At 77.3% G+C, this 51,063-nt stretch carries 55 protein-coding genes, 1 tRNA gene and 1 rRNA gene; 41 read left to right on the top strand and 16 right to left on the bottom strand.

The genetic code is table 11. The features are described from left to right. Positions 1-188: 188 nt before the first annotated feature. From rrf to ACI781_RS15835, 3 genes are all read left to right on the top strand, one after another. Positions 189-305: ribosomal RNA gene (rrf, locus tag ACI781_RS15845) — 5S ribosomal RNA — on the top strand. Positions 306-1,373: 1,068 nt separating this feature from the next. After that, the gene (locus ACI781_RS15840; protein WP_456567078.1) at positions 1,374-2,267 is read left to right on the top strand and encodes a hypothetical protein; all 894 of its coding nucleotides are present in this window, start codon (positions 1,374-1,376) and stop codon (positions 2,265-2,267) included. Positions 2,268-2,392: 125 nt separating this feature from the next. Continuing rightward, positions 2,393-2,752, top strand: a complete 360-nt coding sequence (locus ACI781_RS15835) for a single-stranded DNA-binding protein (protein ID WP_456567077.1) — start codon at positions 2,393-2,395, stop codon at positions 2,750-2,752. Positions 2,753-2,769: 17 nt separating this feature from the next. Here the strand turns inward: ACI781_RS15835 and ACI781_RS15830 are convergent, their stop codons facing one another. After that, the gene (locus ACI781_RS15830) at positions 2,770-4,089 is read right to left on the bottom strand and encodes a DUF1015 domain-containing protein (protein ID WP_456567080.1); all 1,320 of its coding nucleotides are present in this window, start codon (positions 4,087-4,089) and stop codon (positions 2,770-2,772) included. A gap of 155 nt (positions 4,090-4,244) precedes the next feature. Between ACI781_RS15830 and ACI781_RS15825 the strand changes: the two genes are divergently transcribed. Then, entirely contained in the window at positions 4,245-4,640 is a 396-nt protein-coding gene (locus tag ACI781_RS15825) for a tetratricopeptide repeat protein (protein WP_456567076.1), read from the top strand. 62 nt (positions 4,641-4,702) lie between these two features. After that, positions 4,703-5,860, top strand: coding sequence for an HAD-IIA family hydrolase (locus tag ACI781_RS15820; RefSeq protein WP_456567075.1), 1,158 nt, complete (start codon positions 4,703-4,705; stop codon positions 5,858-5,860). 9 nt (positions 5,861-5,869) lie between these two features. On the opposite strand, the gene ACI781_RS15815 is transcribed toward ACI781_RS15820, so the two are convergent. Further along, the gene (locus tag ACI781_RS15815) at positions 5,870-6,208 is read right to left on the bottom strand and encodes an alkyl sulfatase C-terminal domain-containing protein (protein WP_456567074.1); all 339 of its coding nucleotides are present in this window, start codon (positions 6,206-6,208) and stop codon (positions 5,870-5,872) included. Positions 6,209-6,435: 227 nt separating this feature from the next. On the opposite strand from ACI781_RS15815, the gene ACI781_RS15810 reads away from it, so the two are divergent. The 5 genes from ACI781_RS15810 to ACI781_RS15790 all read left to right on the top strand — a co-directional run bounded on the left by ACI781_RS15810 (position 6,436) and on the right by ACI781_RS15790 (position 11,190). Further along, complete coding sequence (locus ACI781_RS15810) at positions 6,436-6,630, top strand: hypothetical protein (RefSeq protein WP_456567073.1); 195 nt, start codon at positions 6,436-6,438, stop codon at positions 6,628-6,630. Continuing rightward, positions 6,630-7,427 carry a TlyA family RNA methyltransferase gene (locus ACI781_RS15805; protein WP_456567072.1) on the top strand — a complete coding sequence of 266 codons (798 nt, stop codon included), beginning with the start codon at positions 6,630-6,632 and terminating at the stop codon, positions 7,425-7,427. The genes ACI781_RS15810 and ACI781_RS15805 overlap by 1 nt, the downstream gene beginning before the upstream one ends. A 70-nt stretch (positions 7,428-7,497) precedes the next feature. Further along, positions 7,498-8,550, top strand: coding sequence for an NAD kinase (locus ACI781_RS15800; RefSeq protein ID WP_456567071.1), 1,053 nt, complete (start codon positions 7,498-7,500; stop codon positions 8,548-8,550). After that, on the top strand, positions 8,528-10,339 hold the full coding sequence (recN, locus tag ACI781_RS15795) for a DNA repair protein RecN (RefSeq protein WP_456567070.1): 1,812 nt from the start codon (positions 8,528-8,530) through the stop codon (positions 10,337-10,339). Before ACI781_RS15800 ends, recN begins: the two co-directional genes overlap by 23 nt. Positions 10,340-10,479: 140 nt before the next feature. After that, complete coding sequence (locus ACI781_RS15790; protein WP_456567069.1) at positions 10,480-11,190, top strand: methylase; 711 nt, start codon at positions 10,480-10,482, stop codon at positions 11,188-11,190. 27 nt (positions 11,191-11,217) lie between these two features. Here ACI781_RS15790 and ACI781_RS15785 read toward each other — a convergent pair whose 3' ends face one another. After that, positions 11,218-12,186 (bottom strand): TetR/AcrR family transcriptional regulator, encoded by a 969-nt coding sequence (locus ACI781_RS15785; RefSeq protein WP_456567068.1) that lies wholly within the window; start codon positions 12,184-12,186, stop codon positions 11,218-11,220. 185 nt (positions 12,187-12,371) lie between these two features. Between ACI781_RS15785 and steA the strand changes: the two genes are divergently transcribed. From steA to ACI781_RS15745, 8 genes are read left to right on the top strand one after another with little or no spacing between them, the layout of a single operon-like run. After that, on the top strand, positions 12,372-13,559 hold the full coding sequence (steA, locus tag ACI781_RS15780) for a putative cytokinetic ring protein SteA (RefSeq protein ID WP_456567067.1): 1,188 nt from the start codon (positions 12,372-12,374) through the stop codon (positions 13,557-13,559). Continuing rightward, the gene (locus ACI781_RS15775) at positions 13,556-14,506 is read left to right on the top strand and encodes a copper transporter (protein WP_456567066.1); all 951 of its coding nucleotides are present in this window, start codon (positions 13,556-13,558) and stop codon (positions 14,504-14,506) included. Before steA ends, ACI781_RS15775 begins: the two co-directional genes overlap by 4 nt. Then, on the top strand, positions 14,503-15,345 hold the full coding sequence (locus ACI781_RS15770) for a hypothetical protein (protein WP_456567065.1): 843 nt from the start codon (positions 14,503-14,505) through the stop codon (positions 15,343-15,345). The genes ACI781_RS15775 and ACI781_RS15770 overlap by 4 nt, the downstream gene beginning before the upstream one ends. Before the next feature lie 31 nt (positions 15,346-15,376). Next, positions 15,377-17,023, top strand: coding sequence for a murein biosynthesis integral membrane protein MurJ (gene murJ / locus ACI781_RS15765; protein WP_456567064.1), 1,647 nt, complete (start codon positions 15,377-15,379; stop codon positions 17,021-17,023). A 5-nt stretch (positions 17,024-17,028) separates the two neighbouring features. Beyond that, positions 17,029-18,150 carry a glycosyltransferase family 4 protein gene (locus tag ACI781_RS15760; protein WP_456567079.1) on the top strand — a complete coding sequence of 374 codons (1,122 nt, stop codon included), beginning with the start codon at positions 17,029-17,031 and terminating at the stop codon, positions 18,148-18,150. Further along, positions 18,147-20,624, top strand: a complete 2,478-nt coding sequence (locus ACI781_RS15755) for a hypothetical protein (protein WP_456567063.1) — start codon at positions 18,147-18,149, stop codon at positions 20,622-20,624. The genes ACI781_RS15760 and ACI781_RS15755 overlap by 4 nt, the downstream gene beginning before the upstream one ends. Further along, on the top strand, positions 20,599-22,350 hold the full coding sequence (locus ACI781_RS15750) for a CTP synthase (protein WP_456567062.1): 1,752 nt from the start codon (positions 20,599-20,601) through the stop codon (positions 22,348-22,350). Before ACI781_RS15755 ends, ACI781_RS15750 begins: the two co-directional genes overlap by 26 nt. Continuing rightward, a complete protein-coding gene (locus tag ACI781_RS15745; protein ID WP_456567061.1) occupies positions 22,350-22,949 on the top strand; it encodes an NUDIX domain-containing protein in 600 nt (199 codons plus the stop codon). Before ACI781_RS15750 ends, ACI781_RS15745 begins: the two co-directional genes overlap by 1 nt. 19 nt (positions 22,950-22,968) lie before the next feature. Here ACI781_RS15745 and ACI781_RS15740 read toward each other — a convergent pair whose 3' ends face one another. Next, positions 22,969-23,595 (bottom strand): hypothetical protein, encoded by a 627-nt coding sequence (locus ACI781_RS15740; protein ID WP_456567060.1) that lies wholly within the window; start codon positions 23,593-23,595, stop codon positions 22,969-22,971. A 161-nt stretch (positions 23,596-23,756) separates the two neighbouring features. Next, complete coding sequence (locus ACI781_RS15735) at positions 23,757-24,398, bottom strand: hypothetical protein (RefSeq protein WP_456567059.1); 642 nt, start codon at positions 24,396-24,398, stop codon at positions 23,757-23,759. Positions 24,399-24,590: 192 nt separating this feature from the next. Between ACI781_RS15735 and ald the strand changes: the two genes are divergently transcribed. The 6 genes from ald (at position 24,591) to scpB (ending at position 30,031) form a co-directional block, all read left to right on the top strand. Then, positions 24,591-25,706 carry an alanine dehydrogenase gene (gene ald, locus ACI781_RS15730; RefSeq protein WP_456567058.1) on the top strand — a complete coding sequence of 372 codons (1,116 nt, stop codon included), beginning with the start codon at positions 24,591-24,593 and terminating at the stop codon, positions 25,704-25,706. Between the two features lie 38 nt (positions 25,707-25,744). Next, complete coding sequence (locus tag ACI781_RS15725; protein ID WP_456567057.1) at positions 25,745-26,671, top strand: site-specific tyrosine recombinase XerD; 927 nt, start codon at positions 25,745-25,747, stop codon at positions 26,669-26,671. A gap of 214 nt (positions 26,672-26,885) precedes the next feature. After that, complete coding sequence (locus ACI781_RS15720) at positions 26,886-27,791, top strand: ParA family protein (protein WP_456567056.1); 906 nt, start codon at positions 26,886-26,888, stop codon at positions 27,789-27,791. Further along, on the top strand, positions 27,788-28,303 hold the full coding sequence (locus tag ACI781_RS15715) for a hypothetical protein (protein WP_456567055.1): 516 nt from the start codon (positions 27,788-27,790) through the stop codon (positions 28,301-28,303). The genes ACI781_RS15720 and ACI781_RS15715 overlap by 4 nt, the downstream gene beginning before the upstream one ends. Before the next feature lie 82 nt (positions 28,304-28,385). After that, positions 28,386-29,219, top strand: coding sequence for a segregation and condensation protein A (locus ACI781_RS15710; RefSeq protein ID WP_456567054.1), 834 nt, complete (start codon positions 28,386-28,388; stop codon positions 29,217-29,219). After that, positions 29,216-30,031: an SMC-Scp complex subunit ScpB gene (scpB, locus tag ACI781_RS15705; protein WP_456567053.1), complete on the top strand. Its 816-nt coding sequence runs from the start codon at positions 29,216-29,218 to the stop codon at positions 30,029-30,031. The genes ACI781_RS15710 and scpB overlap by 4 nt, the downstream gene beginning before the upstream one ends. A gap of 74 nt (positions 30,032-30,105) precedes the next feature. Here scpB and ACI781_RS15700 read toward each other — a convergent pair whose 3' ends face one another. Further along, the gene (locus tag ACI781_RS15700) at positions 30,106-30,351 is read right to left on the bottom strand and encodes a hypothetical protein (RefSeq protein ID WP_456567052.1); all 246 of its coding nucleotides are present in this window, start codon (positions 30,349-30,351) and stop codon (positions 30,106-30,108) included. Positions 30,352-30,413: 62 nt separating this feature from the next. On the opposite strand from ACI781_RS15700, the gene ACI781_RS15695 reads away from it, so the two are divergent. The 7 genes from ACI781_RS15695 to ACI781_RS15665 all read left to right on the top strand — a co-directional run bounded on the left by ACI781_RS15695 (position 30,414) and on the right by ACI781_RS15665 (position 36,256). Continuing rightward, positions 30,414-31,283: a pseudouridine synthase gene (locus ACI781_RS15695; protein ID WP_456567051.1), complete on the top strand. Its 870-nt coding sequence runs from the start codon at positions 30,414-30,416 to the stop codon at positions 31,281-31,283. Positions 31,284-31,417: 134 nt separating this feature from the next. Continuing rightward, positions 31,418-31,780 (top strand): chorismate mutase, encoded by a 363-nt coding sequence (gene aroH, locus ACI781_RS15690; RefSeq protein ID WP_456567050.1) that lies wholly within the window; start codon positions 31,418-31,420, stop codon positions 31,778-31,780. 86 nt (positions 31,781-31,866) lie between these two features. After that, positions 31,867-32,553, top strand: a complete 687-nt coding sequence (gene cmk, locus ACI781_RS15685; protein ID WP_456567049.1) for a (d)CMP kinase — start codon at positions 31,867-31,869, stop codon at positions 32,551-32,553. Next, complete coding sequence (gene der / locus ACI781_RS15680; protein WP_456567048.1) at positions 32,550-33,908, top strand: ribosome biogenesis GTPase Der; 1,359 nt, start codon at positions 32,550-32,552, stop codon at positions 33,906-33,908. Before cmk ends, der begins: the two co-directional genes overlap by 4 nt. A gap of 76 nt (positions 33,909-33,984) precedes the next feature. Beyond that, positions 33,985-34,881, top strand: coding sequence for an alpha/beta fold hydrolase (locus ACI781_RS15675; protein WP_456567047.1), 897 nt, complete (start codon positions 33,985-33,987; stop codon positions 34,879-34,881). A gap of 85 nt (positions 34,882-34,966) precedes the next feature. Continuing rightward, a tRNA-Pro gene (locus tag ACI781_RS15670) sits at positions 34,967-35,040 on the top strand. Between the two features lie 184 nt (positions 35,041-35,224). After that, positions 35,225-36,256 (top strand): NADP-dependent oxidoreductase, encoded by a 1,032-nt coding sequence (locus ACI781_RS15665; RefSeq protein ID WP_456567046.1) that lies wholly within the window; start codon positions 35,225-35,227, stop codon positions 36,254-36,256. Positions 36,257-36,282: 26 nt separating this feature from the next. Here ACI781_RS15665 and ACI781_RS15660 read toward each other — a convergent pair whose 3' ends face one another. After that, positions 36,283-37,128 carry an NAD(P)H-binding protein gene (locus ACI781_RS15660; RefSeq protein WP_456567045.1) on the bottom strand — a complete coding sequence of 282 codons (846 nt, stop codon included), beginning with the start codon at positions 37,126-37,128 and terminating at the stop codon, positions 36,283-36,285. Positions 37,129-37,208: 80 nt separating this feature from the next. Between ACI781_RS15660 and ACI781_RS15655 the strand changes: the two genes are divergently transcribed. Beyond that, complete coding sequence (locus ACI781_RS15655) at positions 37,209-38,174, top strand: AraC family transcriptional regulator (RefSeq protein ID WP_456567044.1); 966 nt, start codon at positions 37,209-37,211, stop codon at positions 38,172-38,174. A gap of 45 nt (positions 38,175-38,219) precedes the next feature. On the opposite strand, the gene ACI781_RS15650 is transcribed toward ACI781_RS15655, so the two are convergent. Next, positions 38,220-38,675, bottom strand: coding sequence for a DUF7144 family membrane protein (locus tag ACI781_RS15650; protein ID WP_456567043.1), 456 nt, complete (start codon positions 38,673-38,675; stop codon positions 38,220-38,222). 186 nt (positions 38,676-38,861) lie between these two features. Between ACI781_RS15650 and ACI781_RS15645 the strand changes: the two genes are divergently transcribed. Continuing rightward, entirely contained in the window at positions 38,862-39,905 is a 1,044-nt protein-coding gene (locus tag ACI781_RS15645; protein WP_456567042.1) for a patatin-like phospholipase family protein, read from the top strand. 63 nt (positions 39,906-39,968) lie between these two features. On the opposite strand, the gene ACI781_RS15640 is transcribed toward ACI781_RS15645, so the two are convergent. Beyond that, a complete protein-coding gene (locus ACI781_RS15640) occupies positions 39,969-40,526 on the bottom strand; it encodes an RDD family protein (protein WP_456567041.1) in 558 nt (185 codons plus the stop codon). Continuing rightward, the gene (locus tag ACI781_RS15635) at positions 40,523-41,371 is read right to left on the bottom strand and encodes a hypothetical protein (protein WP_456567040.1); all 849 of its coding nucleotides are present in this window, start codon (positions 41,369-41,371) and stop codon (positions 40,523-40,525) included. The genes ACI781_RS15640 and ACI781_RS15635 overlap by 4 nt, the downstream gene beginning before the upstream one ends. 267 nt (positions 41,372-41,638) lie before the next feature. On the opposite strand from ACI781_RS15635, the gene ACI781_RS15630 reads away from it, so the two are divergent. The 3 genes from ACI781_RS15630 to ACI781_RS15620 all read left to right on the top strand — a co-directional run bounded on the left by ACI781_RS15630 (position 41,639) and on the right by ACI781_RS15620 (position 43,313). After that, the gene (locus ACI781_RS15630; protein ID WP_456567039.1) at positions 41,639-42,100 is read left to right on the top strand and encodes a DUF7144 family membrane protein; all 462 of its coding nucleotides are present in this window, start codon (positions 41,639-41,641) and stop codon (positions 42,098-42,100) included. Positions 42,101-42,162: 62 nt separating this feature from the next. Then, positions 42,163-42,741: an HdeD family acid-resistance protein gene (locus ACI781_RS15625; protein WP_456567038.1), complete on the top strand. Its 579-nt coding sequence runs from the start codon at positions 42,163-42,165 to the stop codon at positions 42,739-42,741. 74 nt (positions 42,742-42,815) lie between these two features. After that, positions 42,816-43,313 (top strand): NUDIX domain-containing protein, encoded by a 498-nt coding sequence (locus ACI781_RS15620; RefSeq protein ID WP_456567037.1) that lies wholly within the window; start codon positions 42,816-42,818, stop codon positions 43,311-43,313. Positions 43,314-43,375: 62 nt separating this feature from the next. Here the strand turns inward: ACI781_RS15620 and ACI781_RS15615 are convergent, their stop codons facing one another. The 3 genes from ACI781_RS15615 to ACI781_RS15605 form a co-directional block, all read right to left on the bottom strand. Continuing rightward, positions 43,376-44,023 (bottom strand): Rv1733c family protein, encoded by a 648-nt coding sequence (locus tag ACI781_RS15615; protein ID WP_456567036.1) that lies wholly within the window; start codon positions 44,021-44,023, stop codon positions 43,376-43,378. 38 nt (positions 44,024-44,061) lie between these two features. Continuing rightward, positions 44,062-44,490 carry an SHOCT domain-containing protein gene (locus ACI781_RS15610; protein WP_456567035.1) on the bottom strand — a complete coding sequence of 143 codons (429 nt, stop codon included), beginning with the start codon at positions 44,488-44,490 and terminating at the stop codon, positions 44,062-44,064. 165 nt (positions 44,491-44,655) lie between these two features. After that, positions 44,656-45,021, bottom strand: a complete 366-nt coding sequence (locus tag ACI781_RS15605; RefSeq protein ID WP_456567034.1) for a carboxymuconolactone decarboxylase family protein — start codon at positions 45,019-45,021, stop codon at positions 44,656-44,658. A gap of 157 nt (positions 45,022-45,178) precedes the next feature. On the opposite strand from ACI781_RS15605, the gene ACI781_RS15600 reads away from it, so the two are divergent. From ACI781_RS15600 to ACI781_RS15590, 3 genes are all read left to right on the top strand, one after another. Further along, the gene (locus tag ACI781_RS15600; RefSeq protein WP_456567033.1) at positions 45,179-46,735 is read left to right on the top strand and encodes a hypothetical protein; all 1,557 of its coding nucleotides are present in this window, start codon (positions 45,179-45,181) and stop codon (positions 46,733-46,735) included. Positions 46,736-46,768: 33 nt separating this feature from the next. Then, positions 46,769-47,455, top strand: a complete 687-nt coding sequence (locus ACI781_RS15595) for a phosphatase PAP2 family protein (protein ID WP_456567032.1) — start codon at positions 46,769-46,771, stop codon at positions 47,453-47,455. 125 nt (positions 47,456-47,580) lie between these two features. Further along, entirely contained in the window at positions 47,581-47,802 is a 222-nt protein-coding gene (locus ACI781_RS15590) for a three-helix bundle dimerization domain-containing protein (protein ID WP_456567031.1), read from the top strand. 30 nt (positions 47,803-47,832) lie between these two features. Here ACI781_RS15590 and ACI781_RS15585 read toward each other — a convergent pair whose 3' ends face one another. Then, on the bottom strand, positions 47,833-48,867 hold the full coding sequence (locus ACI781_RS15585) for an AraC family transcriptional regulator (RefSeq protein WP_456567030.1): 1,035 nt from the start codon (positions 48,865-48,867) through the stop codon (positions 47,833-47,835). A 138-nt stretch (positions 48,868-49,005) separates the two neighbouring features. On the opposite strand from ACI781_RS15585, the gene ACI781_RS15580 reads away from it, so the two are divergent. Together ACI781_RS15580 and ACI781_RS15575 are read left to right on the top strand one after the other, a co-directional pair. Continuing rightward, complete coding sequence (locus ACI781_RS15580; RefSeq protein WP_456567029.1) at positions 49,006-49,320, top strand: LuxR C-terminal-related transcriptional regulator; 315 nt, start codon at positions 49,006-49,008, stop codon at positions 49,318-49,320. Positions 49,321-49,528: 208 nt separating this feature from the next. Next, entirely contained in the window at positions 49,529-50,056 is a 528-nt protein-coding gene (locus tag ACI781_RS15575) for an STAS domain-containing protein (protein WP_456567028.1), read from the top strand. Here ACI781_RS15575 and ACI781_RS15570 read toward each other — a convergent pair. Next, positions 49,966-50,613, bottom strand: a complete 648-nt coding sequence (locus tag ACI781_RS15570) for a hypothetical protein (protein WP_456567027.1) — start codon at positions 50,611-50,613, stop codon at positions 49,966-49,968. The two genes, ACI781_RS15575 and ACI781_RS15570, sit on opposite strands and share 91 nt — an antisense overlap. Positions 50,614-50,634: 21 nt before the next feature. Then, complete coding sequence (locus tag ACI781_RS15565; RefSeq protein WP_456567026.1) at positions 50,635-50,901, bottom strand: hypothetical protein; 267 nt, start codon at positions 50,899-50,901, stop codon at positions 50,635-50,637. Between the last annotated feature and the right edge of the window lie 162 nt (positions 50,902-51,063).

The raw sequence follows: 51,063 nt of genomic DNA, 5'->3' as shown, positions 1-51,063 counted from the left end.
GATAGGCCGGAAGTGGAAGCATCGCAAGATGTGGAGCTGACCGGTACTAATAGGCCGAGGGCTTGACCACACAACCTCCTTCACGACCACGAACACACTCCGTGTGTCTGCCGCGTTGAAGACACGAACGCGTCCACTGTGCAGCTCTGAACGAACGACCCCCATGTGGGTCGACAAGTTCACAGAGTTACGGCGGTCATGGCGAGAGGGAAACGCCCGGTCCCATTCCGAACCCGGAAGCTAAGCCTCTCAGCGCCGATGGTACTGCCCTGGAGACGGGGTGGGAGAGTAGGACGCCGCCGGACAACCATTCCAGAACGGGGGTCGGAGCCACAGGCTCCGGCCCCCGTTTCTGCGTTGTCCTGGCCATTCGCTCGTGTTCTACAGCCATTACCGCGCGCCGTGCGTGCGCCTACTGACGACGAGGTGTCGACACCCCCATGACTGGACCGCGACGAGACGGTGGCTCCCGCGACGGACGCAGCGGAGGAGCCGGGCGCCCGCAGCGCAGCGGCCCCCGTGCGGGTCAGGGCAACCGTGGGACCGGCGGTGGCGAGCGGGCCGGCGGATCCGCACGCCGCGACGGGCACAGGGGTCAGCGGCCCACCGGTGACCGCTCGTGGGAGGACCGCCAGGCGCGCGGAGGCGCGTCGCGCGACTCCGGGGAGCCTCGCGGCTCCAGTGGTGCCCGGGGAGCACGTGATCGCCGCGGGAGCGGGGACCCCCGCGGGACCGACCGGTCCGCGCGGGCGGGGGCGCCTGGTCGATACGACGGACCGCGGCGCGACGACCGCCCTCGCCGGGACGACCGTGAGGGCGCCGGAGGACGGGCGGGCTGGCAGGACCGGACGCCGTCCGGTGGCCGTCCGGGAGCCGACCGTGGCGGCCGTGATCGCGTGGCGGGGCGGGGCCGTCCTGAGGGCGGGCGCGGTCCGCGTCCGGAGGGGCGCGGAAGCCGTGACGGCGGCGGGGCCGGGCGGCCTCGCGCCGCGGGGGAGCGAGCTCCCTGGCGCCGTGACGAAACGTCCGGAGGGCGTCCGGGTGAGGGGTCGGGGCGCCCGTTCCGCGCGTCGGGTGCGGCCGGCCGGGTCCGTCCGCGCCGTGGGGCCTCGGAGGGGGACTGGCGGGAGCGTCGTCCCTCCGCTGAGCGGGGTGCCGGTGGTGGGGACTGGCGGGAGCGTCGTCCCTCCGCTGAGCGGGGTGCCGGTGGTGGGGACTGGCGGGAGCGTCGTCCCTCCGCTGAGCGGGCTGCCGGTGGTGGGGACTGGCGGGAGCGTCGTCCCTCGACGGAGCGCCGGGCCCCCGCCCGTGGTGATCGCCGCCCGGGCGCCGAGCGCGGCGGCCGTCCCCGGGACACCGAGCGCACGCCGCCGATGCCGGTCGGTCCCGAGGTCCCCGAGTGGGCCGACCCCCGGGACCTGGACCCCGCCGTGCGCGGTGCCCTCCGCAGCCTGGAGCCGCGCAACGCGCAGAAGGTCGCTGCGCACCTGGTCGTCGCCGGCACGCTGGTCGACGAGGACCCGGAGACGGCCCTCGCGCACGCGCGCGCCGCGCGGGACCGGGCCTCACGGATCGCCGCCGTCCGGGAGGCCGTCGGCGTCGCCGCCTACCACGCCGGCGACTACGCCGAGGCGTCCCGCGAGCTGCGGGCGTACCGCCGGATGAGCGGGGACGAGGGGTACCGCGCGGTGCTCGCGGACTGCGAGCGCGCGCTGGGCCGCCCCGAGGTCGCCCTCCGGCTGGTGCGCGAGGCGCTCAGCGAGGGTGCTCCGGCCGACGAGGTGCTGGAGCTGCGGCTCGTGGAGGCCGGTGCGCGCGCGGACATGGGGGAGGTCGCCGCCGCGGTGCTGGTCATCGAGGACGCGCTGGGAGGCCGTCCCCGTCTCGAGCAGGTCGATCTCGCCGACGAGTCCGTCCTGCGGCTGGCCTCCGCCTACGCCGACCTCCTCGTGGCCGCGGGCGACGACCGGGCGCAGCGCTGGCAGGAGGCGGTGGCGGCGGCGCAGCCCGACGAGGACGACGACGTCGCCTTCGGTGAGGAGGAGTGGCCGGACGCTGCCGTCCAGCTCCCGACCGGCGACGCGGACCGGGCCGTGGCGGAGGCTGCCGACGACGAGCCCGGGAGCGACCCCGAGGGCGACCCCGGTGAGGACGACGACGACCCGCTCGACCTCCCCGGGACGTCCGACGCCGACATCGAGGCCGAGGTCGCCGAACTGCTGGGCGAGACCGGGGACGACGAGGCGGACCCGGCTCCCCGCGACTGACCGGGGTCGTCGGTGCCCTGCACGGGGCACCGACGGTCCCGGCCCGGCCGTCCACATGGGCGACCCGCGTCCACAGCCGCTGCCGCGGGAGGGACGACCGGGCTCCGCACCCCGACGCTGTCCCCATGAGCGTCGCAGTGATCGACCGGAACGACGTGGTGCTGCGAGGGCGCATGGCCGCGCCCGCCGAGCACCGCGTCCTCCCCAGCGGGGACACCGTGGTGACCTTCCGCCTGACCGTGCGCCGCCCGGACCCACCCGTCCGCGGGCCCAAGGTGGACGTGCTGCAGTGCGTCACCTCCGACCGCGCTCTGCAACGGCGGGTGGGTGCGTGGGAGCCGGGGGACCTCATCGAGGTCGAGGGCGCACTGCAACGCCGGTTCTGGCGGACACCGACTGGCACGGCGTCGATGGTCGAGGTCGCCTGCCGGCGCGGTCGCAAGGTCAGCCGGCTGTCGGGCGGGTCGGCGAGCGCGACGGCGTGACCGCCGACCGCGACCGGTCAGTCGGTGTGCGGGCGCAGGACGAGCCCGGTCCTCGGCTTGGGCACGAAGAGGGTGGACTTGCGCGGCATGCGCGCTCCGGCGCGCGCCACGGCGGCCACGTCGGCGGGGGAGGGCGCCCGCAGGAGCACGGCCACCCCGTCCCGCTCGGCGGCACCGGCGAGGGCCTGGTCCAGATCGTGAGCCACGAGGACGTCGTCCGGACCGTCCCCGCGCCCCCACAGCCGCCCGAACAGGCCGTGGTGGGCCAGGACGACGTCAAGCCGGCGCCAGGCGGGCGGGGACTCCGTCGGTACGGCCGCGCGGACGTCGTCGGACGGTTCGTCCAGGTGCAGCAGGCCGCGGCCGTCGGTCAGCAGGTAGCCGCTGCCTGCGGGGTCGGCCTGCCACGCACGCACCGCGGCCACCAGAGCGGCGCGGTCGGGCACGTGCCGCCGGCTGACCCGGAACCCGTGGCCCGCCGCGGCCGCCGCCGCGTCCAGGCCCAGGCCGGGCACGACCCGGTGGATGGGCTCGACGCGCAACCCGCCGGGTCCCATCGGGGTCACCAACGCCAGCACCGCGGGCTGCTCCCCGGCGGCGCCTGCGTCCCGCGCGTGGGCCTGTGCCGCGGCGAAGCGGTGGTGCCCGTCGGCGATGACGGCGTCCGTGCGGGCGAGACCGGCCTGCACGTCGCGCAGCGTCCCGGGGTCGGTGACCCGCCACAGGCGGTGGGTGACCCCGTCGGCGTCGGTGACCACCCGGTCCGGCTCGGCGCCCCGGGACGCGGCGGTCAGAGCGGCCACGTCCGCGTCGGGGTCGTGCGCCAGCACGATCGGTTCCAGATCGGTCTCCGTGGCCGCCAGCAGCGCGCGCCGGCCCTCGACCGCGGCGGGGAAGGTGTCCTCGTGCGGCAGGACGGCGGAGGAGCCCGGCGGCGGCACCGACACCGCGCCGAGCCAGCCCACGGTCGCCGGCGACCCGTCCGCCGGTTGCAGTTCGTACAGCCACAGCGCCGGCCGCGGGTCACGCTCCAGCACGCCGTCGGCCTGCCAGCGCCGCAGGGTGCGGGCCGCGTGGGCGACGACACCGGCGGGTCCGTCCGCCGGCCGGCGGCCCGCGGGACCCCCGCTGCCGGGAGGCCCCTGGTCGGCGGGCCCGTCGTCGTCCGGGGTGGTGTCGCCCGGGTCGGGGAGGATCAGCCGGACCACGTTGTGCGGGTCGGCGGCCGCCAGCCGGTGACGGGCCTCGGCGGTCACCAGGTCGTAGGCTGGCGAGCTGACCCGGGCCAGGTGCCCGGGGTCGTGTCGCCGGTAGGTCAACGCCCGGAAGGGCCGCACCTCCAGGCCCGTCGCCCCGGCGGCCGGGGACGGAGGGCGCGACGGGGGCACAGCGCAGATCGTAGGAGCGGCCCGTGGTGGTCCGCCGCGCGCGACCGGCGCGGCGGGATGCGACGGGGGTCGTGGGCGGCACCGCCCGGACGGGAGGCTGGGCCTTGACCGAGACGGGCACGCCCGAGGGCGGCGTCTACGAGTGGTACCAGCGGGGGCTGCAGCTGCTGTCCAGCGGCGACCCCGCCGCGGCGGCGACCCTGCTGGCCCGGGCGGTCGAGGCCGAGCCGGGGTCGCGCAGCCTGCAGGAGGCGCTGGCGCGCGCCCAGTACGACGCCGGCCGGTTCCGGGAGGCCATCGACGGCTTCACCCGGCTCATCGCGGTCAACCCGGCCGACGACTACGCCCACTTCGGGCTGGGGCTGTCCGCCAGCCGCGCCGGGGAGCTCGAGCTGGCCGCCGAGCACCTGGCTCTCGCCGTGGCGCTGCGGCCGGACCTCGGCCACTACGCCCGCGAGCTCCGTGGCGTCCGCGCCCGCCGCACCCGGGGTGCCCGGTGAGCGGGACGACGCCCGCCGGGGCGGGTGCCGCCGGTCCGGGTGCCGCTGGTCCGGGTGCCACCGTGCCGCTGGCCGCGGGCAGCGCCCGGCCACCGACGACCGTCCACGACGTGGCGCTGCTCGACCTCGACGGGGTGGTCTACGTGGGGCCCCACGCGGTGCCGGGCGTACCCCAGGCGCTGGCCGCCGCCCGGGACGCGGGCATGCGGCTGGGCTTCGTGACCAACAACGCCGCGCGGACGCCGGAGGAGGTCGCGGACCACCTGACCGAACTCGGGGTGCCCGCCGCGGCGGACGACGTGATCACCAGCTCGCAGGCCGCGGCCACGGTGGTCGCGCAGCAGTGGGGCAGCGGCGCCCGGGTGCTGGCCGTCGGCGGTCCCGGGGTGGCCGTCGCCCTCCGCGCCGCCGGCCTGACGGTCGTCGAGCAGGCCGAGGACGGTCCGGTCGCCGTCGTGCAGGGCTACGGGCGCGACGTGGGCTGGACCGCGCTGGCGGAGGCGGTCGTCGCGGTGCGGGCCGGGGCGCGGCACGTCGCCACCAACACGGACGCGACGATCCCCTCGCCGCGTGGCCCGCTGCCCGGCAACGGCGCCATGGTCGGCGTCGTCGCCGGGGTGACCGGACAGGACCCCCTCGTCACCGGCAAACCGGACCCGGCGATGCACGCCGAGTGCGTCCGCCGCACCGGCGCGCGCACGCCGCTGGTGGTGGGCGACCGGCTCGACACCGACATCGAGGGGGCCCGGCGGGTGGGGGCGGCCAGCCTGCTGGTGCTCAGCGGGGTCACGACGCCGGCCACCCTCCTCGCCGCCGCCCCGGACCGACGTCCCGATCTCCTCGCGCCCGACTGCGGCGGTCTGCTGACCGCGCATCCCGCCGTCGATCGAACCGAGGGCGGCTGGCGGTGCGGCGCGTGGACGGCGCGCGCGGTGGAGGGCCGGCTGCTGCTGGGCCGGGCCGGCGGTGCGCCGACTCCGACGGGCACGGCCCGGGACGGCGCCGGCCGCGGGAGCACCGGCGGGGACGGCACCTGGGGCACCGGCGGGGACGGCACCGACGGGGACGGGCTGGACGGGAAGGACGGGCTGGACGGGCTGCGGGCGTTGTGCGTGGCCGCCTGGTCCTCCTCGCCCGGGCAGCCCGCCGCGGTCACGGTCGAGGCGGCCGACGAGGCGTCACGGGAGGCGTTGCGACGGTGGGGTCTGGACGGCGGCTGACGAGCCGGGTCAGAGCAGCGAGCGCAGCCGCAGCATGTCCCGCAGCCCGGCCTCCAGCTTGACCCGGCCCGAGGCCCACGCCGGGGCGAAGGACAGCTGCCCCTGCGTGAGGGCGACCAGGTCGTCGCTGCTCATCGTCAGCCGGATGTCGGCCTTGGGCCCCCCGGCGGTCTCCTCCTCCGCCTGCAGGTCGCGCACGGCACCGGCGGCCAGCCGGCCCCGCAGCACCTGCCCCAGGTCCGGCAACCGGCAGGACAGCGACCGGTCCAGGCCCTGGGCCGCCGGCTTCGCCGCGAGGTCGCCGAGGACCCCCTGGAGCGCGGTCATGCACTGCTCGATCGTCGCCACCGGGGTGGTCCTCCTCGTCGTCGGTGCCGGCGGTCGCCGGCCGATCGTGCTGCGCGGTCCGGGGAGACCACCGGTGCGGTGCCCGGCCGGGAGACGGGGCAGCGCCCGCCGACGCGGCCGTCCCCGTCGCCCCCGGCCGGTAACCTCGCAGCCGGGCCCCGAGCCCACCACATCGACCGGGCGGCCGCGCAGGCCACCCACCCCGACCACTGCGAGAGGCGACCGCGATGACCGAGCCGAGCCGGCCGCGTCCCGTGCCCGGGCCGCCCGGTGGCCCGGTCGCCCCGCCCACCGGCGGCCCGGCCGGGGACGCGGCGCGCTTCGCCGGTCTGGACGCGCGCCCGGTGACGGAGCACGTGGAGCTCTTCGAGGCCGAGCACGCCCGGCTCGAGCGCGAGCTGCGCACGATCGACCAGCTCTGATGGCACGCCGCAGCCGGCTCGACGCCGAGCTCGTGCGGCGGGGCCTGGCCCGCTCCCGCGAGCACGCCGTCGCCCTGATCGCCGAGGGCCGGGTCGCCGTCGCCGGGCGCGCGGCGACCAAGCCGGCCACCGGGGTCGAGGCGGGCACGCCGGTCGTCGTCCGCACCGACCCCGACGAGCCCCGCTGGGTCTCGCGCGGCGCGCACAAGCTCATCGGCGCGCTCGACGCCCTGGGCGTGCCCGTCGAGGGGCGGCGGGCGCTGGACGCCGGCGCCTCCACCGGCGGCTTCACCGACGTCCTGCTCCGCCGCGGCGCGGCCGAGGTGGTGGCCGTCGACGTCGGGTACGGGGAGCTGGCCTGGTCCCTGCGCACCGACGACCGGGTCCACGTGCACGAGCGCACCAACGTCCGCTCCCTGACGCCGGAGCAGATCGGCGGCCCGGCCGACCTGGTCGTGGCCGACCTGTCGTTCATCTCCCTGCGCCTGGTGCTGCCCGCGCTGACCGCGTGCGCCACCGCCGCCGCCGACCTGCTGCCGATGGTCAAGCCGCAGTTCGAGGTCGGCCGCGAGCGGCTGGGCGCCGGAGGCGTCGTCCGCGACCCCGCCCACCGCGCCGCCGCCGTGCTGGAGGTCGCCCACGCCGCCGCCGCGCTCGGCTGGGGGACCGCCGGCGTGGTCGCCAGCCCGCTGCCCGGGCCGGCGGGCAACGTCGAGTTCTTCCTCCACCTGCGCCGCGACGCCGGCCCCCCGGCGGAGGAGGACGTGCAGCGCGCGGTCGAGGAGGGCCCGCGGTGAGCGGCCCGGCAGCCCCACGCGCGCGGCGGGACGGCGCGCGGCACAGTCGACATCGGGAGAGGGAGGCGACGTGACAGACGGCATCGCGGCCACGTGGAGCACCGGCGGGGCCCGGCACGTGCTCCTGGCCGTGCACACCGGCCGGAGCGACATCGTGGACCTGGCCCGCAGCTCCGCCGACCGGCTCGCCGCCGCCGGCATCACCGTGCGCGTCCTCGACGACGAGGCCGAGGACCTGGCCATCGACGGCGCCGAGGTGGTGCCGGCCGGGGCCGAGGCCGCGCGCGGCGCCGAGATCGTCATGGTCTTCGGCGGCGACGGCACCTTCCTGCGCGCCGCCGAGCTCGCGCGCTACAGCAACGCGGCGCTGATGGGGGTCAACCTGGGCCGGGTCGGCTTCCTCGCCGAGACGGAGCCGGAGGCGGTCGAGGAGACCCTCGCGGCGATCGAGCGCTGCGAGTACTCGGTCGAGAAGCGGCTGGCCATCGAGGTCGACGTGCTCGACGCGTCCGGCGCCGTCGTCGGCGGAACCTGGGCGCTCAACGAGATCTCGGTCGAGAAGGCCGAGCGCTCCCGGGTGCTCGACGTCGTCATCGGCATCGACGGCCGCCCGCTCACCAGCTTCGGCTGCGACGGGGTGCTGTTCGCCACCCCCACCGGGTCCACCGCCTACGCCTTCTCCGCCGGCGGGCCGGTCGTGTGGCCCGACGTCGAGGCGCTGCTGCTGGTGCCCACCAACGCGCACGCCCTGTTCGCCCGCCCGCTGGTCACCAGCCCCGACTCGGTGCTCACCGTCGCCATCCCGCCCGACGGCAACCGGGCGCGCGTCTCCGCCGACGGGCGGCGTGCCCTCGACGTGCCCGACGGCGGCCGGGTCGAGGTGCGCCGCGCCGCCCGCTCGGTGCGGATCGCCCGCGTGCACGCGACCAGCTTCGGCGACCGGCTGGTGGCCAAGTTCGGGCTCCCGGTGCGCGGCTTCCGCGACGCCCGCGCGCACGGCCCCGGGCACGAGGCCCCGACGGGGACCCGCAACGTGCTCACCCGTGACGTGCTGACCCGCGACGCCGTCGCGGCCCCCGACGGTGGGGCGGAGGTGACCGGTGCCGCGCGCGACCACGCGTGAGCGCGCGCCGCGCGCGGCGGCCGCCCCGGCCCCCGCGGCCGCACCCGGACCGGCGCTGGGCCGGCTCACCGAGTTCCGCATCCGCGGGCTGGGGGCCATCGACGACGTCACGCTCGAGCTCGGCCCGGGCCTGACCGTCGTCACCGGCGAGACCGGCGCCGGCAAGACCATGGTCGTGACCGGCCTGACCCTGCTCTTCGGTGGCCGCGCCGACCCCGGCCGGGTCCGGGCCAACGGCCGCGCCGGAGTCGAGGGCCGGTTGTCGCTGCCCGCCGACTCGCCGGTGTGGGAGCGCGCCGCCGAGGCCGGCGCCGAGCCCGACGACGACGGCAGCCTCATCCTCGCCCGCACCGTCAGCGCCGAGGGCCGCTCCCGCGCGCACCTGGGCGGGCGCGGCGTGCCGGTCGGCGTCGTCGCCGAGCTGGCCGAGGGGCTGCTGGCCGTGCACGGGCAGAGCGACCAGCTGCGGCTGTCCCGCCCGGCCGAGCAGCGCCGGGCGCTGGACCGCTACGCCGGGGCCGAGCACCTGGCCCTGCTCGAGCGCTACCGCGCCGCCCACGGCCGCTGGCGGGAGCTCGCCGCAGACCTCGAGCGCCGGCAGGGACAGGCCCGCGAGCTCGCGCAGGCCGCCGACGTCCTCCGGCACGGCCTGGAGGAGATCGACGGGGTCGCGCCGCAGCCGGGTGAGGACGAGGAGCTGGACGCCCTCGCCCGCCGGCTCGGGGACGCCGACGCGCTGCGCGGCGCCGCCGACGAGGCCCGGCTGGCGCTGGTCGGGGACGTCACCGGCGACCTCGGCGGGGGAGGGGAGCTGCCGCAGGACGCCTCGGCCGCGCTCGCTCTCGCCGAGCGCGCGCTGGCCGCCTCCGGGGACCCGGCGCTCGTCCTGCTCGCCCAGGACCTCGCCGACGCCGTCGCCGTGGTCTCCGACGTGGCCGGCCAGCTCGCCGGGTACGTCGCCGACCTCGACGCCGACCCGGCCCGGCTGGCCGAGGTGCTCGACCGGCGCGCCGCGCTGACCGCCCTGGTGCGCAAGTACGCCGACCCCGGCGAGGGCGTGGCCGGCGTGCTCGCCTGGGCCGAGGACAGCCGCGGCCGGCTGGCCCAGCTCGACGTCTCCGACGACGCGCTGGCCGCGCTCGCCGCCGAGCGCGACGCCGCGCGGACCGAGGTCGACCAGCTCGGGCAGGCCGTCTCCGCGGGCCGCCGGGCCGCCGCCGACGGGTTCGCCGCCCAGGTCGGGGAGGAGCTCGCCGGGCTGGCGATGAAGAGCGCCCGGGTGTCCTTCGCCATCGACAGCCACCCCGACGACCCGGGCCCCGAGGGCGTCGACGAGGTCGCGCTGCTCATGGCCGCCCACCCCGGAGCGCCGCCGCGGCCGGTGCACAAGGGCGCCTCCGGCGGCGAGCTCTCGCGCGTCATGCTGGCCATCGAGGTGGTCTTCGCCGGCGCCGACCCCGTGCCGGTCATGGTGTTCGACGAGGTCGACGCCGGCGTCGGCGGGCAGGCCGCCGGGGAGATCGGCCGGCGGCTGGCCCGGCTCGCCCGCCGGCACCAGGTCGTCGTCGTCACGCACCTGGCCCAGGTGGCCGCGTTCGCCGACACCCACCTGGTCGTCGACAAGTCGCCCGACGCGGGCGCCGGGGTCACCGCCACCGACATCCGGGCCGTCGCCGAGGAGGACCGGGTGCGCGAGCTGGCCCGGATGCTGTCCGGCCTGGCCGACAGCGACACCGGGCAGGCGCACGCGCGCGAGCTGCTGGCCGTGGCGGCGCAGGCCCGGTCCTGAGCCGCCCGCCGGCCGCCGTACCCCGCTGAGCTGCGAGGAGTGGCGGCCGGGCGGGCGGGGTAGGGGCCGGTCGTGCGCAACCGACACCAGGTCGACGACGACCGCCCGGGACCGTCCGCCCCGCTCCCGGGTCTCGCCCGGTGAGCTGCTTCTCCTCCGCCGACGAGTCGGCGCACTACGGCTTCAGCGTCTGCATGCTGCTCCAGCACTACCGGGAGCAGCTGGGCTGGGAACGGGACGGCGTCCTGGAACTGGGCACCGGTGACGCCACGGCGATCGCCGACGCGGTCGCCGGCCTCCCGGGGCTGCGGGTGCGCAGCTTCGACATCAGCGCGCCCTCGGTGGAGCGGGCCCGCGCCAACATCGCCGCCCGTGGCGTCGCCGACCGGTACACCGTCGAGCTCGGGGACTTCTTCGACGGCGCCGACTCCGCCGGCGGGCCCGTGGCGCGGACGGTGATCTCCAACCCGCCCTACATCCCCGCGCCCGACCGCGACATCCGCATGCCGGAGCTGTGGGGCGGGTTCTACGGGAACGACCTGTCGCTGGCCCTTCTCAAGGCCGGCTACGACCACGTCATCGTGGCCGTGCCCAGCTACTCCGACCCGGTCACCACGCTCGGCACGGCCACCGACCTCGGCTACCGCGTCGTCAACTTCCTCGCGATGGGCCTGGACTTCGGCCCCTACAGCGCCGAGCCGAAGGTGGCCGACCACATCCGGCGCATCGTGGCCGAGGGCCGCGGCTGGGCCGGCGAGGCCGAGTACATGGTCGCCGTCGCCCTGTTCACCCGGGACGACGCCATCCCGGGTGACCGGTCCGGCCAGCTGCTGCGCGCCCTGCAGCTGTGAGCGGCCGGGGCGCCACCCGTGCGCCCCTCAGCGCCGCTTGGCGTACCCCGCCAGCCCGAACTGCAGCAGTGCCAGGCCACGCTCGCCGTGGGCCCGCAGCTCCGTCGACAGGGCCGGGCCGGTGACCCCGGCCAGCACCCGGTCGCGGGCCAGCTCCAGCAGGCCGGCGTAGAGGCCGAGCACCGCGTGCGCGACGAGCCACGGTTCCAGCGCGCCGGGCTCGGCCGCCGTCTCCTCGGTGATCAGCTCCGCCAGGGCGGTCGTCAGCTCCCCGAGGATCTCCCGCTCGCGCACCTGCAGGGTCCGGCTGCCGCGGATCACCGCGGCCATCTCCGCGACCCCGCTGGCGGCCTCGGCCGACCCCAGGCCGCTCATCGCGGCCACCACGAAGCTGCCGGCCGCGGCGGACACCGACTCCCCGGCGGGGCGCCGGCGGACCGCGTCCAGCAGCGCCGCGCGCATCGGCGGGTCGGCCTCGAAGACCAGGCCCTCCTTGACCGGGAAGTGGTTGAAGACCGTCTTCTCCACCACACCGGCGCGCTGCGCGATCTCCATCACGCTGACGGCGTCGAAGCCGCGCTCGGCGAACAGCTCGGCCGCGGCGTCGACGATCCGGGCCCGGGTCTGCTGCCGGCGGCGCTCGCGCAGGCCCGGCCCCCGCAGGGCCCGCCGGCCCCGTCGCCCGCGGGCCGGGAGCTCCTCGGCGGCCGGCTCGGCCGCCGGGCGCGCGGGGGAGGCGGCCGGTGCTGCCGAGGGGTCGGCCGGTGCCGCGGGGGTGGCGGACGGTGACGTGGAGGAGTCGGCCGGTGTCAGGCGGGAGGCGGCCGGAGCGGGTGACCCGGTCGCCCCGGCACCGTCGGACACCGGCGTGGCCGCACCATCCGGGCCGGGCGCCACCGCGGGCACCGCGCCCGGCCGGGGCACCGCCGGCAACGGACCCGCGACCTCGGTGTCCTCGTCGGGCCCGGCCGGGTGGGTCACTGCCGGGTGGCTCACTGCAGGCGCCCCGTGTGTCACGCCAGCCACGCTAGACACCGGCCCCGGACCGTCCGGCAGGGGAACCGCCGCGGCCGTCGCGCGCGAGTCGCTGCCCGGTGGTGTCGCACACGCTGCGTGACCAGATCGTCGCGGCTGCGCGTCGGAGGGAGGTGCCCGCAGGGGTGCGTGGCAGCATCGGCTCCATGCGCATCGGCACCCTGCGACGGGGCCGGGCCCAGGAGCAGGTGTCAGGCGTGGCCGGCACCGCCCGGCTCGACCGCCGCACGAAGAACCTCACCAAGCGGCTGCGGCCGGGTGAGATCGCGGTCATCGACCACGTCGACATCGACCGGGTCAGCGCCGACTCCCTCGTTGCCTGCGGGGTCTCCGCCGTCGTCAACGCCGCCCCGAGCATCTCCGGGCGCTACCCCAACCTGGGGCCGGGGATCATCGCCGAGGCGGGGATCCCGCTGCTGGACGGGGTCGGCAAGGAGGTGTTCACCGCGCTCAAGGAGGGCGCGGAGGTCCGCCTCGACGGCGACACCCTGTACCGGGCCGACGGCACCGCGGTGGCCACCGGCACCGTGCAGACGACCGACACCATCGCCGAGGCGATGGCCGAGGCGCGCGCCGGGCTGTCGACCCAGCTCGAGGCGTTCGCGGCCAACACGATGGAGTACATGAAGCGGGAGCGCGCGCTCCTGCTCGACGGGGTCGGTGTGCCCGACGTCCGCACCCGGATCGACGGCCGGCACGTGCTCATCGTCGTCCGCGGCTACGACTACAAGGAGGACCTGCAGGCGCTGCGGTCCTACATCCGCGACTACCGGCCGGTGCTCATCGGCGTCGACGGCGGAGCCGACGCGCTCATCGAGGCCGGGCACACGCCCGACATGATCATCGGCGACATGGACTCGGTGAGCGACGACGTCCTGCGGTGCGGGGCCGAGGTCGTCGTGCACGCCTACGCCGACGGCCGCGCGCCGGGGCTGCCGCGGGTCCAGGAGCTGGGCGTCGACGCGATCACCTTCCCCGCGTCGGCCACCAGCGAGGACATCGCGATGCTGCTGGCCGACGAGAAGGGCGCCGCGCTCATCGTCGCCGTCGGCACCCACGCCACGCTCGTCGAGTTCCTCGACAAGGGCCGCGGCGGCATGGCCTCCACGTTCCTCACCCGGCTGCGGCTGGGCGGCAAGCTGGTCGACGCCAAGGGCGTCAGCCGGCTCTACCGCAGCCGCATCTCGACCCTCACCCTCGTCGTCCTCGTCCTGGCCGCGCTGGTCTCCATCGGTGCGGCGCTGGCCGCCTCCACGGCCGGGCAGATCTACATCGACCTGCTGGTCGACAAGTGGGACGGCTTCATGTTCTGGCTGGAGAACCTGCTCTCGTGATCGACTTCCGATACCACATCGTCTCGCTGGTGGCGGTGTTCCTGGCCATCGCGCTCGGCATCGTCATCGGGACGACGGCGCTCAACGGGCGGGTCCTCGACGACCTCGAGGACCAGGTCACCGGCCTGCAGGACGACAAGCGCAGCCTCGAGGACAGCACCCGCGCGCTGCAGGACCGGCTCGACACCGGCGACCTGTTCGAGGAGGCCGTGGGCCCGGCGCTGGTGGCGAATACGCTCACCGGCAGCGGTGTCGTGCTGGTCGTGGACGGCGAGGACGTCGACGCGGACGCGGTCGAGGCCGTCGAGGTGCTGATCACCGAGGCCGGCGGCACGGTCACCGGCACGATCCGGCTGACCGACGCGTACAGCGACCCCGGCCAGGACGCCGCGCTGCAGAGCTACGTGACCGGCCCGGGCCGCCCCGCCGGGGTCACCCTGCCGGAGACCGAGGACACCGGCGAGCTCGTGGCCTCGCTGCTGGCCCAGGTGCTGGTCACCGCGCCGGGCGGGGTCCCGGCCCCGGACACCGCGCAGCTGTCCTCGGTCCTGGCCGGCCTGTCGGCGCTCGACGTCCTCACCCAGGAGTCCCCGTCGGTGCAGCCCGCCGACCACGTCGTCGTCCTCACCGCGGGCGCGGTGGGCGGCGACGACGCGCAGGACCGGCTGGCCACCCTCGTCGAGCTGGTCACCGCGCTGGACGGCGCCGGCTCCGGCGCCGTCGTGGCCGGCGACGCGGCCGCCGCCGGGGAGAACGGGCTCGTCGGGGTCATCCGCGCCGACCCCGAGGTCTCCGCCCTGGTCTCCACGGTGGACAACGTCGAGTCCGCGGCCGGCCGGGTGAGCACCGTGCTGGCGCTGAGCCAGGAGGGCCGGGGCACCTCGGGCAAGTACGGCACCGGCGAGGACACCCAGCCCGTGCCGCCGGTGCCCGCCGCGACGCCGTGACCGCCCCCCGCCGCCTCCTGCTGGCCCTGGCCGGCGCCGCGGCCGCCCGGACCGGCCTCGCCGGTGCCGCGGCGCTCGCGGCCCGGCCGGGCGGCGCCCCCTGGGCCCGCACCAACTACGCCGGCCGGCCGGTGACGCTGCTCGGCGGCCCCGCGCTGGCGCTGGCGGCCACGGCCACCGCCACGCTGGGCGCCCCCGCCGGGGCGGCGGGGGCCGCGGCGCTGGTCGGCTCCGTCGCCGGGGCCGTCGGCGCCTACGACGACCTGGCCGGTGCCCGCCCCGAGCAGGCGCGGGACAAGGGCCTGGCCGGGCACCTGGCGGCGCTGCGCGCGGGCCGGGTCTCGGCCGGCGCGGTCAAGGTGGCCGGCATCGGCGCCGCCGCCGTCGCCGCGGCCGCGCTGACCCGCCGCCCCGGTACGCGCACGGGCGCGGCCCTGGCCGACGGCGTGCTGACCGCGGGGCTCGTGGCCGGGACCGCGAACCTGCTCAACCTCCTCGACCTGCGCCCCGGGCGCGCCGGCAAGGTCGCCGCCGCGCTGTCGGCGGCCACCCTCGGCGGCCCCGCCGGCGGCCTGTCGGCCGGACCGCTGGGCGCGACCGTCGCCGTGCTGCCGGCCGACCTCGGCGAGCGGGTGATGCTCGGCGACAGCGGGGCCAACGCCGCCGGCGCGCTCCTCGGCCTGCGGCTGGCCGCGCTGGCCTCCCGCCCGGCCCGGGCCGCCCTGCTGACCGGCGTCGTGGCCCTCACCCTGGTCAGCGAGCGGGTCAGCTTCACCCGCGTCATCGAGGCGACCCCCGGCCTGCGGGAGCTGGACCGGCTCGGCCGCCGCCCGTCGTGACCGGGGCCGCGAGGCCGCGCGGGACCGACCGGTGACCGCCCGGCAGGTCGCCCGCGGCGTCGCCGGTGCGGCGGCGCTGATCGCCGCGCTGACCGTCCTGGCCCGGCTCGCCGGTTTCGGCCGCACGCTGGTCTTCACCAACGTCCTCGGCGCCGACAGCACCGGCGACACCTACACCGCGGCCAACACGGTGCCCAACATCGTCTTCGAGGTGGTCGCCGGCGGCGCCCTGGCCAGCCTGGTCGTCCCGATGCTCGCCGGCGGCATCGCCGCCGGCGACCGCGAGCAGGTCCGCCGCACCGCCTCGGCGCTGCTGGGCTGGACGCTGCTGGTGCTCGTCCCGCTGGCCGCGCTGGTCGCGCTGCTGGCCGGCCCGATCGCGCAGCTGCTCCTCGGCGGGGACGAGCCGGCCGAGACCGACCTCGCGGCCCGGTTCCTCGTCGTGTTCGCCCCGCAGGTGGTCCTGTACGGGCTCGCGGTCGTGCTGGCCGGCGTGCTGCAGGCCCACCGGCGCTTCGCCGGCCCGGCGCTGGCCCCGCTGCTGAGCAGCGTGGTCGTGGCCGGCGCGTACCTGCTGTTCGCCGGCATCGGCGGCGGGCGGGCGGTCGCGGACCTGGACCGCCCGGCCGAGCTGGTGCTCGGGGTGGGGACGACGCTCGGGGTCGCCGCGCTCGGGCTCTGCCTGCTCGTGCCGGTCCGCCGGCTGGGGCTGGGCCTGCGCCCCGGCCTGCGCTTCCCGGTCGGCGTCGCCCCGCGGGTCGCCCGGCTGGCCCTGGCCGGCGTGCTCACCCTGGCCGGCCAGCAGCTGGTCGCCGCGGTCGCCATCCGGCTGGCCGCGTCCGGTCCCGACGGCACGCAGACGGTGTACACCGCCGCCCTCACGCTCTTCCTCGTGCCCTGGGCCGCCCTGGCGGTGCCCCTGGCCACCTCGGCCTATCCGGGCCTGGCCGAGCGCGCCGAGGGCGGCGACCGCGGCGGCTTCGCCGCGTCCCTGGCACCGGTCGCCACCCTGGTGGCGGTGGTCTCGGCGGTCGCCGCCGCGCTGCTCGTGGCCGCCTCCGGCCCGGTCGCGCGGGTGTTCCTCGCCAGCGCGCCCGACGACGACGTGGCCGCCCTGCGCGACGCGATCGTCGCGTTCGGCCCGGGGCTCGTCGGCTACGGCCTGGTCGCCGTCCTCACCCGGGCCCTGTACGCGCAGGGGCTGTGGAAGGCGCCGACGGTGTGCGTGGTGGGTGGCTGGACCCTGGCCGTGGTCGCCGACGTCGTCCTGGCCGGCGCGCTCGACCCGGCCCACCGCGCGCTCGCCCTCGGCGCCGGGCACACCCTCGGCGTCACCGTCGCCGGGCTCGCGCTGCTGGTCGTCGTCGCCCGGACCTCGGGCGGCACCGCCCTGACCGGGGTGGCCCGCGGCGGCGGGCCCGCGGTGCTCGCGGCCGCGCTCGGCGCCGCCGCCGGTCTCGCCGTGTCCCGCCTGGTCGGCGCCGACCCGGTGCCCGGCACCGGTCCGCTCGGCGCGCTCGTGGCCGGGGTGCTGGTGACCGCAGTGGTGCTGGCGGTGACGGCGGCCGTCATGATGGTCACGGCGCGGCGGCCGCTCACCGCGGCCGTCCGCGCGCTGCGGGCACCGGACCCGCAGCCGGTGGCGGGACGGTCGGGGACGGCGGGGGGTGTGCGGTGACCGCGATGCCGCCGCTGGCCGGCCGGCGGGTGGCCGAGGTCCTGGCCACCAGCACCGGCGGCGTGGGCACCCACGTGGCGTCGGTCCTCCCGGCACTGCGCGCGGCCGGCGCCGACGTGCTGGTCTGCGGCGCCCCGGCCACCGAGCCGCTGTTCGGGTTCCGCGCGGCCGGCGCCGACTTCGCCCCGGTCGGCATCAGCGCCGGCCTGGACCCGGTCGCCGACCTGCGGGCCGTCGTCCAGCTGCGCCGGGCACTGACCGGCGCCGACCTCGTGCACGCCCACGGCCTGCGGGCGGGCCTGGTGGCCGCCGCGGCGCTGCGGCTGCCCGGCGGCCCCCGCCGGCCGCTGGTCCTGACGCTGCACAACGCCCTGCCCGAGGGCGGCGGCTGGCGGGCGCGGGTGCTCGCCGCCGCGGAGCGCGCCACCGTGCGCGCCGCCGACCTCGTGCTCGCCGCCTCCGACGACCTCGCGGACAACGCCCGCCGGCTGGGCGCCCCCGACGTCCGCACCGCGCCGGTGAGCGCGCCGGCGCTGCCCGCGGCCACCCGGACCCGCGACGAGGTCCGCGCCGCCCTCGACGTGCCGCCCGGCCGCCCGCTGGTCGTCGCCGTCGGGCGGCTGCACCCGCAGAAGGGCTACGACGTCCTGCTCGAGGCGGCCCGCACGTGGACCGACGGCCCGCTGGTCGTCGTCGCCGGCGACGGCCCGCTGCACGCCGACCTGCAGCGGCAGATCACCGCCGAGCGGCTGCCGGTGCGCCTGCTGGGCCGCCGCGACGACGTGGCCGACCTGCTCGCCGCCGCCGACCTGTGCGTGCTGCCCTCCCGCTGGGAGGCCCGCTCGCTCACCGCGCAGGAGGCGCTGCGCTCGGGCACCCCGCTCGTGGCGACCCGCACCGGCGGCCTGCCCGGCCTGCTCGGCGACGGCGCGGAACTGGTCCCCGTCGGCGACGCCGCCGCGCTCGCCGCCGCCGTCACCGGGCTGCTCGGCGACCCCGCCCGCGCCCGGGCGCTCGCCGACGCCGGCCGCCGCCGGGCCGCGACCTGGCCCGACGAGGCCGCCACCGCCCGCGCCCTGGTCGCGGTCTACCGGGAGCTGCTGGGGCCGCCGGGGGGCGCCGCGTGAGCCGGCGCCGCGGCGCTGCCCTCGCCGCGCTGCTGGCGGTGCTCGCCCTGCTCCTGGGCCCCGCCGGCCCCGCCGCCGCGGCGCCGGCCGATCCCGGCCCGCCGGCCGACCGTGCCGTCGTCGTCGGCGTCCCCGGGCTGACCTGGTCCGACGTCACCCCCGAGGGCACGCCCCACCTGTGGGCGCTGGCCGGGGACGCGACGATCGGCGCGATGTCGGTGCGGGCGGTGCGCTCCACCACCTGCGTGCTCGACGGCTGGGCCACCGTGGGCGCCGGCAACCGGGTGCGCGTCCCCGGCCCGGACGACGGGCTGCCCCCGGTCCCGCTGCCCACCGTGCCCATCCCCGAGGACCCCGCCGACCCCGCCGCGCCGACGGCGCCGCCGGCCGACGAGGTGCCGGCGCTGGACACCTCGCTCACCCACTGCGGCCTGCAGGAACGGCTCGTGACCGTCGGCCTCGAGGACCCGGGCGCGACCGTCGCCCGGACCGCCGACGACGAGGGCACCCTGCGCTTCGGCGCGGAGCCCGCGGTGCTGGGCAGCGCCGTCGGCTGCGCCTCGGTCGTCGGGCGGGCGCCGGCGCTGGCGGTCGCCGCCCCCGGCGTCGACCTCACCCGCGCCGAGGCCCTGCCCACCGAGCCGGGAGGGCTGACGGAGCTGCTGTCGGGCTGCCCGCTGTCGCTGGTGTCGCTCGACGCCCTGCTCACCGCGGGCCGCCCCGGCGCCGACCCCACCGACGACGGCACCGAGCCCGGCCCCCGCGCCGCCGCGCTGGCCCGCGTCGACGAGGCCGTCGGCCGGCTGCGGGCCGCGGCCGACGCGCTGCCGGGCGAGACGCTGCTGCTGCTGCAGGGCGTCTCGGAGGTCAACGACGGCCGGCCGCAGCTGCACGTCGGCATGGCCACCGGCCCCGGCTTCGGCAGCGGCTGGCTGACCTCCGCCAGCACCGGCCGCGCGCCCTACGCCCAGCTCATCGACGTCGCCCCCACGGTGCTGCGGGCGCTGGGGGAGGAGCAGCCGGCCTCCGTCAACGGCCAGCCGATGCGCGCGGAGGGGGAGCGGCCGGAGCTCTCCGAGGCGGTGGCGACGCTGGTCGAGGCCAACGTCGCGGCCACCACCCACCACCGGCACACCGGCTACTTCTTCTGGTCGCTGGTCACCGTGTCCGCGGTCGTGGTCGCCGCCGGCGCCGTCCTGCTCGGGGTGCGGTACCGGCCCGGCGCCGTCCGGGGCCGCCTGGACGGCCTCGCGACCACCCGCCGGCCCGTCGGCGCGCTGCGCCTGCTGGCGCTGGCCGCTGCCGCGCTGCCGGTGGCCACCTACCTGGCCGGCGCGGTGCCGTGGGAGCGCTCCGGTGCCCCGCTGCCCGCGCTGACCGGTGCGGTGCTGGCCGCCGACGCCGCCGTCCTCGCCGTGGCCCTGCTCGGGCCTTGGCGGCGCCGCCGGCTCGGGCCGGCCGCCGTGGTCGTGGCGGTCACCCTCGCCGCGCTGGTCGGCGACGTGCTCACCGGCTCGCACCTGGAGCTCGTCGCGCCCCTGGGTTACGACCCGATCGTCGCCGGCCGGTTCACCGGCTACGGCAACCTGACCTTCGGCCTGCTGTCGGTGGCGGCGCTGCTGGTCACCGCGGGGCTGGCCACGGCGGCCGGGCGCAGGGCCCGCCCGGGGCGGGCACGGCTGGTCACCGCCCTCACCGTGCTCGGCGCGGGGGTGGTGGTCGTCGGCGTGATCGGCGCGCCGCCGCTGGGCCGCGACTTCGGCGGCGTGCTGGCCGCGCTGCCCGGGTTCGTGCTGCTGGCCATGCTGCTCACCCGCACCCGGGTGACGCTGGTCCGGCTGGGCGCCGTGCTGGGCCTGGCGGTGCTGGCCGTGGGCGCCGTCGCCGTCGCCGACTGGCTGCGCCCGGCCGCCGACCGCACCCACCTGGGGCGGTTCGTGGAGCAGGTGCTCACCGGCGAGGCCTGGACGGTCGTCAGCCGCAAGGCCGGCGCCAACGTCGACATCCTGGTCCGCAGCCCGCTGGCGTGGATGCTGCCCGTCGCGCTCGTCGCCGCCGTGTGGCTGGTCCGCCGCGGTGGCCTGCTGCGCACGCCGCCCGCGCCCGGCGGGGGGACGGCGGACGGGGTGCCGCGGGACGGGGTGCTCCGGGACGGGGTGCTCCGGGACGGCGCGCCCAGGACGGCGGCCGGGCGGGCGCGGCTGCGGCCGGCCGACGCCGCGGTGCTGCGCGCGGCGCTGCTGTCGGCGGCTCTCAGCCTGGCCCTGGGCGCGGCGGTCAACGACTCCGGCGTCGCGGTCCCCGGCACCGCCGCGACCCTCCTCGTGCCGCTGCTGGCGTGGCTGGCCACCGGTCCGGCCGAGGGGCCCGGCGTCCCCGGCGACGCGGCCGCGGGTACCTCCTCCACGGGACCGGGTGTCGACCGCGACCGTGTTACGGTCGTCTCCCGTGGGTCGACCGTCCGGAACGCTTGAGCAGTCCTTCTCCTCCACCCGTGGGCAACTCCACAACTCGCAGCCGACGAAGTTCGTCTTCGTCACCGGCGGGGTCGTCTCCTCGCTCGGCAAGGGGCTGACCGCGAGTTCGCTCGGAGCCCTCCTGTCCAGCCGTGGCCTGCGGGTCACGATGCAGAAGCTGGACCCCTACCTCAACGTCGATCCCGGGACGATGAACCCGTTCCAGCACGGCGAGGTGTTCGTCACCGAGGACGGCGCCGAGACCGACCTCGACATCGGGCACTACGAGCGGTTCCTCGACACCGACCTCGCCGGCCGGGCCAACGTGACGACCGGCCAGGTGTACTCCGACGTGATCGCCAAGGAGCGGCGCGGGGAGTACCTCGGCGACACCGTCCAGGTGATCCCGCACATCACCAACGAGATCAAGGCGCGGATCCTCGCCGGGGTCGACGCCGGGGACGGCCCCGAGCGCGTCGACGTCGTCATCACCGAGATCGGCGGCACGGTCGGCGACATCGAGTCGCTGCCCTTCCTCGAGGCCGCCCGCCAGGTGCGGCACGAGATCGGCCGCGACAACTGCTTCTTCCTGCACATCTCGCTGGTGCCCTACATCGCGCCGTCGGGGGAGCTGAAGACCAAGCCGACGCAGCACTCGGTCGCCGCCCTGCGCAGCATCGGCATCCAGCCCGACGCGCTGGTCTGCCGCTCCGACCGGGACATCAACGCCGGGCTCAAGCGCAAGATCAGCCTGATGTGCGACGTCGACGCCGAGGGCGTCATCTCCTGCCCCGACGCGCCGTCGATCTACGACATCCCCAAGGTGCTGCACCGCGAGGGCCTGGACGCCTACGTGGTGCGCCGCCTGGGCCTGCCGTTCCGCGACGTGGACTGGACCGTGTGGGGCGACCTGCTCGAGCGCGTCCACTCGCCCCGGCGGACCGTCGAGATCGCGCTGGTCGGCAAGTACATCGACCTGCCCGACGCCTACCTGTCGGTCAGCGAGGCGCTGCGCGCCGGCGGGTTCGCCCACCGCAGCCGGGTGAAGCTGCGCTGGGTCCCCTCCGACGACTGCGAGACCCCCGAGGGCGCGGAGAAGGCGCTGGCCGGCGTCGACGGCGTCTGCATCCCCGGCGGTTTCGGCGTCCGCGGCATCGAGGGCAAGCTCGGCGCCATCCGGCACACCCGGGTCAACGGCATCCCGACCCTGGGGCTGTGCCTGGGCCTGCAGTGCATGGTCATCGAGTACGCCCGCGACGTCGCCGGCCTGCCCGAGGCCAACTCCGCGGAGTTCGACCCGGAGACCCCCGACCCGGTCATCGCCACCATGGCCAGCCAGGTCGACGTCATCGCCGGCGAGCGCGGCATGGGCGGCACGATGCGCCTGGGCAGCTACCCGGCCGCCCTGCAGAAGGGCTCGGTCGTCGCCGCCGCCTACGGCAGCACCGACATCACCGAGCGGCACCGGCACCGCTACGAGGTCGCCAACGCCTACCGGGACCGGCTGTCCGAGGCGGGCCTGGTGTTCTCCGGCACCTCGCCCGACGGGCTGCTCGTCGAGTTCGTCGAGCTGCCGCGGGAGTCGCACCCGTTCTTCGTCGGCACGCAGGCGCACCCCGAGCTCAAGAGCCGCCCGACCCGCCCGCACCCGCTGTTCGCCGCCTTCGTGCAGGCCGCCGTCGACTTCCAGGAGTCCGCGCGGCTGCCCGTGCCGGTGGAGGAGTCGGAGCAGGTGGGCATCTGATGTCCGAGCCGGCCGCGGACGGCGACTACCGGCTGCTGGCCACCGAGCGCGTCTACTCGGGGCGGGTCATCGACGTCGACCGGGACACCGTGTCGATGCCCGGCGGCGGCGACAGCGTGCGCGAGGTGGTCCGCCACCCGGGCGCGGTCGCCGTCGTCGCGCTGGACGACGACGACCACGTCGTCCTGCTGCGCCAGTTCCGGCACCCGGTCGGCGGGTACCTGTGGGAACTACCGGCCGGGCTGCGCGACGCCGACGGCGAGCCGCCGCTGGAGACGGCCAGGCGGGAGCTGGCCGAGGAGGTGCGGCTGGCCGCGCGGCGGTGGTCGCTGCTCACCACGTACGCCAGCAGCCCCGGCTTCTGCGACGAGCGGGTGACCGTCTACCTGGCCGAGGGCCTGTCCGACGTCGACCGGCCCGAGGGGTTCACCGCCGAGCACGAGGAGCTCGACATGACCGTCGAGCGGGTGCCGCTGGCCGAGGCGGTGCGGCGGGTGCTGGCCGGCGGGATCGTCAACGCGGCCGCCGTCGTGGGCCTGCTCGCCGCCGACCGGTACCGCGCCGGTGGGGTGCAGCTGCGCCCCGCCGACGCCGTCTGACGGCGCGCAGGGGCCGCGCTCAGCCGATCCGGACCGGCGCCGAGCTGCCCACGTGGACGAACTCGACGACCTGGGCGGTCTCGTCCCAGACCTGCTCCTCCAGCCAGAACACGTAGGTGCCGCCGGGGGTCAGGCCCGTCATCGTGGTGCTGACCTCGCCGCAGTCGGCCCGCTGCGCGACCAGCTGCTGCGGGGGCGTGGGCTGCGGGCCGGACACCAGCGCCTGGTCCACCGCCTGCACGCGGTAGCCGCGCACGGCGGTGCTGCCGTCGGCCATCCAGCTCAGCGTGGCCGAGCCCGGGCCGGGGGTGACCGCCGGCGGGATGGTCCGGGGGGAGCTGTAGCCGCCGCACGGGGCGGGGGGCGGCGTGAACTCGGGGATGACGCCGCGCGGCACCATCGGCGGCACGATCTCCACGTCGATGCCGCGGGGCACCGGCACGGCCACCCCCGGCACGTCCACGTGCGGCTCGGGGTCGAAGACGCCGCCGTTCGGGGCGGCCGCCTGCGGCACCTGGGGCACCGGCGGCACCCGGTCGAGGCCCGCCCCGGCGTCGCGGAAGGGCGCCCACGAGGCGGCCACGTGCGCGGCCAGCTCCGTGGCCGGCGACCCGAGCACGACCAGCCCCACGGCGAGTGCCGCCACCGCCGTCCCCGCGCCGGCGCCCAGCGACCGCCGGCGCCGTCGCGCCGCGGTCCGGCCCCTGCGCCGGCGTCCCGCCCGTGCCATCGCCACCTCCGGTCTCGCCAGGTGCTTCGGCGGGGAGCGGGGCGGTGTTGAGCCGAGCGGCGCGGGAGCCGGGCCGATCAGCCCGGCGGTGCCGGAGCCCGCGGTGCGGCGGCGGCCGGCAGCCGCAGGCCCAGCCGCTCGACCTCCAGCGCGGCGAGCGCGCGGGTGGCGGCCGGGTCACCCGCCCGCCACGCCGCGCCGGTGCCCGACGGCAGCGCGGCCAGCCGGGGGAGCGGGGCGGTCGCCACGGCGCGCGCGGCGAGCAGCGCCAGGTCCGGCGTCCGGGAGTCCAGCAGCCGGGAGGCGGCCGCCGCCTCCCGCGCCCAGCCCAGCCGCCACGGCAGCCAGCGCAGCAGCAGCCAGCCCACCGGCAGCACCACCAGGACGACGGCCAGCCAGAACGCCAGGGTGCCGACGGCGTCGGTCGCCGACTGCCCGGCCCCGCCGACCGAGTCCCCGGCCGAGCCGAGCGCGTCGAAGGGGGCCGACAGCTCGTCGCCGACGACCGGCACGTCCTCGGCGACCTCGGCGGCCGACCCCATGCTGTCGGCGACCGACGCCCCGAGGGACTCGACGGCCTCACCCGGCCGGGCCAGCAGCAGCACCGCGCCGTGCACCGCCCGGGCGACGAGCACCCAGGCCACCACCCAGACGAGCATCCCCACGTCGGCCAGCACCTGGGTCAGCCGCGTGTCCGGCCGCTGGGCGTACAGGCGCACGCGCGCTCCTCTCCTCGGGTCCCGCCCCCGTCGGGCGGCGGACGCGGGACGGCGGCGGGCGGTCCCCGGCCGGAGCCGCCCGGCGCTCCTAGACTCCGCGCCGGGTGCCCCCGACCGGGGTGTCCCACACCAGACCCACGAACAGGGCCGCCGTCCCCGACGACCTCGGGCCGGCCCGGACCGGGAGCAGGCATGCGCGTCGGGGTGCCCCGCGAGATCAAGAACCACGAGTACCGGGTGGCGCTGACCCCTGCCGGGGTGCACGAGCTGACCCGCGCCGGCCACGAGGTGCTCGTCGAGCGGGGCGCGGGGGAGGGGTCGTCCATCCCCGACGCGGACATGGTCGCCGCCGGCGCGCGGATCGTCGCCGGCGCCGACGACGTGTGGGCCGACGCCGACCTGCTGCTGAAGGTCAAGGAGCCGGTCGCCGAGGAGTACGGGCGGCTGCGGGCCGGGCAGACGCTGTTCACCTACCTGCACCTGGCCGCCTCCCGCGCGTGCACGCAGGCGCTGGTCGACTCCGGCACCACGGCGATCGCCTACGAGACGGTGCAGACCGCCGACGGCCGGCTCCCGCTGCTGGCGCCGATGTCGGAGGTGGCCGGGCGGATGGCCCCGCAGGTGGGCGCGCACGCGCTGGAGCGGGCGCACGGCGGCCGCGGGGTGCTGCTCGGCGGCGCGCCGGGGGTGTACGCGGCCAAGGTCGTCGTCCTCGGGGCGGGCGTGTCCGGCATGAACGCCGCCGCGATCGCCCTGGGCCTGCAGGCCGAGGTGGTGGTCCTCGACCGGGACGTGGACAAGCTGCGCGCCGCCGACGGCGTCTACCGCGGCCACCTGCAGACCGTCACCTCCAACGCCTACGAGGTGGAGCGCGCGGTGCTCGACGCCGACCTGGTGATCGGCGCGGTGCTGGTGCCCGGGGCGCGGGCCCCGAAGCTGGTCAGCGACGACCTCGTGTCGCGGATGAAGCCCGGCTCGGTGCTGGTGGACATCGCCGTCGACCAGGGGGGCTGCTTCGAGGGGACCCGCCCGACCACGCACGACGCGCCGACCTACCGCGTGCACGAGTCGGTGTTCTACTGCGTGGCGAACATGCCGGGCGCGGTGCCCAACACCTCGACCCACGCGCTGACCAACGTCACGCTGCCCTACGTCATGGCCCTGGCCGGCGAGGGGACGACGGCGGCGGTGCGGGCCGACCGGGCACTGGCGCACGGGGTCAACGTCGTGGCCGGGCAGGTGGTCCTGCCCGAGGTCGCGCAGGCGCACGGGATGACCGCGGCGCCGCTGGAGGAGGTGCTCGTCTGAGCAGCGCAGTCGCCGCCGGGCCGGACGTCGGGCGGGTCGTGACCGGCTACCTCGACCACCTGACCGTCGAGCGTGGCCTGGCCGCCAACACCATCTCCTCCTACCGCCGTGACCTGCGCCGCTACACCGAGTTCCTGGCCGCCGCCGGCGTCCGGGGACTGGGGGAGGTCGCCGAGTCCGACGTCGCCGCGTTCCTGGCCGCGCTGCGCCGGGGGGACGACGTGCACCCGCCGCTGTCGGCGACCTCGGCGGCGCGGGCGGTGGTCGCCGTCCGCGGGCTGCACCGGTTCGCCGCGCTCGACGGGCTGGTCCCCGACGACGTCGCCGCCGAGGTGCACCCGCCCGCGCCCGCCCGGCGCCTGCCCAAGGCGCTGCCGGTGGACGCGGTGGTGGCGCTCATCGAGGCCGCCGGGGCGCTGGAGGGCCCGCGCGGGCTGCGCGACCGGGCGCTGCTGGAGGTGCTGTACGGCACCGGGGCCCGCATCTCCGAGGCCGTCGGGCTGACCGTGGACGACCTCGACCGGGGGCAGGCCGTCGTCCGCCTGGCCGGCAAGGGCGGCAAGCAGCGCATCGTCCCGGTGGGCAGCTACGCGCTGCGGGCCGTCGAGGACTACCTCGTCCGGGCGCGCCCGGCGCTGGCGGCGGCCGGGACCGCCCGCGGCCGGGCGGGCGCGCTGTTCCTCAACGCCCGGGGCGGGCCGCTGTCGCGGCAGAGCGCCTGGGCCATCCTCCGGGCGGCCGCCGAGCGGGCCGGCGAGGCCGCGGGTGTCTCCCCGGACGCGGTGTCGCCGCACACGCTGCGGCACAGCTTCGCCACCCACCTGCTCGACGGCGGCGCCGACGTCCGCGTGGTGCAGGAGCTGCTCGGGCACGCCTCGGTGACGACGACGCAGGTCTACACGCTGGTCACGGTCGACCGCCTGCGCGAGGTGTACGCGACCAGTCACCCGCGCGCGCTCACCTGACAGCGGGCCCCGGAGGCCGTGGGCAGCACCTGACGATCAAGGCGCCCGTGACAGGGTCCCGTCCTGGCAGATGCTGACAGGCCGCGGCGCGACACGGCGTGCCTGCGGCCGACATGCGTGATAGCTCCCTACCGTCGTGTCCACCCGAGCGGTGGGGAAGACCGCATCCGGCGCGCACGCGCCGGACCGGGCCGGAGCTGGAGGCGACACGACCATGGCGATCCGAGGGGACGCGGCCCCCGCCGTCGCGCGCCCGCGCGACACCGAGCCCGAGATGGGCGGTCTCGCCTCGCGGCAGGACCCGGCCCGCGCCCGGCAGCGCCCGCTGCCGGACCCGAAGCCGCTGACCCAGCACGGCCCTGCGCACGTCATCGCGATGTGCAACCAGAAGGGCGGCGTCGGCAAGACCACGTCGACGATCAACCTGGGTGCGGCGCTGGTCGAGCACGGCCGCAAGGTGCTGCTGGTCGACCTGGACCCGCAGGGTGCGCTGTCGGTCGGCCTGGGCGTCCCGGCGCAGAACCTGGACCGCACCATCTACAACGCGCTCATGGAGCGGCGGACCACCCTGGCCGACGTGCGGGTGCCCACCGACATCCCCGGGCTGGACCTGGTGCCCAGCAACATCGACCTGTCCGCCGCCGAGGTGCAGCTGGTCAGCGAGGTGGCCCGCGAGCAGACCCTGCTGCGCGTGCTGGCCGACGTCCGCGACGAGTACGACTACATCCTCATCGACTGCCAGCCCTCGCTCGGCCTGCTGACGGTCAACGCGCTCACCGCCGCCCAGGGCGTGATCATCCCGCTGGAGTGCGAGTTCTTCTCGCTGCGCGGGGTGGCCCTGCTCGTCGACACGATCGAGAAGGTCAAGGAGCGGCTCAACCCCGACCTGGAGATCTCCGGGATCCTCGCGACCATGTACGACACCCGCACGGTGCACTGCCGCGAGGTGTTCAGCCGCGTCGTCGAGGCGTTCGGGGACACGGTGTTCCAGACCGTCATCCACCGCACGGTCCGCTTCCCGGAGACCACGGTCGCCGGCCAGCCGATCACCACCTGGGCGCCGACGTCCTCGGGCGCGGCGGCCTTCCGCGACCTGGCCAAGGAGGTCATCGCACTGTGACCCGGCGTCCCGTCCTGCCCGGCGCCTCGGAGCTGTTCCGGCGCACCGACACCCCGCCGGCGCCGGAGGTCACCGAGCTGCCCAGCGTCGCGGCCACCACGACCTCCCCGGCGCTGCGCGGCTCGGCCGCCGCGCCGCGCCGCACCGCCTCGGTGCCCGGGGTCGAGGAGGCCATGCCGGGGCTGACCCTGGTGCCCGCCGGCGCCGAGGTCGACCCGCTCGCCGGGTTCCGCACGGCGCCGGCGCCCGCGGCGACCATGACGCCGCAGCCGCCGCGGAACCGCGGCAAGGCCATGCGGGCCGAGCGCACCAAGCACGACGAGAAGATCACCGTCTACCTCTCGGCGGAGGAGCTGCTGGCGCTGGAGAGCGCCCGCCTCACCCTGCGCGCGCAGCACGGGGTGGCCGCCGACCGCGGCCGGATCGTCCGCGAGGCGATCGCGGTGCTGCTGGCCGACCTGGCCGAGGCCGGCGACGACGCGGTGCTGGTCACGCGCCTCAAGGGTCGCTGAGCAGTCGTCACCGTGCGTTGAGGTGCGGCAGCGGGCCGGACCGCTGCACGTCGGCGCACGCCGACGGACCTAGGCTCCTCGCGTGAGCCAGGCGCGGGCGGACGGGCGGTTCACCGTCCGGCTGACCAACTTCGAGGGGCCGTTCGACCTGCTCCTGCAGCTGATCGGCAAGCACCGCCTCGACGTCACCGAGATCGCGCTGTCGCAGGTCACCGACGAGTTCATCGCCCACCTGCGCGCCCTCGGCGACGAGCTGGACCTCGACCAGGCCAGCGAGTTCCTCGTCGTCGCCGCGACGCTGCTGGACCTCAAGGCCGCCCGCCTGCTGCCCGCCGCCGAGGTCGAGGACGAGGACGACCTGGAGCTGCTCGAGGCGCGCGACCTGCTGTTCGCCCGGCTGCTGCAGTACCGCGCCTACAAGGAGGCCGCGGCGTTCCTGCGCGAGCGCGAGGCCGGCGCGGTGCTGCGCTACGGCCGCGACGCCGGGCCCGACCCCCGCTTCGCCGAGCAGGTGCCGGAGGTGCTGCTGGGGGTCACCCCGGAGCAGTTCGCGGCCCTGGCCACGCGGGTGCTCACCCCGCGGGAGCCGCCCACGGTCGCCGTCGGTCACCTGCACGCCCCGCCGGTGAGCGTCGCCGAGCAGCTGCTCGTCGTCCGCAACCGGCTGGCCGAGGGCGGGACGGTCAGCTTCCGCGCCCTGACCGCCGACTGCGAGCACACCCTCGAGGTGGTCGCCCGCTTCCTGGCGCTGCTGGAGCTCTACCGTCAGCAGCGCGTCGTGTTCGACCAGCTGACGCCGCTGGGCGAGCTGCACGTGCGCTGGACCGGCGGCGCGCTGCCGCCCCCGGCGGCGGACGGCGGGGACGCGGGCGGGACCGACGAGGACGGCGCGGCCGTCGAGGAGGAGTACCGGTGAGCGGGGAGGACCGGCAGCCCATCTCGTGGGAGACCCTGGCCCGGGAGCTGGCGGCGGGCCGGGAGGCCGCGGTCGCCCGCGACGAGGACCCGGCGGTCTGGGACGCCGTCGCCGCGGAGCTGGCCGCCCGGGTCGCCGAGCGGCCCGCGGTCGAGGCCGAGCCGGCCCCGCTGCCCGCCGCGGAGGTGGAGCTGCCCCCGCCGGGGCCGGCACCCGAGCCCGAGCCGGAGCCCGCCGACGAGCCCGACGTCGACCCGGACCTGGACCCGGCGGCGCTGCGCGGCGGCCTGGAGGCGCTGCTGTTCGTCCTCGACGGCCCGGTCGACGAGGAGTCCCTGGCCGCGGCGCTGCGCTGCCCGGTGGCCCGGGCCCGGACGGCGCTGGCCGAGCTGGCCGAGGACTACGACCACCGCGGAGCCGGCATCACCCTGCGCCGGGTGGCCGACGGGTGGCGGCTGTACACCCGCGACGAGCACGCCCCGGTCATCGAGCGCTGGCTCGGGCACGGCCGCGGCAGCCGGCTGACCCAGGCCGCGCTGGAGACCCTCGCCGTCATCGCCTACCGGCAGCCGGTCACCCGGGCGCGGGTCGCGGCGATCCGCGGGGTCGGCGTCGACGGCGTCATGCGCACGCTGCTCACCCGCGGCCTGGTGCACGAGGTCGGCACGGATCCGGACTCCGGCGGCGGGCTGTACGGCACCACGGCGCTGTTCCTGGAGCGGCTGGGCCTCACCGGCCTGGCTGAGCTGCCCGACCTGGGCCCGCTGCTGCCGGAGACCTCGGCGCTGCTGGCCGAGCACCCCGACGCCTGAGAAGGACCCCGGTGCCCCCCACCGCTCGCCAGCTCGCGGCGGGCCCCTGCACCGGGGCCGAACGGGGTCCTCCGTCAGTCGCCGAGCAGGACGCCGGTCAGCAGCAGCAGGCCGACGACCACGAACACCGCGCCGCCGATCCGCCCCCGCCACAGGTGGAACCGTCGCGCCCGCGCCGACCACACCCCGGCCGCGCCGGTGCCGCGCTCGACGGCCGCGGGGTTGTCGGGGGAGTGCTCCCACACCAGCCGCCGTGACAGCAGCACCAGCGCGACACCCATCACCGCGAGCACCAACCCCATGACCTGCTCCATGCGCACGACACCGATCCTCCCGCACGCGCGGTGAGCGCCCGGCGGCGGCGGTGGGAGACTGGCCGGTGATGAACGCCGTGCCGACCGACGACGCCCCCGACCACCTGCCCGACGAGCCCGCCGTGACCGGCGGCGGGGAGGGCTGGTCGGAGGACATGGAGCTGGCGCCGGCGCACCCCGCCGACGAGCCCGCCGCGCCCGCCGGCGGCCACCCCGACGGGGAGCGGCTGCAGAAGGTGCTGGCCCGCGCCGGCGTCGGCTCCCGCCGCGTCTGCGAGGACATGATCGACGAGGGCCGGATCAGCGTGAACGGCGCCGTCGTCCAGGTGCAGGGCATGCGGGTGCACCCGCGCACCGACCACATCGCCGTCGACGGCGTCCGGCTGGAGCTGCGCGACGACCGCGTCACCTACGCGCTCAACAAGCCCGCCGGGGTCATCACCGCGATGAGCGACGACCGCAACCGGCCGACCGTCGGCGACATGGTGGGCGACCTCGCGGCCGGGCTGGTGCACGTCGGCCGGCTGGACCAGGACACCGAGGGCCTGCTGCTGGTCACCAACGACGGCGAGCTCGCCCACCGGCTGGCCCACCCCTCCTACGAGGTGAAGAAGACCTACCTGGCGCAGGTGTCGGGCTCGGTGCCGCGCGACCTCGGCAAGCGGCTGCGCCAGGGCGTGGAGCTCGAGGACGGCCCGGTGCGGGTCCACTCGTTCACGGTCGTCGACACCCACGCCGGGCAGTCGGTGGTCGAGGTGGTGCTGCACGAGGGGCGCAAGCACATCGTGCGGCGGCTGCTGGCGCACGTGGGCCTGCCGGTGTCGCGGCTGACCCGCACCGCGATCGGCCCCGTGAAGCTGGAGCGGATGCGGGTCGGCTCGATCCGCCGGCTCACCCGCGGCGAGGTCGGCCAGCTCAACGAGCTCGTCGGGCTCTAGCGACGGCCTGGAACGGCCTCGCTGCAGGGGCCCGCGCCGAGCGTGCGAGGTGTGGGGGGCAGCGAGGTCCTTTAACTAGAATCGACAAGGCTCCCGCGATCCGGGCGCCTCCTGAGGGTGAACGAGGAGTGTGCATGGCCGTCCGAGCCATCCGGGGCGCGACGCAGGTCGAGGCCGACGACCGGGACGAGGTGCTGGCGGCCACCCGCGAGCTGGTGAGCACCGTGATCGAGCGCAACGGGCTCGACGGGGAGCAGCTGATCAGCATCCTGTTCACCGCGACGCCCGACCTGACGTCGGAGTTCCCGGCGCTGGCCGCCCGCGAGCTGGGCCTGGGCGAGGTCCCGCTGATGTGCGCCACCGAGATCGACGTGCCGCACGCGCTGCCGCGGGTGCTGCGGCTGATGGCGCACGTGGAGACGGACAAGCCGCGGTCGGAGATCGCCCACGTGTACCTGCGTGGCGCGGTGGCGCTGCGGCGGGACATCGCACAGTGAGCGAGGGACGAGCGGACACCACTGTGCGGGGTGATCGCACAGTGAGCGAGGGACGAGCGGACACCACTGTGCGGGGCGATCGCACAGTGAGCGACTTCCGGGGGCAGGTGACCCTCGACGGGCCGTCGGGCACCGGCAAGTCCAGCGTCGCCCGCGCCGCGGCGACCCGGCTGGGCGCGGCCTACCTGGACACCGGCGCGATGTACCGCGCCGCCACCGTCGCCGTCCTGGACGCCGGGGTGGACCCCGACGACGGCGAGGCGGTGGCCGCCGTCGTGGCGGGCGCCCGCATCGAGGTGGGGACGGCGGCCGGTACCGAGCTGGTGCAGGTGGACGGCGTCGACGTCGCGGTGCGCATCCGCGGCGCCGAGGTGACCCGCGCGGTGTCGGCGGTGTCGGCCGTGCCCGCGGTGCGCCGGCAGCTGGTGGACCAGCAGCGGTCGCTGGTGGCCGCCGCGGACGCCGTCGTGGTCGAGGGCCGCGACATCGGCACCGTCGTCCTCCCGGACGCGACCTGCAAGATCTACCTGACCGCCGCGCCGGAGGCCCGCGCCGAGCGCCGTGCCGGCCAGCTGGGCGTCAGCGACGCCGCGGAGATCGCCGCGATCGCCGCGGACCTGCGCCGCCGCGACGAGTACGACAGCAGCCGGGCGGACAGCCCGCTGCGGCCGGCCGCCGACGCGGTCGTCGTCGACAGCACCGACCTGGACCGCGACCAGGTCGTCGAGCGCGTGGTCGAGCTGGCCCGCGAGTCCGTGGGGGTGTCCCGGTGAGCGAGGAGGGGACCGGCGGCCCGCTGCCGGTCGTCGCGATCGTCGGCCGGCCCAACGTCGGCAAGTCGACGCTGGTCAACCGGGTGCTGGGGCGCCGCGCCGCCGTCGTCCAGGACGTGCCGGGCGTGACCCGCGACCGCATCTCCTACGAGGCGCTGTGGAACGGCAAGCGCTTCACCGTCACCGACACCGGCGGCTGGGACCCCAAGGCCGAGGGCCTGGGCGCGTCGATCAGCCGGCAGGCCGAGTTCGCGATGCGCACGGCCGACGTGATCGTGCTCGTCGTCGACAGCTCGGTGGGCGCGACCGACACCGACCTGGCCGCCGCGCGGATCCTGCGCCGCAGCGACCGCCCGGTGATCCTCGTGGCCAACAAGGTCGACGACGAGCGCAGCGAGGCCGGCGCGGCGGAGCTGTGGTCGCTGGGCCTGGGCGAGCCGCAGCCGATCAGCGCCCTGCACGGCCGCGGCGCCGGTGACCTGCTCGACCTGATCCTGGACGCGCTGCCCGAGGCGCCGCGCGAGCAGGAGGACGAGGGCGGCCCGCGCCGGGTCGCGCTCGTGGGCCGGCCGAACGTCGGCAAGTCCAGCCTGCTCAACCGGCTGGCCAAGGAGGAGCGGTCGGTCGTCGACTCCGTCGCCGGCACCACCGTGGACCCGGTCGACTCGATCATCACCCTCGGCGGGGAGGAGTGGCGGTTCGTCGACACCGCCGGGCTGCGCCGCAAGGTCAACACCGCCAGCGGCATGGAGTACTACGCCAGCCTGCGCACCGAGGCCGCCATCCAGGCCGCCGAGGTCGCCGTCGTGCTGCTGGCCGCCGACGAGGTGATCAGCGAGCAGGACCAGCGGGTCATCACCCAGGTGATCGAGGCCGGCCGGGCGCTGGTCATCGCGATCAACAAGTGGGACCTGCTCGACGAGGACCGCCACCACCAGCTGGAGCGCGAGGTCGAGCGCGACCTGGCGCGGGTCAAGTGGGCCAGCCGGGTCAACATCTCGGCCAAAGGCGGCCGCGGCGTCGGCAAGCTCGCCGACCACCTGCGTGCCGCGCTCGCCGCGTGGGAGACCCGGGTGCCGACCGCGGAGCTCAACCAGTACGTGCGCGCGCTGGTGCAGGAGACCCCGCCGCCGGCCCGCGGCGGTCGCGCCCCGAAGATCAAGTACGTGACGCAGGCCGACGTCCGCCCACCGCGGTTCGTCGTGTTCTCCACCGGCTTCCTCGAGGCCGGCTACCGGCGGTTCCTGGAGCGCAAGCTGCGCGAGCGGTGGGGCTTCGCCGGGACGCCGATCGACATCTCGGTCAAGGTCCGCGAGGGCCGGGAGAGCGAGCGCCGCAGGGGACTGGGCGGCTAGCTCCCGGGCGGCGATGACTTCCGCCGCCGGGGCGGGTCGGTACCACGAGGAGACCGATCCGCCCCGGGAGGCAGCCATGACCGCACTGCAGACGCACACCCTCGAGGTCCCGGGGGCGGTGCTCGCCTTCGACGTCCGGCCCGGGGACGGCACGTCCGCCGAGCCGCCGCTGTTCGTGCTGGGCTCGCCGATGGGGGCCGAGGGGTTCACCACGATGGCCGGGCTGTTCCCGGAGCGGACCGTGGTCACCTACGACCCGCGCGGGGCCGGGCGCAGCCGGCGCACCGACGGCGCGGCGACGACGTCGCCGGAGGAGCACGCCGACGACCTGGCGCGGGTGCTGGAGGTGGTCGGGGGCGGCCCCGCCGACGTCCTGGCCAGCAGCGGGGGAGCGGTCAACGCGCTGGTGCTGGTGGCCCGCCGTCCGGAGCTGGTCCGCACGCTGGTGGCGCACGAGCCGCCGGCCGTGGCACTGCTGCCGGACCGGGAGCAGGCCGAGGCCGCGTGCCGGCACGTGGCCGAGACCTACCAGCGGTCGGGCTACGGCGCCGGCATGGCGGAGTTCATCCGGATGGTCATGCACTCCGGGCCGATCCCCGCCGACTGGGCGGACCACCCCGCCGACCCGGCGGCGTTCGGCCTGCCGACGGAGGACGACGGCTCGCGGGACGACGTGCTGCTCGCCCAGAACATGACGACCAACCCGCTGCACGCGCTGGACGTCGAGGCGCTGCGGCGGGCGTCCACCCGCATCGTGCCCGCGGTCGGCGCCGGGTCGGCCGGGCAGCTGGCCCACCGGGGCGGCGAGGCGGTGGCGGAGGCGCTCGGCGTGCCGGCGGTCGTGTTCCCCGGGGACCACGGCAGCTGGCTGGACACCCCGATGGGCGAGCCGGTGGACGCCGTCGCGTTCGCCGCGCGGCTGCGCGAGGTGCTCGGCGTCGGGGTGCTGACCGAGGCCCCGGCCGGCGGCTGACCCGCGGCCGACCCCACGCGGAGGTGCCGGGCCCGTGCGGTAACCTGCTCCGGTAGCGATCGGGCGGCGCCAGCCGCCCGCCGCTCGGGCTGTAGCGCAGCTTGGTAGCGCACTTGACTGGGGGTCAAGGGGTCGCAGGTTCAAATCCTGTCAGCCCGACAGAGAGACAGCAGGTCAGAGGCGGGTCGTCCGGTCAGGACGGCCCGCCTCCGTGCTGTCCGTGCCGTGTCGCTGCGCTGCCATCGGCTGGCGCAGGACGCGCTACCCCGTGGGGGCGCCGGCGTGCGGCGATGGGAGTCCGGCGCCGGAGGCGCGCCGGCAGTCCCCACGAGAGGCAGGAACGGTGCAGAGCACGCAGATCCGGTTCGCCGCACGCCCCGAGGGCGAGCCCGAGGACCGCCACTTCGAGACGGTCCGCGAGGACCTGCCCGAGCTGGGCGAGGGGCAGGTGCTGCTGCGGACGATCTACCTGTCGCTGGACCCGTACATGCGCAGCCGGATGAGCACGGCCAAGTCCTACGCCGAACCCTGGGAGGTCGGCCAGGTGTGCATGGGGGCGACGGTCTGCGAGGTCGTCGAGTCCCGGTCGCAGCACCTGCAGACCGGTGCGGTCGTGCTGGCCTACACCGGCTGGCAGACCCACGCCGTCGTCAGCGACCGGATGGTCATGCCGCTGGACCCCGGGCAGGCCCCGGTGTCGACCGCGCTGGGCGTGCTGGGCATGCCCGGCTTCACCGGCTACGCCGGGCTGCTGGAGATCGGCCGCCCGGAGGCGGGGGAGACCGTCGTCGTCGCGGCCGCGACCGGCCCGGTGGGCTCCGTCGTCGGGCAGGTCGCCCGGGTGAAGGGCGCGCGGGCGGTGGGCATCGCCGGGGGGCCGGAGAAGTGCCGGGTGCTCCTCGAGGAGTTCGGCTTCGACGCCGCCGTCGACCACCGGTCGCCCGACTTCGCCGAGCAGCTCGCCGCGGCCACCCCCGACGGCGTGGACGTCTACTTCGAGAACGTCGGCGGCCCCGTCGGTGCGGCCGTGATCGAGCGGCTCAACCGCTTCGCCCGCGTGCCCGTGTGCGGCCTGGTCTCCAGCTACAACGGCGCGACGGCGCCCGGTGACCAGAACGGTCTGCACACCTTCCTGCGCCGCGTGCTGAGCTACAGCCTGCAGGTGCGGGGCTTCGTGCAGGACGAGTTCCTGCCCACCCACCACGAGGCCTTCCTCCGTGACATGGCCGGGTGGCTGCGCGACGGGTCGGTGCGCTACCGGGAGGACGTCGTCGAGGGCCTGGAGAACGCTCCGGAGGCGTTCCGCGGGCTGCTGGCCGGACGCAACCTCGGCAAGCTGCTGATCCGCGTGGGCGAGGACCCCACCGCCGGCTGACCCGCCGCGGCGGCCGTCCGGCCTCGTCAGCGGCCGGTGCGGCGCCAGGCACCCGCCGCGGCGGCGCGCACCACGTAGTCCTCGAAGGTCCGCGCCGGGCGGCCCAGCACCCGCGCGACGTCGTCGGTGGGCTCGGCCGGGCCGCCCTGGGCCATCAGCCAGAACATCCCGACGACGTGCTCGGCGTGCAGCGCGGGGACCCCGTGGGCGGTCAGCATCCCGGCGTACTCCTCGCCGGACACCTCGCGGTAGGCGATGTCCTCGCCGGAGATGCGGGCGATGGTCTCGGTGGCCTCGGCGAAGGTGTAGGACCGGGGGCCGGTGAGCTCGTACGCGCGGCCGGCGTGCGCGTCCGGGTCGGTCAGGGCCGCCACGGCGACGTCGGCGATGTCCTCGGCGTCGATGAACACCTCGGTGACCCCCGCAGCCGGCAGGGCGAGCTCCCCGGCCAGCAGCGGCTCGTGGAACACGTCCTCGTCGAAGTTCTGGTCGAAGTTGGTGGGCCGCAGCATGGTCCAGCTCATCGAGGAGGCCTGCACGGCCTTCTCGGTGGCGTTCATGTCCTGCCCGAAGTCGGCGTCACCCCAGTCGCCGGCGCCCCGGGCGGACAGCACCACGACGTGCCGCACCCCGGCGGCCTCGGCGCGCTCCACGAAGGGCCGCGCGTGCGCCGGGTCGCCCGGCGGGACGAGGTACATGGTGGTGACGTCCTGGAGGGCCGCGTCCCACGTGGAGGGGTCGGACCAGTCCAGGCGCACCCGGCTGGAGCGGGACGCGGCGCGCACGTCGGCGCCCCGCAGGCGCAGTCGGGGCAGGACGCGGCGGGCGGTCTTGCCGGTGGCTCCGGTGACGAGGACGAGGTCGCTGTTCACCACCCCAGACAACGCGGGGCCGCCGAGACGCACCATGGGTGATCGGCCGGGATGCCTGCGTGTGCGTCTACGGTCGGGGTGTGGACGCCCTCAGCGACATGGTCCGTGGCGTGCGGGCGCACGGCTCGGTCTTCGCCAGCTCGACCCTGGCCCCGCCGTGGTCCCTGCAGTTCCCGTCGGCGGGGCCGCTGACGTTGTGCGCGGTGCTCGAGGGCGAGGGGTGGGTGCTGGTCGACGGGCAGCGACCGGAGCGGGTGGGGCCGGGGGAGATCGTGCTCGTGCGGCCGGCGTTCTCGTTCGTCGACCGGGTGGGCACGACGGCGCAGCCCCTGGTGTGCGACGAGACCTGCCTGCTGCCCGAGTGGGGCGGGACCCTCCACCGGCGGGGCTGGCGCGACGCGCCCCGCGAGGACCCGCCGCCGCCCGGGGCGACGACGCTGATCGTGGGCGCGTACACGACCGACGGCGAGATCGGCAGCCGGCTCCTGCAGGCCCTGCCCGCCGTCGTGCGGCTCCCGGGCGGCGGCAGCACCGAGGCGGTCCTGCGGCACCTCGCCGAGGAGGTGGCCCAGGACAGCCCCGGTCAGCAGGTGGTCCTGGACCGGCTGCTGGACTGGATGCTGGTGTGCGGGCTGCGGGAGTGGTTCGAGCTCCCGGGCAGCCGGCCGCCGTCGTGGTGGGCGGCCCAGCGGGACCCGGTCGTGGGGGAGGCCCTGCGGCACCTGCACGACGACCCGGCCGCCCCGTGGACCGTCGCCTCGCTCGCCGAGCGGGTCGGGGTCGCCCGCGCCACGCTCGCGAAGCGGTTCACCGCCGTCGTCGGGGAACCACCGCTGGGCTACCTGACGCGCTGGCGGATGACGCTGGCCGCGGACCTGCTGGTGCGTCATCCCGAGCTGGGCCTGGCGGCGGTCGCGCGGCGCGTCGGGTACGCCGACCCGTTCGGGTTCAGCGCCGCGTTCAAGCGCGTGCAGGGGCTGAACCCCACCCAGTGGCGCGCCCGCCCTCCGGGGGCGTCGGCGGGCGAGCTCCGGGCAGGTGGCTGAGCGGGGCGGGAGCCGGCCGGGCCCCGAGGGGCCGGACGGCCGGCGTCAGCGCCCGCGGAGCTCGCCGCCGTGCACGGTCAGGGCGTACACGACGAGGACGTCGATCGTGATGACGATGCAGCTCCAGACCGGGTACGCGGGCAGCCAGGCGATGTTCACCAGCGCGCTCAGCACGGCGAGGACGACGCCGACCGCGCGGGCGGCGACGTTGCCCGACAGCACCCCGACGCCGCTCAGCACGACCAGGACGCCGAGCAGCAGGTGGGCCCAGCCCCAGGCGGTGTAGTCCACCTCCACCAGCAGCCCGCTCGACGGCACCCGGTAGTAGTCCTCGTCGAAGATCGCGACGAGGCCCTCCAGGGCGTGCAGCGAGCCGAGCAGGATCATCATCGACGCCGCGAAGACCGCCCACACCGCCCACCGGGTCGTCGGGCGCTCGGTGGGCCGCAGGTGCCCGGGGCGCGGGTCGGCGTGCGGCCGGGACGAGGTCAGGTCGGGCATGGCATCTCCTCGGTCGGCCCGACGGCGGCTGCGCCGCCCGGGTGGGGTGCCACCGTCGCGCGTGCGCGCCGGCTCGCGCGTCACTCGTTCCGGGTGAGCGGGGGCGCCGCCGTGCCGGCGGACGGGCCGGCGGTCACCCACCGCTGGTGAGGCGCGCCCGCGGCACCTCCCGCGACGCTGCGTGACATGGAGCTGCGTGACACGGAACAGCGCGCCGACGGCCCCCGCCCGAGCCCGCTCACCGCCCGCGTCCCCCGGCGCGGCCTGGTCATCGGTGCCGGGGCCGCCGTCGGAGGCGCGTGGGCCGCCGGCGTGCTCTGCGCCCTGGAGCAGACGCAGCTGTTCGTGAGCGCCGAGGCGGACGTGGTCGTGGGCACGTCGGCCGGCTCGGTGGCCGCGGTGCTCCTGGCCGCCGGCGTGCCGCCGCCGGACATGCTCGAGCTGTTCTCCGACGCCGGCCTGTCCGCGGGGGCCGCGGGCGCCGTCCGGCCGGAGGTGTCGGGCCGGGTGCGGTCCACGCTGAGCGAGATCCCGTGGCCGGTGCCCCTGCCCGGCAACCTCCGGCTGGCGGCCCGCTCGCTCGGGCGCCCCGGCGCGTGCTCCCTGCGGACCGCGGCGGCGGCGCTCGCCCCGCGCGGGCGCGGGGACCTCGCCCCGGTCGGGGAGCTCGTGGCCGGGGTGTGGGGCGACCGCGACTGGCCGGTCCGCCCCGGCACGTGGCTCGTGGCGATGGACTACGACACCGGGGAGCGCGTCCCCTTCGGCGCGCCCGGCCAGCCGGTGGCCTCGCCGGCGGAGGCGGCCATGGCCTCCTGCTCCGTGCCCGGCCGGTTCCCGCCGCGGCCGATCGGCTCGCGCCGCTACGTCGACGGCGCCGCCGTCTCGACCACGAACGCCGACCTGCTGGCCGGGGAGGGGCTCGACGAGGTGGTGGTCGTCGCGCCGATGGGCGCCGTCGTCGCCGACGCCGAGGGGTCGGCGGTCGCGCGGCTGGGGAACCGGCTGCGCCAGCGGCTGTCGCAGCGGCTGGGGTGGGAGGTGCGCCGGCTGACTGAGACGGGGGCGAGCGTGCGGGTCCTCACGCCGACCGCGGAGGACCTCGCCGCCATGGGCAGGGACTGGATGGACGCCGGCCGGTACCGCCACGTCTTCCGCACCGCGGTGCGGACCACCACGGCGCGGCTGGACGGGGGGACGGCGCTCGGCGGCGACGTGCACGGCGTCGCCTGACGACCGGCGCGGCGTCCCGGCCGGCCCGTGGCGAGGGCCGGACGCGTGGACGGCCGGGCCTGCTCAGTCGTAGACGACGGCGGTCCGCAGCAGCACGTCCTGCACGGACCGGTTGCGCCGGCTGACCAGCACCCAGAACAGGCCCGGGAGGAACAGGACGCAGGCCACCGCGCGGACGGCGGCGTGCAGCAGGTGCAGCCGCGCCCCGTGGGGACCGACGACCCGCAGCGCCATCACCTGGTCCCCGCTCGTCCGCCCGGTGCGGGTCCACGACACCGTCCAGTAGAGGACCAGCCCGACCCCGGCGGTGACGACCACCCCCGGCAGGTCCGGCGCGACCAGCCGGAAGGACGTGGGCGCCCACAGGAACCGCAGCCCCGCGACGGCGGCGTACCCCACGGTCAGCGCGAGGCCGACCACGACGACGTCGACGGCGTTGGCGAGCGCGCGGCTGACGAAGCCGGCCGGACGGCCCGACGCCGACGCCCGCCCCGACGGGGTCGCCGGCGCGGTCGGCTGCGGCGCGTGCCAGGGGAACCGGCCGTCCGCGTCACCGGCGCGCACCGCCGGGCCGGGCAGCGGCGCACCCGCGGCCCCCGGCGACTCCTCCGCGCGGGTCATGGCCGGCGTTCCGGGGCACCGTCGTGGCGTCCGTGGCGCCGCATCAGCAGCCGGTCGACGACCCGCTCCACCGCCCGGTCCGCCTCGGCCCCCTGGTCGCGGACGCCGCGGACGACGTCCGACGACAGGGCTGACGTCGACGAGCGGATCAGGCCCGGCAGGTCGATCTCCTGCACGACGTACCGCGCCAGCTCGACGACGTGCGCCCGCTCGATCACCGGGTCGATGTCGACGCGGGCGACGATGTCGTCGAGGTCGAGGCGGTCGACGACGCGGGTGATGTCGACGCGGGCGACGATGTCGTCGAGGTCGAGGCGGTCGATGACGCGGGTGATGTCGACGCGGGCGACGATGTCGTCGAGGTCGAGGCGGTCGATGACGCGGGTGATGTCGACGCGGGCGACGATGTCGTCGAGATCGAGGCCGGCGGCGATTGCGTCGACGTCGACCCGGTCGACCACCCGGTCGACGTCCAGGCGAGCGGCCACGGCGTCGACGTCGAGCTGGGCGGCGATCCGGTCGACGTCCACGAAGCGCTCCACGAGCCCGGCCACGTCCAGGCGGGAGAGGACGGCCGCGGCGGCCTGCGGGAGCAGGGCGTCGGCCCAGGGCCCGAGGTGGCGCTCGGCCACCGCCCGCGCCTCCGCCACCACGGTGTGCAGCCGGCCGGCCAGGGCGGGCCGGACCGCGGGGACGTGCCCGCGCGGGGACAGCGCCCGCCGCGCCGCGCCCGCGACGTTCTCGGCGACCAGGCGGGCGATGACCGCGGACACCGACGCCACCGCGACCCCCGCGGTCGCGACCTCGCCGACGGCGTCGACCACCGGGCGCAGTGTCCGACTCATCAGCCCTCCCGCCCTCGGACGCACCAGGGTCGACCGGCCCCGGCCGGCGGCACCTCATCCCGACCGGGTGACCACCCCGCGGCCGCGCCCCGCCCCGCCCCCCGCGGGAGTCGCGCCCGGACAGGCCCGCCCGACCCCGCCCGCGCCCCCGGCCCCGCCGCCGGCCGCGGGCCGGTCATCCCCCCGGGGTGACGTGCGCACCGCCGTCGCCCCCCGACGCTACGCACGCAGCGTCCGCGCACGAGCAGGCTGCGGAGGAGGTCGGGGATGAGCACGGCCGACGTCCCGGGCACGTCCCCGCGGGACCGGGTGCCCCCCGGTGCCGGGCCGCGCCGGCCCGGCTGGAGCGCCTGGACCGGGTGGGTGGTCTTCGCCGCCCTGCTGCTGGTCACGGTGGGCCTGGTGCAGGCCCTGTCCGGCCTGGTGGCGCTCTTCGACGACGACTTCTACCTGGTCGGGGCCGACGACCTCCCGGTCCCCGTGGACTACACCGTCTGGGGCGTGGTGCAGCTGCTCGTCGGCGCCCTCGCCGCGCTGATCGGCGTCGGTCTCCTCGCGGGCAACATGGTCGCCCGCGGCGCCGCGGTCGTGCTGGCCGGGTTCAGCGCCCTCGCCAGCCTGGCGTTCCTGCCGGCCCAGCCGGTCTGGTCCGTCGTGGTCATCGGCCTCGACGTCGTCGTGATCTACGCGGTGGTCGTCCACGGCGGCGAGCTGGAGGACCCGCACTGACGAGCGCGCCGGGCCGCGGGCGCCCCGCCCCGGACCACCCCACTCGAAGGAGGACTGGCGAGATGACCGCCTCGGTGTCGGACCCCTACGCGGGCGCGAGCCCGTCCAAGCACACCGGCGCACGGCTCGCGGTGGCCGCCCTGGGCCTGGCCACCGTCGTCCTCGGCGTCGTCCTGCTGTTCAACCCGGTGAAGGCGGCGAACACGCTGGCGTTGCTGATCGGGCTGGCGCTGGTCCTCGGCGGGCTGCTGGAGATCGCCCACGGCTGGGACTCCCGGTCCCGCGCGGGGAGCGTGCTGCTCGGCGGCATCCTCGTCGTCGGCGGCATCGTGGCGGTCGCCTGGCCCGACAGCACCCTGCGGGTGCTCGCCGTGGTCGCCGGGATCTCGCTCATGGCCCACGGGGTCGGCCGGTTCGTCCTGGCCCTGGTGGCCCGTCGCCAGATCACCGGCTGGGGCTGGCTGGCGCTGGACGGCGTGTTCGGCTTCGTCGTCGGCGTGCTCGCGATCGCCTGGCCGGAGGCCACCGTCCTCGTCCTCAGCCTGCTGCTGGGCGCGCAGGTCACGGTCCTCGGGCTGCTGGTGATGGCCGCCGCCTTCCTGCCGTCCGGGACCCGGGACGCGGTCCCGGGCGCCGCGTGACCGACCCACCCGAGACCGCCACGACGCCGGCCCGGCCGCGCGAGCCGGGACGACCCGGGGGAGGGACCAGCGAGATGACCGGCACCGACGCGGCGACCGAGGTCCGGCGCGTGTACTACCACGAGGAGGACGCGCCGGCGGCCGCCGTCGTCACACCCTCGGCGTTCGTGGCCGTCCGGGACGGCGAGGGGCGGCTGCTCCTCGTGCGCCGCTGCGACAGCGGCGCGTGGGAGCTCCCCGGCGGACGGGTCGACGTGGGCGAGACGGCGGTGGGCGCAGCGGCCCGGGAGGTGGCGGAGGAGGCGGGCATCGACGTCGCGGTGACCGGGCTCGTCGGGGTGTTCAGCGACCCCGGGCACGTGATCCGCGCCCGCACCGGGGAGGTGCGCCAGCAGTTCGCCCTCGTCTTCCGCGCCGAGGCGGCCGGCGGGGCCCCGCACGGGGACGGGGACGAGACCAGCGAGGTGGCCTGGGTGCCCGTCGCCGACGTCGACCGGCTGCCCGTCGAACCCGCGAGCCGGCTCTGGATCGCGGCGGCCCTCGCGCCGGAGGGCCCACCGCTGCTGCGGTGACCGGACGGCCGGGCCCCGCCCGTCCGGTCACCCCGGGGACGGCGCGCGGCGAGACGGCCGGGTCACCGCAGCCGCGCGGTCCACCGCGGGCCCACGACGGCCCACTCCGCCGCCCACCGGCGCGCCCGGTGCGCGTCGAGCACCCGGACGAGCGCGCCGTAGGCGCCGAGAGCCGCGAGCGGGACCGCCAGGAGCACCAGGACGCCGCTCAGCACGGCGCGACCGGAGACGTCGCCCCGCGACAGCGGTGCGGCGACGGCCCGTCCCTCCGCGGCCAGCCACACCTGGACCCCGGAGCCCCGGCGGGTGCCCGGCGCCACGAACGCCGTGACCACCTCGCGCGTGCCCGTCGCCGTGCGCCAGGCGGCCCGCACGGGCACGAGCGTGGCGCTCGTCCCGTGGTCCGGCGCCCCGGCACCCGCCTGGCCCGCGTCCTCGACCCGGCCCGCGCCCTCGGACGGCTCCGCGTCCTCGAGGAGGACGGCCGTGACCCGGTGCCGCTCGGCCTGCTGCTCGGCCACGGTCTGCTGCAACCGCGCGGTGGTCGTGGCCACCACCACCGTGGCCGGGACGGGGGCCAGCGCCACCAGCACCGCCACGACGCACCGGGCGGCGGCCTGGACGCGGTCGGACGGCCGGGCCAGGGCCCCGCCGCCCAGGGCCAGCCGGCGCACGGCGCGGCCGCACCGGACCAGTCTGCCCGGAGCCATCGGGGACCCCCGTCCGTCCGTCGGCGGGCGTGCCCGGCTCAGACCAGGACCCGCCGCTTGAGCCGGTCGAACTCCTCCTGGGTGAGGGCGCCCTCGTCGAGCAGGCGCTTGGCGCGGGCGACCTGCTCGATGCCGTCGGTCTCCGCGGTCACCGCGGCGTGGACGGCGGCGTCGGACCGTTGCTGCGCGCGCCGGGCGCGGGCGTCCTCCCGCTCGGCCAGGGCGTGCCCCTGCGTGATCAGGTACGCGAGTGCGCCGACGAGGGGCAGCACGATCAGGAGGAGCGTCCACGCCGTCTTCACCCAGCCGGACACGTCCCGGCGGAACAGGTCGGCGAACACGGTGACCAGCAGCCAGAAGTAGATCAGCAGGCCGAAGAACAGCACGAACGTCACGAACAGGTCGACCAGCGGGTAGTCGTCTGCCGCGATCGTCTCTGCCGCGACCGTCTCTGCCGCGATCGTCATGGTCGGCCTCCGGGACACGAGGGTGTGCCCGGATCCTGCTGCCCGCCCGGCCGCCGGCCATCCCCCGGGACGGATGACGGCGCCCCCGCTCCCGGTGACCCAGCTGTCACCGGGCCCGGCGCCGGGACGGACCGCGCCGCCCCGGCACCGGGCCGGGCCGACCGCTCACGGCGTCGCGGGCGCCGTCCCGTCGGACTCCGCCAGCGCGGCGGCACCCACGAAGGCCCGCAGGATCGCGCCCGCCGCGGCCGTCACCCGCGCCGTGCCCACCAGCGGGGCGATGGCGACCAGGACCGACTGGGCCTGTTCCATCGTCACCCTCGCCTCGGCGGCGGCGGTGAGGGTGACCGCGTAGGAGACGGGCGGCCCGTCCATCGCGACGAGGGCCGCCAGGCGGACCAGCACGTACGTCTGCGGGTCGAGGCCGCACCGCTCCAGGGCGTCGACGTGCATGGCGAAGACGGTGTCCAGGACCGGGGTGTCCCCGGCCGCGACACGGTCGAGGACGGTGTCCGGCGCGGTCTGCGTCATGGTTCCTCCTGCTGCTCGGTACGGGGGCGCCCAGACTCGGGGCGCCGGCCGGCGACCGGCCTCATCCGAGGGGGGTGATGAGCCGGCGGGGGGCCCTGGCGACAGTGGGGGACCTGTCCGCCGGGCGACCGGGCCCGCGTCCGCCGTGGAGGACCCCATGCGCAGAGTGCTCGCCGGCCTGCTGATCCTCGTCAGCGCGGTCACCCTCGTGCTCGCCAGCACCTCGCTGTGGACCCGCCGCAACGTGATCAACACCGACGTCTTCGTCTCCAACGTGCAGGACGTCGTCGACCTGCCCGCGGTGGAGGCCCGCATCACCGACCGGGTGACCTCGACCGTGATGGACGACCCCGAGGTGCAGCAGGCCGTCGACGACGGGCTCACCGCGCTGCCCGAGGGGCTGCAGCGCTTCCGGCCCACGGTCGAGAACGGGATCCGCTCCCTGGTGGCGGCGGGGGTGACGCGGCTGCTCACCAACGACCCGTTCCGCCCGCTCACCACGGCGGCGCTCACGTCCGCGCACGACCAGCTCGTCGCCGGGCGACCCGTCGAGCTCACCCTCGGTCAGGCCGTGGACCGGGTGCCCGACTCGTTGCGGGACGGGCTGGCCGGTCAGGTCCTCGACCTCCTCCCGCGGGACGTCGGGGTGACCCTGCTGTCGCCGGCGCAGTCCCCGGAGGTCTACGACGCCGTCGACCTGCTGGAGGACGTGTGGTGGTGGCTGGGCCTGATCGCCCTCGCCACCCTGGCCGGGGCGCTGGGGGTCTCCCGGCGCCGCCGGGCGACGCTGCGCGCCTGGGCGGTCACGACCGCGGTGCTGGGCTGCCTCGTGCTCGCGACGCTGCGGATCGCCCGGGGACGCGTGCTGCCGCAGGTGGAGCCGGACAACCGGGACGCGGTGGGCGCGGTGTACGACCTGTTCGCCGGCAGCCTGCGCACGTGGACCCTGTGGCTCGTCGCGGTGGCCCTCCTCGTCGTCGTCGGCACGCTGGTCTGGGGCCGGCTCGGGCTCGTCGCCGGCCTGCGCCACGCCGTCGCGGCGGCCCGTCAACAGGCAGCGGCCCGCCGGGCGGCCGCCGCCGCGACCCCGGCAGCGCAGGGGGCCGGGGACGGGGTCCCCGCACGCGACCACGCCGCCGGGTCCTGGCCGCAGCGGGCGGCGGCGGCGACCCGGGCCTTCGCCGAGGGCCTGGACGTGCGCTCGCGCGCCGCCGGTCTGGGGACGGTGGTGCAGGCCCACCACCGGACCGCGCGCTGGACGGGCGTCGTCCTGGGGGCGGTGCTCCTGCTGCTGTGGCCCGACCCCACCCTCTCGGTGCTCATCTGGGTGGTCGCGCTGGTCGCGCTGTACCTGTGGGCGCTGGACTGGCTGCGCGAGCAGGCCCCGGTCGCGCCGGTGGCACCGGGGACCGTCGCAGGAACCGAGCCGGCGGCGCCGGCCGTCCCGGCCGCCGCGCTCGTCCCGACGGCCCGGCCGGCGTCCGACGGCCCCGCCGGGCGGCCCGTTCCGGACCCCTCGCCCCCGGACCCCTCGCCCCGGGACCCCGGGTCGCCGAGCCCCGAGCCGCCGAGCCCCGAGCCGCTGACGCCCGCGGCGATCGCGGTGCTCAACGACCGGCTGGACCTGCTGCTCCGGCTGGGCGCGGCCCACGACAGCGGCATCCTCACCGACCAGGAGTTCGACCGGGAGAAGCGCCGGCTGATGTCGGTCTGACCGCCGACCGGCTCCCGCCGGAGAGACGACGCCATGGACACCGCACCCCCGCCGACGCCGCCCGAGGAGCGGCTGGCCGGGCGCCTGGCGGCCGGCACCTGGGCGCGGCACCCGCCGGTGCGAACGGCCACCCGGGTGCTGCGGGAGCTGGGTCAGGTGGACCGGGCGGTCTACCGGGCCGTGGCGGGCACGCCCACCCCCGCGCTCGACCGCCCGGTCCGCCGGCTGTCGCGGATGGCGGACCGCTCGCGGCTGTGGATGGCGGTCGCCGCGGTCCTGGCGGCGGCCGGCGGCCGGACGGGGCGGCGGGCGGCCGCCGTCGGCCTGGCGGCGGTCGCCACCGACTCGGCCCTGGTCAACGCCGGGCTGAAGCTCGCCACCCGCCGCGGCCGGCCCGACCGGGACCTGGCCGGCGTCCCCGAGGCGCGGTGGGTGCCGATGCCCACCTCGACGTCCTTCCCGTCCGGGCACACCGCGTCGGGGTTCGCCTTCGCCGCCGCGGTCGCCCGTCTCCTGCCGGGGGCCGCGCTGCCCCTGCGCGGGCTCGCCGTGGCGGTGGGCTACTCGCGGGTGCACACCGGCGTGCACTTCCCGGCCGACGTGGTCATCGGCGCGGTGATCGGAACGGCGGTCGGCGAGCTCGTCAGCGCCGGCGGGTGGCGGATCGACGTCCGCGCGCGGGTCCCGCTGGAGCGGGCCGGCGCCGTCCCGGCGCGGTGAGGCCCACCCTCGCCCGGCGGCAGGGTCCTCGCCGGCGGCGGCGTCCTCGTCCGGCGGGGACGAGGCCCGCCGGCGCGGCCTCCCGGGAGACTCGGCCGGACGGTCACGGCGCGAGGAGGCAGGCGATGACGCGGACCGCTGTCGCCACCGGGGACGGCTCCCTGTTCGTCGACGCGCTCGTGGCCCGGCTGCACGCCGAGTTCGGCGTGGACCCGGACGAGGTGCGGCGCCTGGCCGTCGCGGCCCTCGGCAGCTTCGCGACGGCGCGGGTGCAGGCCTTCGTGCCGATCCTGGTCGAGCGGCGCCTGCGCGAGACCTACCGGACGGCCGCGACCGGCTCCCGCTGAGTGCCGCCACCGCCCCCGCGGGCGCGCGGGTCAGGACCGCGGGGGGACCGAGCCGACCGCGCCGTCCCGCGCGGCCCGCCGCCACCGGGAGGGGCTCGTGCCGAACCGCTGCCGGAACCAGCGGGAGAAACCGCTCGGCGCGCTGAACCCCAGCCGCCGGGAGACCTCCGTCAGCGGCAGCTGCTCGTCGGCGAGGTGACGCTCGGCCAGGCCCGCCCGGGTGGCGTCGAGGACCGTGGAGAACGTCTCCCCGTGCTCGGCCAGGTGCCGTTGCAGCGCGGCGTCGCTGAGGCCGACCAGGCGGCTGGTGCGGGACAGGGACTGCCGCCCGAGGGGCAGCAGGAACTGCAGGGCCTGCACGACGTCGGTCAGCGCCGGCGCCGGCGGCAGCGGGGCGACGACGTGGCGGAGGAACTGCCGCGCGTAGGGCCGCAGCGAGCTGTCGGAGGCCGTCACGGGGCGGTCGAGGTCCCGCGCGCGCAGGACCAGGCAGGTCTCGGGGGCGGCGAAGACGACGTCCGGTCCGAAGAGCCGGTGCCACGGGGCCGGGTCCGCCGGCGGCGGGCGGGAGAAGACCGCGGACCGGGGGGCCCAGCGCGGGTCCACCAGCGCCCGGACGATCCCGAGCAGCGACGCCATGGCCAGGTCCAGGGCCTGGTCGCGTGGCGCCGGCTCGCCGAACTCGAACCAGAGGCGGACCGCCGGGCTCTCGCCGTCCTCCCGGAGTTCCAGGTGCAGGGACTCGTTGTACGCGCCGTTGTACTGGGCCAGCAGCCGCAGGGTGCTGCGCAGGTCGGGCTCCTCGCGCAGCACCACGCTCAGGGGGCCCAGCGTGCCGAGGGTCCGGTGCTCGGCGAGGCGCAGCGCGAGGTCCGGCCGGCCGGCCAGGTCCGCGGTGAGCTCGAGCAGCCGGGACATGGGCGCCGCCGGGACCCAGACGTCGGGGACGTCGAGGTCGGCCGGCTCGAGCCCCACCTGCCGCAGCAGCGCCGCGGGATCCAGCCCCCAGGAGCGCACCAGCTCCCCGTAGCCGGTGAGGCTGTTGGACCGGCCGCGCGACGGCACGCCGAGAAGATAAGGCCCCCGTCTGGATCGGTAAAGCGACCGAGGACCCTGCCGGTCTAGGTTCGGGCCGGTCGCCGCGTCCGGCGCGGTGCCGGGGCCGGCGACCGCGAGACGGGGGTCGACCACCGGAGGTGCGCCGTGCCGCCGAAACCCGCGACCGCCCGTCCCCGCCCGCCGGGCGCGGTCGACGCCGTCCTCGCCCCGCCGGCGCCGACGTCCTCCCGGCCCGGGTCGGGGAGCGCGCCGCTGAACCCGCGCGACCTGCAGGTGCTGGTCGCCCTGGCGCAGGGCCGGTCGACCGCGCAGATCGCGTCCGTCCTGGCGGTGTCCCGGAACACCGCGCGCACCCGGATCCGCCGCCTCCAGGGCAAGCTCGCCGTCGTCGGACGCGACGGCGTGGTGCGGGTGGCGCACGAGCTGCAGACCCACCCGGCCGCCGGCCCGCAGCGCTGAGACGCGGGAACCCTCCACCGGTGCGACACTCGGCGCACCCCGTCAGGCGGGCGACGGAGGGCCCGCGGGTCCGCGGCGCGCCCGCCTGACGGGCCCGCTCCCACCGGCGGCTCGTCGTCCGCGGCGGATGAGCCGTCACCGCGGCGTCCTCGTCATGGTGCGTCCCATCGCGCCGCGGCACCGGCGCCCGGACCGACGGGAGGACCCCGTGGGAGACCATCTCGCCGGCCGTCCCCGGGGCGGGGTGCCGCCGGCCGGGCGGCGCCCGCGTCCCGACCGCCGGGCACCGGCGGTCGCGTCCGCCCTGGAGGTGCGGGTCGACGTCGTGGCCGGGCGCGTCACTCTGACCGGCCGCCTGGACGCCCGCACGGCCCACCTGCTGCACGACGGGCTCGCCGTCCTCCGCTGCCAGGAGCACACGCACTGGCGGGTCGACGTCAGCGGCCTCACGTCGATCGACGACGCCGGGGTGCGGGCCGTCTCGGCCGCCTACCGCCGCGCCGTCCGGCACGGGTACCGGATCACCGTCGAGGGCGTCTCCCCGCCGCTGCGCGACGTGCTGGTGCTGCTCCGCCTGGACCACCACCTGCTGGCGGACCCCACGAACCCGGGCGCGGGGACCCGCCGCCCGGGGGGCCGGGACGGTCAGCAGCCGACCGGGGCGCCGCGACCTCCGGAGGCGACCGGCCCGTCCGGGGCCCGGGCGCCGATCCCGTCGCCCAGGACCTGCTCGTAGCACTCGTGCAGCAGGTACAGGCGCTCCACCAGCCGCGCCACGTACTGCCGCGAGGTCGACGCCGGCGCCGGCTCGTCCATGGCGTCCCAGAAGAGCCGGCCCAGCTCGCCGGGGCGCCCGTGCCGGCCCCGGCCGGCCGGCGACGGGCACGGTGCCAGGGCGGCGAGGAACCGCTGCGTGACCTCGCGCCGCGCCCGCGCCGTCCGCTCCAGGTGGGGCACCACGGTCTCCCGGTGGTACCGGTGCGCGCCGCGCCGCCACCAGCGGGTCCGCGGCGGAGGCGGATCGACCACCAGGCCGATCGCGCGGCCGAGGAGCGGCACGAGGAGGGGGCGGTCGGCGTCGGACAGCTTGTCGTTGGCCCCGCGGAGCACGTCGGCCAGGTCGCCGTCGACGCAGGCCGGCCGGTCGGAGAACGGCTCACCGGCCAGCAGGGACGTGTACTCCATGAAGCAGGCGCCGTGCCGGGCGTCGCGGTGGTTCCCCCGGCCCAGCACGGGGAGCAGGTCCGGCGCACCCGGACGCTCGGCGGTCACGTGGACTCCGCGGTCGGTCATGGTGGCTCCGGTCCGTGGTCGTCAGGGCAAGCGGGGCCCGCCGACCCGCTCGGGGAGGGGGAGCGCCGGCGTCCGGTCGGCGGGCTCGTGCCGCAGCCGGCGGGCCGCGGCGTGGCGGTACTCGAGCAGCGCGTCGACGTGCTCCTCCGCCCGCGCGACCCGGTCCTGGTTCGCGCGGTCCCCGGTCCGGGCCGCGGCGGCGCGGGCGACGCGCAGGTCGCAGAACGCCTCGGTGATGAGCCGGTCGAGCAGGTCGAAACCGCTCAGGGGCGGTGCGGGTGCTGACATGTCGCCTCCCGCTGATCGGGTCCTGGGCCGCGGGGTGTCCGGCGTGCCGGGGGGGGGGGGGGGGGGGCGCCCCCGCCCCCCCCCCCCCCCCCCCCCCCCCCCCCCCCCCCCCCCCCCCCGCCCCCCACCCCCCCCGCCCCCCGCGGCCGCCCCCCCCCCGCC

This window comes from Blastococcus sp. SYSU D00695 (genome assembly GCF_054050555.1).
Note: the sequence above shows the minus strand (reverse complement) of the source record. Positions and strands in the feature narration are given on the sequence as shown.

What these genes read in the sequence shown, in the direction of transcription:
- ACI781_RS15840 (WP_456567078.1), top strand. Translation starts at nt 1,374, where the DNA reads ATGCCGGTCGGTCCCGAGGTCCCCGAGTGGGCCGACCCCCGGGACCTG.
- ACI781_RS15835 (WP_456567077.1), top strand. Translation starts at nt 2,393, where the DNA reads ATGAGCGTCGCAGTGATCGACCGGAACGACGTGGTGCTGCGAGGGCGC.
- ACI781_RS15810 (WP_456567073.1), top strand. Translation starts at nt 6,436, where the DNA reads ATGACCGAGCCGAGCCGGCCGCGTCCCGTGCCCGGGCCGCCCGGTGGC.
- ACI781_RS15805 (WP_456567072.1), top strand. Translation starts at nt 6,630, where the DNA reads ATGGCACGCCGCAGCCGGCTCGACGCCGAGCTCGTGCGGCGGGGCCTG.
- steA (WP_456567067.1), top strand. Translation starts at nt 12,372, where the DNA reads ATGCGCATCGGCACCCTGCGACGGGGCCGGGCCCAGGAGCAGGTGTCA.
- ACI781_RS15760 (WP_456567079.1), top strand. Translation starts at nt 17,029, where the DNA reads ATGCCGCCGCTGGCCGGCCGGCGGGTGGCCGAGGTCCTGGCCACCAGC.
- ACI781_RS15745 (WP_456567061.1), top strand. Translation starts at nt 22,350, where the DNA reads ATGTCCGAGCCGGCCGCGGACGGCGACTACCGGCTGCTGGCCACCGAG.
- ald (WP_456567058.1), top strand. Translation starts at nt 24,591, where the DNA reads ATGCGCGTCGGGGTGCCCCGCGAGATCAAGAACCACGAGTACCGGGTG.
- ACI781_RS15720 (WP_456567056.1), top strand. Translation starts at nt 26,886, where the DNA reads ATGGCGATCCGAGGGGACGCGGCCCCCGCCGTCGCGCGCCCGCGCGAC.
- ACI781_RS15695 (WP_456567051.1), top strand. Translation starts at nt 30,414, where the DNA reads ATGAACGCCGTGCCGACCGACGACGCCCCCGACCACCTGCCCGACGAG.
- aroH (WP_456567050.1), top strand. Translation starts at nt 31,418, where the DNA reads ATGGCCGTCCGAGCCATCCGGGGCGCGACGCAGGTCGAGGCCGACGAC.
- ACI781_RS15675 (WP_456567047.1), top strand. Translation starts at nt 33,985, where the DNA reads ATGACCGCACTGCAGACGCACACCCTCGAGGTCCCGGGGGCGGTGCTC.
- ACI781_RS15650 (WP_456567043.1), bottom strand. Translation starts at nt 38,675, where the DNA reads ATGCCCGACCTGACCTCGTCCCGGCCGCACGCCGACCCGCGCCCCGGG.
- ACI781_RS15645 (WP_456567042.1), top strand. Translation starts at nt 38,862, where the DNA reads ATGGAGCTGCGTGACACGGAACAGCGCGCCGACGGCCCCCGCCCGAGC.
- ACI781_RS15640 (WP_456567041.1), bottom strand. Translation starts at nt 40,526, where the DNA reads ATGACCCGCGCGGAGGAGTCGCCGGGGGCCGCGGGTGCGCCGCTGCCC.
- ACI781_RS15635 (WP_456567040.1), bottom strand. Translation starts at nt 41,371, where the DNA reads ATGAGTCGGACACTGCGCCCGGTGGTCGACGCCGTCGGCGAGGTCGCG.
- ACI781_RS15630 (WP_456567039.1), top strand. Translation starts at nt 41,639, where the DNA reads ATGAGCACGGCCGACGTCCCGGGCACGTCCCCGCGGGACCGGGTGCCC.
- ACI781_RS15625 (WP_456567038.1), top strand. Translation starts at nt 42,163, where the DNA reads ATGACCGCCTCGGTGTCGGACCCCTACGCGGGCGCGAGCCCGTCCAAG.
- ACI781_RS15620 (WP_456567037.1), top strand. Translation starts at nt 42,816, where the DNA reads ATGACCGGCACCGACGCGGCGACCGAGGTCCGGCGCGTGTACTACCAC.
- ACI781_RS15615 (WP_456567036.1), bottom strand. Translation starts at nt 44,023, where the DNA reads ATGGCTCCGGGCAGACTGGTCCGGTGCGGCCGCGCCGTGCGCCGGCTG.
- ACI781_RS15610 (WP_456567035.1), bottom strand. Translation starts at nt 44,490, where the DNA reads ATGACGATCGCGGCAGAGACGGTCGCGGCAGAGACGATCGCGGCAGAC.
- ACI781_RS15605 (WP_456567034.1), bottom strand. Translation starts at nt 45,021, where the DNA reads ATGACGCAGACCGCGCCGGACACCGTCCTCGACCGTGTCGCGGCCGGG.
- ACI781_RS15600 (WP_456567033.1), top strand. Translation starts at nt 45,179, where the DNA reads ATGCGCAGAGTGCTCGCCGGCCTGCTGATCCTCGTCAGCGCGGTCACC.
- ACI781_RS15595 (WP_456567032.1), top strand. Translation starts at nt 46,769, where the DNA reads ATGGACACCGCACCCCCGCCGACGCCGCCCGAGGAGCGGCTGGCCGGG.
- ACI781_RS15590 (WP_456567031.1), top strand. Translation starts at nt 47,581, where the DNA reads ATGACGCGGACCGCTGTCGCCACCGGGGACGGCTCCCTGTTCGTCGAC.
- ACI781_RS15570 (WP_456567027.1), bottom strand. Translation starts at nt 50,613, where the DNA reads ATGACCGACCGCGGAGTCCACGTGACCGCCGAGCGTCCGGGTGCGCCG.
- ACI781_RS15565 (WP_456567026.1), bottom strand. Translation starts at nt 50,901, where the DNA reads ATGTCAGCACCCGCACCGCCCCTGAGCGGTTTCGACCTGCTCGACCGG.